General features: G+C 44.2%; 55 protein-coding genes and 1 pseudogene (1 of these 56 running past the window's edge). 19 read left to right on the forward strand and 37 right to left on the reverse strand.

Annotated features, from left to right (window positions below; translation table 11 throughout):
• Positions 1 to 385: 385 nt before the first annotated feature.
• Together K2Q13_RS05735 and K2Q13_RS05740 are read right to left on the reverse strand one after the other, a co-directional pair.
• The gene (locus tag K2Q13_RS05735; RefSeq protein ID WP_292919865.1) at positions 386 to 1,060 is read right to left on the reverse strand and encodes a response regulator; all 675 of its coding nucleotides are present in this window, start codon (positions 1,058 to 1,060) and stop codon (positions 386 to 388) included.
• Between the two features lie 9 nt (positions 1,061 to 1,069).
• Positions 1,070 to 2,587 (reverse strand): ATP-binding protein, encoded by a 1,518-nt coding sequence (locus K2Q13_RS05740; protein WP_292919867.1) that lies wholly within the window; start codon positions 2,585 to 2,587, stop codon positions 1,070 to 1,072.
• Positions 2,588 to 2,861: 274 nt separating this feature from the next.
• Between K2Q13_RS05740 and K2Q13_RS05745 the strand changes: the two genes are divergently transcribed.
• Positions 2,862 to 3,548, forward strand: coding sequence for a hypothetical protein (locus K2Q13_RS05745; RefSeq protein ID WP_292919869.1), 687 nt, complete (start codon positions 2,862 to 2,864; stop codon positions 3,546 to 3,548).
• A gap of 213 nt (positions 3,549 to 3,761) precedes the next feature.
• On the opposite strand, the gene K2Q13_RS05750 is transcribed toward K2Q13_RS05745, so the two are convergent.
• Together K2Q13_RS05750 and tyrS are read right to left on the reverse strand one after the other, a co-directional pair.
• The gene (locus tag K2Q13_RS05750; protein WP_292919871.1) at positions 3,762 to 5,138 is read right to left on the reverse strand and encodes a DEAD/DEAH box helicase; all 1,377 of its coding nucleotides are present in this window, start codon (positions 5,136 to 5,138) and stop codon (positions 3,762 to 3,764) included.
• 272 nt (positions 5,139 to 5,410) lie between these two features.
• Positions 5,411 to 6,613, reverse strand: coding sequence for a tyrosine--tRNA ligase (gene tyrS, locus K2Q13_RS05755; RefSeq protein WP_292919873.1), 1,203 nt, complete (start codon positions 6,611 to 6,613; stop codon positions 5,411 to 5,413).
• A 146-nt stretch (positions 6,614 to 6,759) separates the two neighbouring features.
• Between tyrS and K2Q13_RS05760 the strand changes: the two genes are divergently transcribed.
• Both K2Q13_RS05760 and K2Q13_RS05765 read left to right on the forward strand, forming a co-directional pair.
• On the forward strand, positions 6,760 to 8,097 hold the full coding sequence (locus tag K2Q13_RS05760) for a peptidoglycan DD-metalloendopeptidase family protein (protein ID WP_292919875.1): 1,338 nt from the start codon (positions 6,760 to 6,762) through the stop codon (positions 8,095 to 8,097).
• A 97-nt stretch (positions 8,098 to 8,194) separates the two neighbouring features.
• Complete coding sequence (locus tag K2Q13_RS05765; RefSeq protein WP_292919877.1) at positions 8,195 to 9,292, forward strand: anhydro-N-acetylmuramic acid kinase; 1,098 nt, start codon at positions 8,195 to 8,197, stop codon at positions 9,290 to 9,292.
• Between the two features lie 21 nt (positions 9,293 to 9,313).
• Here K2Q13_RS05765 and erpA read toward each other — a convergent pair whose 3' ends face one another.
• The 6 genes from erpA to rplM all read right to left on the reverse strand — a co-directional run bounded on the left by erpA (position 9,314) and on the right by rplM (position 12,947).
• Positions 9,314 to 9,664: an iron-sulfur cluster insertion protein ErpA gene (gene erpA, locus K2Q13_RS05770; RefSeq protein WP_292920050.1), complete on the reverse strand. Its 351-nt coding sequence runs from the start codon at positions 9,662 to 9,664 to the stop codon at positions 9,314 to 9,316.
• A gap of 51 nt (positions 9,665 to 9,715) precedes the next feature.
• A complete protein-coding gene (locus K2Q13_RS05775) occupies positions 9,716 to 10,174 on the reverse strand; it encodes a polymer-forming cytoskeletal protein (RefSeq protein ID WP_292919879.1) in 459 nt (152 codons plus the stop codon).
• 12 nt (positions 10,175 to 10,186) lie between these two features.
• The gene (locus K2Q13_RS05780; RefSeq protein WP_292919881.1) at positions 10,187 to 10,828 is read right to left on the reverse strand and encodes a DUF6776 family protein; all 642 of its coding nucleotides are present in this window, start codon (positions 10,826 to 10,828) and stop codon (positions 10,187 to 10,189) included.
• Between the two features lie 153 nt (positions 10,829 to 10,981).
• The gene (gene argC / locus K2Q13_RS05785; RefSeq protein ID WP_292919883.1) at positions 10,982 to 12,010 is read right to left on the reverse strand and encodes an N-acetyl-gamma-glutamyl-phosphate reductase; all 1,029 of its coding nucleotides are present in this window, start codon (positions 12,008 to 12,010) and stop codon (positions 10,982 to 10,984) included.
• A gap of 106 nt (positions 12,011 to 12,116) precedes the next feature.
• The gene (gene rpsI / locus K2Q13_RS05790) at positions 12,117 to 12,509 is read right to left on the reverse strand and encodes a 30S ribosomal protein S9 (protein ID WP_292919885.1); all 393 of its coding nucleotides are present in this window, start codon (positions 12,507 to 12,509) and stop codon (positions 12,117 to 12,119) included.
• Positions 12,510 to 12,512: 3 nt separating this feature from the next.
• A complete protein-coding gene (gene rplM / locus K2Q13_RS05795) occupies positions 12,513 to 12,947 on the reverse strand; it encodes a 50S ribosomal protein L13 (protein ID WP_292919887.1) in 435 nt (144 codons plus the stop codon).
• Between the two features lie 286 nt (positions 12,948 to 13,233).
• Here rplM and K2Q13_RS05800 point away from each other — a divergent pair, with 286 nt between their 5' ends.
• The gene (locus K2Q13_RS05800; RefSeq protein ID WP_292919889.1) at positions 13,234 to 14,940 is read left to right on the forward strand and encodes a glutamine--tRNA ligase/YqeY domain fusion protein; all 1,707 of its coding nucleotides are present in this window, start codon (positions 13,234 to 13,236) and stop codon (positions 14,938 to 14,940) included.
• Between the two features lie 90 nt (positions 14,941 to 15,030).
• Here K2Q13_RS05800 and gloB read toward each other — a convergent pair whose 3' ends face one another.
• Entirely contained in the window at positions 15,031 to 15,804 is a 774-nt protein-coding gene (gloB, locus tag K2Q13_RS05805; protein WP_292919891.1) for a hydroxyacylglutathione hydrolase, read from the reverse strand.
• A gap of 92 nt (positions 15,805 to 15,896) precedes the next feature.
• Here gloB and K2Q13_RS05810 point away from each other — a divergent pair, with 92 nt between their 5' ends.
• The 5 genes from K2Q13_RS05810 (at position 15,897) to K2Q13_RS05830 (ending at position 19,839) form a co-directional block, all read left to right on the forward strand.
• Complete coding sequence (locus K2Q13_RS05810) at positions 15,897 to 16,673, forward strand: methyltransferase domain-containing protein (RefSeq protein ID WP_292919892.1); 777 nt, start codon at positions 15,897 to 15,899, stop codon at positions 16,671 to 16,673.
• Positions 16,670 to 17,140 carry a ribonuclease HI gene (rnhA, locus tag K2Q13_RS05815; RefSeq protein ID WP_292919894.1) on the forward strand — a complete coding sequence of 157 codons (471 nt, stop codon included), beginning with the start codon at positions 16,670 to 16,672 and terminating at the stop codon, positions 17,138 to 17,140. The genes K2Q13_RS05810 and rnhA overlap by 4 nt, the downstream gene beginning before the upstream one ends.
• A 15-nt stretch (positions 17,141 to 17,155) precedes the next feature.
• A complete protein-coding gene (gene dnaQ, locus K2Q13_RS05820) occupies positions 17,156 to 17,893 on the forward strand; it encodes a DNA polymerase III subunit epsilon (protein ID WP_292919896.1) in 738 nt (245 codons plus the stop codon).
• Positions 17,894 to 18,171: 278 nt separating this feature from the next.
• The gene (locus tag K2Q13_RS05825; RefSeq protein ID WP_292919898.1) at positions 18,172 to 18,393 is read left to right on the forward strand and encodes a DUF2798 domain-containing protein; all 222 of its coding nucleotides are present in this window, start codon (positions 18,172 to 18,174) and stop codon (positions 18,391 to 18,393) included.
• An 81-nt stretch (positions 18,394 to 18,474) separates the two neighbouring features.
• On the forward strand, positions 18,475 to 19,839 hold the full coding sequence (locus tag K2Q13_RS05830; RefSeq protein ID WP_292919900.1) for an NAD-dependent succinate-semialdehyde dehydrogenase: 1,365 nt from the start codon (positions 18,475 to 18,477) through the stop codon (positions 19,837 to 19,839).
• 18 nt (positions 19,840 to 19,857) lie between these two features.
• On the opposite strand, the gene K2Q13_RS05835 is transcribed toward K2Q13_RS05830, so the two are convergent.
• A complete protein-coding gene (locus K2Q13_RS05835) occupies positions 19,858 to 20,970 on the reverse strand; it encodes a lytic transglycosylase domain-containing protein (protein ID WP_292919902.1) in 1,113 nt (370 codons plus the stop codon).
• 180 nt (positions 20,971 to 21,150) lie between these two features.
• On the opposite strand from K2Q13_RS05835, the gene K2Q13_RS05840 reads away from it, so the two are divergent.
• Positions 21,151 to 22,488, forward strand: coding sequence for a porin (locus K2Q13_RS05840; RefSeq protein WP_292919904.1), 1,338 nt, complete (start codon positions 21,151 to 21,153; stop codon positions 22,486 to 22,488).
• Between the two features lie 171 nt (positions 22,489 to 22,659).
• Here K2Q13_RS05840 and K2Q13_RS05845 read toward each other — a convergent pair whose 3' ends face one another.
• Complete coding sequence (locus tag K2Q13_RS05845) at positions 22,660 to 24,150, reverse strand: alginate export family protein (protein ID WP_292919906.1); 1,491 nt, start codon at positions 24,148 to 24,150, stop codon at positions 22,660 to 22,662.
• Positions 24,151 to 24,625: 475 nt separating this feature from the next.
• Between K2Q13_RS05845 and K2Q13_RS05850 the strand changes: the two genes are divergently transcribed.
• Positions 24,626 to 25,780, forward strand: a complete 1,155-nt coding sequence (locus tag K2Q13_RS05850) for an ATP-binding protein (protein ID WP_292919908.1) — start codon at positions 24,626 to 24,628, stop codon at positions 25,778 to 25,780.
• Entirely contained in the window at positions 25,777 to 26,394 is a 618-nt protein-coding gene (locus K2Q13_RS05855; protein ID WP_292919909.1) for a response regulator, read from the forward strand. The genes K2Q13_RS05850 and K2Q13_RS05855 overlap by 4 nt, the downstream gene beginning before the upstream one ends.
• Positions 26,395 to 26,734: 340 nt before the next feature.
• On the opposite strand, the gene K2Q13_RS05860 is transcribed toward K2Q13_RS05855, so the two are convergent.
• The 14 genes from K2Q13_RS05860 to fliF form a co-directional block, all read right to left on the reverse strand.
• Positions 26,735 to 28,648: a hypothetical protein gene (locus K2Q13_RS05860; protein WP_292919911.1), complete on the reverse strand. Its 1,914-nt coding sequence runs from the start codon at positions 28,646 to 28,648 to the stop codon at positions 26,735 to 26,737.
• Between the two features lie 165 nt (positions 28,649 to 28,813).
• Positions 28,814 to 29,611 (reverse strand): flagellar biosynthetic protein FliR, encoded by a 798-nt coding sequence (gene fliR / locus K2Q13_RS05865; RefSeq protein WP_292919913.1) that lies wholly within the window; start codon positions 29,609 to 29,611, stop codon positions 28,814 to 28,816.
• A gap of 52 nt (positions 29,612 to 29,663) precedes the next feature.
• On the reverse strand, positions 29,664 to 29,936 hold the full coding sequence (gene fliQ / locus K2Q13_RS05870; RefSeq protein ID WP_292919915.1) for a flagellar biosynthesis protein FliQ: 273 nt from the start codon (positions 29,934 to 29,936) through the stop codon (positions 29,664 to 29,666).
• A 13-nt stretch (positions 29,937 to 29,949) separates the two neighbouring features.
• Positions 29,950 to 30,696, reverse strand: a complete 747-nt coding sequence (fliP, locus tag K2Q13_RS05875; protein WP_292919917.1) for a flagellar type III secretion system pore protein FliP — start codon at positions 30,694 to 30,696, stop codon at positions 29,950 to 29,952.
• 97 nt (positions 30,697 to 30,793) lie between these two features.
• Positions 30,794 to 31,234: a flagellar biosynthetic protein FliO gene (gene fliO / locus K2Q13_RS05880; protein ID WP_292919919.1), complete on the reverse strand. Its 441-nt coding sequence runs from the start codon at positions 31,232 to 31,234 to the stop codon at positions 30,794 to 30,796.
• Positions 31,235 to 31,244: 10 nt separating this feature from the next.
• A complete protein-coding gene (fliN, locus tag K2Q13_RS05885; RefSeq protein WP_292919921.1) occupies positions 31,245 to 31,787 on the reverse strand; it encodes a flagellar motor switch protein FliN in 543 nt (180 codons plus the stop codon).
• A gap of 16 nt (positions 31,788 to 31,803) precedes the next feature.
• Positions 31,804 to 32,781, reverse strand: a complete 978-nt coding sequence (gene fliM, locus K2Q13_RS05890; protein ID WP_292919923.1) for a flagellar motor switch protein FliM — start codon at positions 32,779 to 32,781, stop codon at positions 31,804 to 31,806.
• Positions 32,782 to 32,789: 8 nt separating this feature from the next.
• A complete protein-coding gene (gene fliL / locus K2Q13_RS05895) occupies positions 32,790 to 33,284 on the reverse strand; it encodes a flagellar basal body-associated protein FliL (RefSeq protein ID WP_292919925.1) in 495 nt (164 codons plus the stop codon).
• A gap of 325 nt (positions 33,285 to 33,609) precedes the next feature.
• Entirely contained in the window at positions 33,610 to 34,779 is a 1,170-nt protein-coding gene (locus tag K2Q13_RS05900; RefSeq protein ID WP_292919927.1) for a flagellar hook-length control protein FliK, read from the reverse strand.
• 81 nt (positions 34,780 to 34,860) lie between these two features.
• On the reverse strand, positions 34,861 to 35,319 hold the full coding sequence (gene fliJ / locus K2Q13_RS05905) for a flagellar export protein FliJ (protein ID WP_292919929.1): 459 nt from the start codon (positions 35,317 to 35,319) through the stop codon (positions 34,861 to 34,863).
• A 14-nt stretch (positions 35,320 to 35,333) separates the two neighbouring features.
• Entirely contained in the window at positions 35,334 to 36,749 is a 1,416-nt protein-coding gene (gene fliI / locus K2Q13_RS05910) for a flagellar protein export ATPase FliI (RefSeq protein ID WP_292919931.1), read from the reverse strand.
• Position 36,750: 1 nt separating this feature from the next.
• Positions 36,751 to 37,452 (reverse strand): flagellar assembly protein FliH, encoded by a 702-nt coding sequence (locus K2Q13_RS05915; RefSeq protein WP_292919933.1) that lies wholly within the window; start codon positions 37,450 to 37,452, stop codon positions 36,751 to 36,753.
• 78 nt (positions 37,453 to 37,530) lie between these two features.
• Positions 37,531 to 38,526, reverse strand: coding sequence for a flagellar motor switch protein FliG (fliG, locus tag K2Q13_RS05920; protein ID WP_292919935.1), 996 nt, complete (start codon positions 38,524 to 38,526; stop codon positions 37,531 to 37,533).
• Positions 38,519 to 40,234, reverse strand: coding sequence for a flagellar basal-body MS-ring/collar protein FliF (gene fliF / locus K2Q13_RS05925; RefSeq protein ID WP_292919937.1), 1,716 nt, complete (start codon positions 40,232 to 40,234; stop codon positions 38,519 to 38,521). The genes fliG and fliF overlap by 8 nt, the downstream gene beginning before the upstream one ends.
• A 339-nt stretch (positions 40,235 to 40,573) precedes the next feature.
• On the opposite strand from fliF, the gene K2Q13_RS05930 reads away from it, so the two are divergent.
• The 3 genes from K2Q13_RS05930 (at position 40,574) to fliE (ending at position 43,506) form a co-directional block, all read left to right on the forward strand.
• Positions 40,574 to 41,764, forward strand: a complete 1,191-nt coding sequence (locus K2Q13_RS05930) for an ATP-binding protein (RefSeq protein ID WP_292919939.1) — start codon at positions 40,574 to 40,576, stop codon at positions 41,762 to 41,764.
• Between the two features lie 4 nt (positions 41,765 to 41,768).
• A complete protein-coding gene (locus K2Q13_RS05935) occupies positions 41,769 to 43,082 on the forward strand; it encodes a sigma-54 dependent transcriptional regulator (RefSeq protein WP_292919941.1) in 1,314 nt (437 codons plus the stop codon).
• A 97-nt stretch (positions 43,083 to 43,179) separates the two neighbouring features.
• Entirely contained in the window at positions 43,180 to 43,506 is a 327-nt protein-coding gene (gene fliE, locus K2Q13_RS05940; protein ID WP_292919943.1) for a flagellar hook-basal body complex protein FliE, read from the forward strand.
• A 38-nt stretch (positions 43,507 to 43,544) separates the two neighbouring features.
• Here the strand turns inward: fliE and K2Q13_RS05945 are convergent, their stop codons facing one another.
• Positions 43,545 to 45,398 carry an ABC-F family ATP-binding cassette domain-containing protein gene (locus K2Q13_RS05945; protein WP_292919945.1) on the reverse strand — a complete coding sequence of 618 codons (1,854 nt, stop codon included), beginning with the start codon at positions 45,396 to 45,398 and terminating at the stop codon, positions 43,545 to 43,547.
• Between the two features lie 193 nt (positions 45,399 to 45,591).
• Positions 45,592 to 46,419 carry an abortive infection system antitoxin AbiGi family protein gene (locus tag K2Q13_RS05950; RefSeq protein WP_292919946.1) on the reverse strand — a complete coding sequence of 276 codons (828 nt, stop codon included), beginning with the start codon at positions 46,417 to 46,419 and terminating at the stop codon, positions 45,592 to 45,594.
• Between the two features lie 253 nt (positions 46,420 to 46,672).
• Here K2Q13_RS05950 and K2Q13_RS05955 point away from each other — a divergent pair.
• A pseudogene (locus tag K2Q13_RS05955) lies at positions 46,673 to 46,810 on the forward strand (IS5/IS1182 family transposase); the annotation flags it as partial.
• A gap of 140 nt (positions 46,811 to 46,950) precedes the next feature.
• On the opposite strand, the gene K2Q13_RS05960 reads toward K2Q13_RS05955, so the two are convergent.
• The 8 genes from K2Q13_RS05960 to K2Q13_RS05995 all read right to left on the reverse strand — a co-directional run bounded on the left by K2Q13_RS05960 (position 46,951) and on the right by K2Q13_RS05995 (position 55,046).
• Positions 46,951 to 47,706 (reverse strand): fused MFS/spermidine synthase, encoded by a 756-nt coding sequence (locus tag K2Q13_RS05960; RefSeq protein WP_292919948.1) that lies wholly within the window; start codon positions 47,704 to 47,706, stop codon positions 46,951 to 46,953.
• Positions 47,707 to 47,772: 66 nt separating this feature from the next.
• Complete coding sequence (locus tag K2Q13_RS05965; RefSeq protein ID WP_292919950.1) at positions 47,773 to 49,032, reverse strand: MgtC/SapB family protein; 1,260 nt, start codon at positions 49,030 to 49,032, stop codon at positions 47,773 to 47,775.
• Positions 49,022 to 50,806: a single-stranded-DNA-specific exonuclease RecJ gene (gene recJ, locus K2Q13_RS05970; RefSeq protein ID WP_292919952.1), complete on the reverse strand. Its 1,785-nt coding sequence runs from the start codon at positions 50,804 to 50,806 to the stop codon at positions 49,022 to 49,024. Before recJ ends, K2Q13_RS05965 begins: the two co-directional genes overlap by 11 nt.
• Positions 50,807 to 50,847: 41 nt before the next feature.
• Positions 50,848 to 51,696, reverse strand: a complete 849-nt coding sequence (locus tag K2Q13_RS05975; RefSeq protein WP_292919954.1) for a transporter associated domain-containing protein — start codon at positions 51,694 to 51,696, stop codon at positions 50,848 to 50,850.
• Positions 51,697 to 51,782: 86 nt separating this feature from the next.
• Complete coding sequence (ybeY, locus tag K2Q13_RS05980; RefSeq protein WP_292919956.1) at positions 51,783 to 52,292, reverse strand: rRNA maturation RNase YbeY; 510 nt, start codon at positions 52,290 to 52,292, stop codon at positions 51,783 to 51,785.
• The gene (locus K2Q13_RS05985; RefSeq protein ID WP_292919958.1) at positions 52,258 to 53,256 is read right to left on the reverse strand and encodes a PhoH family protein; all 999 of its coding nucleotides are present in this window, start codon (positions 53,254 to 53,256) and stop codon (positions 52,258 to 52,260) included. The genes ybeY and K2Q13_RS05985 overlap by 35 nt, the downstream gene beginning before the upstream one ends.
• A gap of 82 nt (positions 53,257 to 53,338) precedes the next feature.
• Entirely contained in the window at positions 53,339 to 54,667 is a 1,329-nt protein-coding gene (gene miaB / locus K2Q13_RS05990) for a tRNA (N6-isopentenyl adenosine(37)-C2)-methylthiotransferase MiaB (protein WP_292919960.1), read from the reverse strand.
• A gap of 34 nt (positions 54,668 to 54,701) precedes the next feature.
• Positions 54,702 to 55,046 carry a hypothetical protein gene (locus K2Q13_RS05995; protein ID WP_292919962.1) on the reverse strand — a complete coding sequence of 115 codons (345 nt, stop codon included), beginning with the start codon at positions 55,044 to 55,046 and terminating at the stop codon, positions 54,702 to 54,704.
• Between the two features lie 334 nt (positions 55,047 to 55,380).
• On the opposite strand from K2Q13_RS05995, the gene K2Q13_RS06000 reads away from it, so the two are divergent.
• The 3 genes from K2Q13_RS06000 to atpB form a co-directional block, all read left to right on the forward strand.
• Entirely contained in the window at positions 55,381 to 56,562 is a 1,182-nt protein-coding gene (locus tag K2Q13_RS06000; RefSeq protein WP_292919963.1) for an acetyl-CoA C-acyltransferase family protein, read from the forward strand.
• A 143-nt stretch (positions 56,563 to 56,705) separates the two neighbouring features.
• Positions 56,706 to 57,089 (forward strand): ATP synthase subunit I, encoded by a 384-nt coding sequence (locus tag K2Q13_RS06005; protein ID WP_292919965.1) that lies wholly within the window; start codon positions 56,706 to 56,708, stop codon positions 57,087 to 57,089.
• A 24-nt stretch (positions 57,090 to 57,113) separates the two neighbouring features.
• Positions 57,114 to 57,671, forward strand: partial view of a F0F1 ATP synthase subunit A gene (atpB, locus tag K2Q13_RS06010; RefSeq protein WP_292919967.1) — the 5' portion only. 255 nt of this gene lie beyond the right edge of the window; only the first 558 of its 813 coding nucleotides appear in the window; the start codon lies at positions 57,114 to 57,116; its stop codon lies off the right edge, out of view.

Raw genomic sequence — 57,671 nt, forward strand, 5'->3', positions numbered from 1 at the left:
CAAAATATCGCTACCAAAAGCATCGTTAACATGCCTATCTTGTAATATTTTGAGTCATACCACAGCGACATGTCATAGTTGGCGCTCGCAGCGCCGCTAGTTGTGTCATAGGTTGTTGCCATCATATCCTCCATTTGTTTGATCAATAAATATACGCAAGTAATTATTTATAATTAATCACCCACTTATTGTGGGTAAATAAATAATCACTTTTTTACGCAATTAAGCATAGCGCATTGCTATTCATTTGAAATGAGTGGATCCACTCATTTTGTGTGGATAGAGTGCTTATCAGTTAATTTAATGCTTGCTTTAAGCAACTATATATAAATAAAAGGACTTAGGATCGAATTAAATGATGGGGAAGTCGTGATTCGAGAAGGTGTCAACGTGATGAAGCGGAGGGAGAATTAACGGGAGCAGGGTTTTCTAAATATTGGCCCTGTAATCGCAGTGCAAAGTTAATCAGACTATTAGGTCCGCTAAGATTGAGTTTTCGTGAAATATTGACACGGTGATTCTCAATGGTTTTTTGACTTACAAACAACTTTTGGGCAATTTGTGGCGTGGTGAAACCTGCAGAAATTTTTGCGAGTACTTTGCGCTCTGATTTTGTGAGGCTTGTTATTTTATCCAGTGCGGTTTCGATTAATTTGTCGTGCTTCCCCTGAGTATTCAGTGTTTTTGCTAATTTCTCAATTCTTGCATGGATGCTGTTAATTAATTCTTCTTTGGTGAATGGCTTGGTAAGATAATCATCCGCGCCCATGTTCATGCCCATGCGAGTATCGGAGCGGGTCGATTTTGCGGTCAAGAAAATAAAAGCAGTGGATGATAGCTGAGGTGCTTGTTTTAATCGGGCAAGCACGTCGAAGCCATCAATTCCAGGCAGCATAATGTCACAAATGATGATATCTGGAATAAATTCCAGCGCGGTTTTTATTCCATCTTCACCTGAAGGCGCGCTGATTACACGAAAGCCATAATGCCGGATGATTTCGGAAATATTATCACGTAGCGATTTTTCGTCTTCGACGATAAGGATTAATGTGTTGTTCATCGTCGCGGCCTATACTGGTAGTCGAATCGTTACCGTGCAACCGTTGCCGGCTTTACTTTCTATGCTGATGCTTCCACCATGAAGTGCGATGAGTTTTTTTGCGATCATAAGTCCCAGCCCGCTTCCTGGAAAAATCTTGGCATTGGACGCCCGGAAAAATGATTGACATAGAAAGGGCTGGTCTTTTTCCGGAATACCCACGCCATGATCCATGATGGTGATGAGGAACGTATCATTTTGAAAGTGCACACCGAGGCTAGGCGGCGGTTTTCCTTCTGAATATTTAAACGCATTCGACACAATGTTGCGTAAAATATTTCGCAGCAGAATTTCATCCATGCTGATGATTCGATCGGATGCATCAAATTGGTAATTGAGTCTTCTCTGCTGTCCACCGGGTTCTACATTGTTAGCAACAAAGCTATCCATGAATTGTTTGAATGAAAGATCCTTTTTCGACAATTCGATTTTGCCTTCTTCAATTCGCCCGATATCTAAAATATTTTCCATGAGCTCGGTCATGCGCATGGTTTCCTCGGCCATGATAGCTTTATGTTTCTGGAATAGCGCAACAAAGTCGGCGCTAAGATGGGTGGATTCCATTTTCAGATCCAGCAAATCAATACTGGAACGAATCGTGGCAAGCGGCGTGCGGAATTGGTGCGAGGCAAGGTTAACGAATTGCGTCTTGAAACGGTTCAATTCGCGCTCTTTTTCCATCGCTTTTTGCAACCGTTGCTCGGCCATTTTTATCAGTGTGATGTCGTTCTCTACCGCTACATAATTGATCAACTTTCCTGTGTCATCGTATACTGCGGCGATATTCAGATACAGCCAGATTTTCTCTCCTGCTTTGGTGTAATTGAGAATTTCACCGGAGAACGTGCCGGTATTTCTCAACGACCGGGCAATTTCCTGGATGGTTGCGCTGGAAGTTTCAGACCCCTGGAGAAAAGCTGCCGGATCAATCCCAATCACTTCCTCGGTGCTATAACCTAGAATTTTTTCAAAGCTATGATTGATCCAAATAATTTTTCTCTCAGGATCGGTAATCATCACAATGCCGTTGGTTTTCTCAGCGACATAGGCCATGCGCTGTAACTCCAATTCATTTTTCTTCCGCGCAGTGACATTTTGTAACACGCCATATAAACCGATAATATCTCCACTCGGATCGAGCATAGGATAGAGGGTCGTGGTGTGCCATTTAACTCTGCCATCCGGCATTTTTACCAGGAATTCTTCACTGTACTCTTTTTTATGCGTTGTAACTTGCGCCATCAAAGCACGCATTTTTTCTGTCTCGGATTCGGCGTAGTAATGCGTGTTTTCAAGTAAATGGAAACACTCAAAATCTTTTCCGACTTCATAAAATTGATAAAGATACTCCGACCAGATCGTGAAATGGGTGGGGAACGTATGGCACCAATCCCCAATTTCCGCAGCTTTACTGAGTAGGTGTAATCTTTTTTGCTGGGACTCAAACGAATCGAATGATTGCAGGTTAAAGTCGGATCTGGAATTCATGGCATAGCAAATAACTTAAGTGAGTTAATCTTGATTGTAATGCAGATAGTTTCTCAATGGCCTGTTAAACTATAATGCTTGAAACGAATCCTTTCCCGCGCTTGATCCAGCAATTCTTTAGCGGGTGGCGATGATTTTCCTGAGACCATTGATTTTTCAATAAAATACAAAGCAATATTATCATTATGATAATCATCAGTTCACAAGATTATGCGACATTGTCTGATAGATTGTTGGACAAAATGTTCTATATATTACGTTAGCTGTGAGAACGATGAAGCAGATATTCATTGAATCGAGCTTTTCAAGCTTTGCCGATTTCCACGATGACAAGTGGTACGAAAAGCTTTTTAGTTTATCTGAAGGATTGGCTATTGAATCCGCTGTGGAAGATTTCTCATCTCATTGGTGGGGAGCCTCAAGAGCATTTGTATTACCCTGGTTCCTTGTCAGCGGTGTGTTTGAGGCATCGAACGGTGGAGGAGGAGAGGTAACAAACAAACAAGAGTTATGGGATAAGTATCTTCATATCAACTCATTCAAAGGGGCGCTCTGGAAAGCAGCAGAAGGAGCTTATGGTGCTGTTTACTACGCTTACGAAAACCTAGTGGTCAATATTTTAAACGCAGATCGTAAGTCGCCTTGTCGGGTAACGCAGAGAGATTTCAACTCCATCGTCTCCGAAAGCTTTGGTAATTCAGTTGCCAGTAAGGTTTGGAGTAATGGTTTTGTAGCCGTGTCCAAAGAAGTGCGGAACTGTCTTGTTCATCGTGGTGGGAAAGCAAGTCCAGCGCTGTTGAAGATGAAACCTTTGCCTATGATTGAAGGTGCAGATATTTTGATTTCTGCAAGTGATGCAAGGATGTTACATGAGCAACTTAAGCCGAAAGTTGTGTTGCTTATCGAACACTATGCAAAAAATGGGGGCAGGTCGCGAATCGAGCAAGAATATAATCGATGAACTAGGTATATATTTTATTTTGTGAATGTATGGTGTGCGCACAGATAGTATGCGCTCCTATAGCCGGAATTATTCAAGCCGATGTCGCTTTGCGGCGTAGCACCCTAATTCTATTCAGGTGGTATATATTTCCTGGCAACTTGAGATTTGATATCGACCAACCGCATTGCTCTGGTTTGTTCAGTGTTCAGAACAATGCGGCTTTACAAGCAATTACTTAGAACGTGCAGCTTGGTAGCCGGCTCTGTTACCGTTGCTATTAGTATTCCGGAAAGAATTTCCGCGATTGTCGGCGTCGATGGCGCGGCCGCGTTGCCCGTTACGGTTTCTGCCGGATTCACCCGTTGCGCCGAAGCCAGGGCGGCTGTCATGACCGGCGAAAGGTGAGCGTTTGCGTCTTTGCGTAACGTTAGGCGTGCCTCTGGGTCCGTTACCTGGGGAGCGTGGCTTGATACGCGGTTCAAGACCGGGGATGGTATGCGATGCAATGCGTTGCCCGGTGTAGCGTTCAATTTTTGTTAGGTTCATGCCGTCTTTCACCGAAGCGAATGAAACTGCTATACCTGCTGCGCCTGCACGTCCTGTACGGCCAATGCGATGGACATAATCTTCGGCGAATTTGGGTAAGTCAAAATTGATGACATGTGTGATATCGGCAACGTCGATACCGCGGGCAGCGACATCGGTTGCGACCAGTACGCGCAGGCCGCCGTTGCGCAGCCGGGTCAATGTGCGGGTACGCTCACGCTGATTCATATCGCCATGCAGTGCGGCTGCAGCATAGCCCTGTGCATACAAGTTGTCCGCCAAGGAATCGGCATCGCGCTTGGTAGCGGTGAAAACAATGGCTTGTTTCAATGTCTCGTCGCGCAATACATGATTGAGCAGACGGTTTTTGTGTGACATGTCGTCAGCGTAATGTAACCGTTGTTCAATATTGTCGAGCTTGGATTTAGGCGATGATACTTGAATGCGCTTCGGTGTTTTTAATAATTTTGCGGCAACTCTGTCAATCGCGTTGTCCAGTGTGGCAGAGAACAGCAACGTTTGCCGGGTGGCCGGTGTGGCGGCCGCGATGGTTTCGACATCATCAATGAAGCCCATATCCAGCATGCGGTCGGCTTCGTCCAATACGAGCATTTGCAGGCGTTTGAAATCAATGCGTCCGCGTTGAATATGATCAATCAATCGCCCGGGCGTGGCTACCAGAATATCAACCGGCTGTAACAACAATTTGTTCTGCAATGGATAGGGCATGCCGCCCAGGATGCTCACCACGTTGATGCGCGGTAAATACTTGCCGTATTTTTTTGCGGCTTCTGATACTTGCAGTGCCAGTTCACGGGTCGGTGTCAGCACCAGAACGCGCGGTCCGCGGCTGCGGATTTGCGCCGGTGTTGCCAGCGCATGTAATGCCGGTAGCATGAATGCTGCGGTTTTTCCGGTACCTGTTTGTGCAGAGGCCATTATATCGTGGCCGGCAATTAATTCAGGTACGGCTTGTTGCTGAATCGGTGTTGGGGTGGTATACCCCGCTTCTTGAATTGCTTTAAGTATTGAGGGGTTTAAATTTAATTCTTCAAAAGACACGTTATTTTCCTAAAAAATACAGACAATGAAACACACAGGCATCATATAATTTGCATGCCGCGAATGTGAATTGTGCGAAACCTTGTCAGCGCGTTAAAAAGCATCGCCGCTAACCAAAGTTGTTGCACTTTTTCGGAAAAAACTTGAAAAGTTGGGGAGGTCAGGAACGATGAAGCCATGCAAAGTTGATCAAAAAAATACTCTGCTCAACTTTGAGCCGCGAAGTATACTGGATTCTTCCAGGCCTTGCAATTGTTTGCGATGATGTTTTTTTATTGAATAATGGCTTTGGCAAATTTTCGTTTTCCCACTTGTATCACAACAGATGTGCCTCGTGTTATTTGGGTCGATTTGTCGGTCACTTTTTCGTTGTTCAATTTGACAGCACCTTGTTCGATCATGCGCAGCGCCTCGCTGGTGCTGGCGGTTAACCCCGTCTGTTTTAATAATTGCACCAGAGGTATTTCGTTGTCTGGGGTCTGGATTATTTTTTCCGGGATATCATCGGGCAATGCGCCGTGTTTGAACCGTGCTTCAAAGTCGATCAGCGCATTCTCGGCACTGCCCCGGTCGTGAAAGCGGGTAACGATTTCCTGTGCTAGCATCACTTTGATATCGCGCGGATTTCTGCCTGCTTCAACTTCTTCACGCCATTTTTGAATGGTTTGTAGCGATTCAAAAGACAGCAATTCGAGATAACGCCACATCAGTTGATCCGAGACCGACATTAACTTGCCGAAAATTTCGGTTGGGCTTTCGGTGATGCCGATGTAATTATTCAAGGATTTGGACATTTTGTTAACGCCGTCTAATCCTTCAAGTAACGGCATGGTGAGAATACATTGTTGCGGTTGTCCAAAATGCTTTTGTAGTTCTCGCCCCATCAATAAATTAAATTTTTGATCGGTTCCGCCCAATTCTAGATCTGCTTTGAGTGCAACAGAATCGAAACCCTGAATCAAAGGATACAAAAATTCATGAATGGCAATCGCTTGATTGTTGCGGTGGCGTTTGTCGAAATCATCTCGTTCCAGCATTCGTGCAACGGTATGGGTTGCAGCTAGTTTGATCAGATCCGCAGCATCCATTTTACCCATCCAAATGGAATTAAACGCTACTTCAGTGTGATCCGGATTTAGAATTTTAAAGACTTGCGTGGTATAGGATTGCGCATTTTCTGCAACTTGTTCCCGGGTGAGCGGTGGGCGGGTGCTGTTTTTTCCGCTGGGATCTCCGATCATGCCGGTGAAATCGCCAATTAGAAACAGAATATGGTGTCCCATATCTTGTAGCTGGCGCAATTTGTTCAGTAATACCGTATGGCCCAGATGTAGATCCGGTGCTGTTGGGTCGAACCCGGCTTTCACGCGCAAAGGCTGCTCGGATTTAAGCTTGGTTTCCATTTCGGCTTCGACCAATAGCTCTTGGCTGCCGCGTTTAATGATTTCAAGTTGAGATTTTATTGAATTGTTCACGTTGGGGATGAATTTGTAATTTTTATGGGTAAAATAATACTCTGAGATGCTTATTTAGGTCATTCTTAGTCGTTTCTTAGTACACATTGACTATTTTCATGTTAGACTCGCGCCTGTCTTAGTTACATGACTGGAGGTACTTCATAGTGCTATATACACCTATTAGCAGTAAACAAAGGATTCTAGCTCAAAAATCATCTAAACTAACAAAAAAATCAATTCGCTGGTTAGTGGCTTTATCCAGCATTCCACTATTTGGTATTGTCACTGCATTTGGTATCGCACCTAATTCTCCGTCATTTGGAGAAGTCCCCGTAGAAGAAATTGTTCTTGATCTTGATTTATCCATTCCAGATGCGCTTGTCGAGGCGCAATCCAATCAGTCCTTCTGGCGTCAAGAAAGCATTCGGCGCGGTGATACGATGGCCGCGATCTTGAACCGATTGGATGTCAGCAGCCAAGACTCTACCTATTTTCTTCAAGCGGCACGCGATAGCCGTGCGATGCGGCAGCTTAGACCCGGTAAAACCGTTTATGCGCAAACGACTGCTGAAGGTGAATTGTTGTCGTTACGTTATTTCTTCGGGAATGAAGAGCTGTTTTTGATGGAAAAAACAGACGATGCATTCAAGATGACGGAGCAGTCGATTGAATTGGATGCGCAGATTCACATGAAATCCGGCGTGATTAACAGTTCTTTGTTTGGCGCGACGGATAATGCTGGCATACCTAACAATATTGCCATGCAGCTGACTGAAATATTTGCATCAGAAATTGATTTTTATCGGGATTTACGTCAAGGAGACCGTTTTACCGTAGTTTATGAAACTTTTTCAAACAATGGTAGACGTACTAGATCTGGACGAGTGCTGGCGGTTGAATTTGTCAACAAAGGAAAATCTCATCAGGCGGTTTATTTCAAATCATACAATGGTTCAGATGGGTATTACACTCCCGAAGGAGAAAGTTTACGCAAAGCCTTCTTGCTTTCTCCCCTCGCTTTTACACGTGTCAGTTCCGGTTTTACGAACAGGCGCTTTCATCCCGTACTTAAACAGTGGCGTGCCCATCGTGGTATTGATTATGCTGCTCCTACCGGCACTCCTGTAAAAGCCACGGCAAGTGGAATTGTTGCTTTTTCCGGTTCGCAACGTGGTTATGGCAATTTAATTGTGCTAAAACATAACGGTAAATATGAAACAGCCTATGGTCACTTGTCTCGGTTTGCTTCCGGATTAAGTAAAGGTAAGCGGGTAAACCAGGGAGATGTGATTGGTTATGTGGGCTCGACGGGCATGGCGACAGGGCCGCATTTACATTATGAATTACGTGTTGATGGCGTGCAGCGTGATCCAACTAAAGTCGTGTTGCCAACTGCAATACCGATAGCAAAGCGCGATTTAAATACATTTAAGAATGAGGCACAAGCTTTGCTGGCTCGTTTAAGTATCATGCGCGACATTCATCTTGCTGCGATAGAGTAATCTGCTGAGTCTTGTCGATTGACGGTTTGTTTTTGCGAACAAATCGTCAATTTATCAATTAAAATTGTCTCCCACTGCCCTCAATATACTCGAATAGTTGAAGTCCAATTATTACATAGGGATGATGTCGGGCACCAGTCTGGATGGTGTGGACGTCGTGTTGGTGGATCTGCGGGAAACAACTCCGTTATTATTGGGAACTTTCTATAGTCCATACAGCAATGATTTGCGTGAAGCGCTGCTGTCGTTGCACCAATCGGGTTATGATGAACTCCATCGCGCGGCAATGCTCAGCAACCAGTTGTCATATCTATATGCGGAAGCAATTACAGGTTTACTAAAAAGTGCTGGCGTTTTACCACAGCAGATCGTTGCCATTGGATGTCATGGGCAAACGGTTAGGCATTGCCCTGAGACGGAGAAAAGCTATACGATTCAGCTTGTCAATGCGGCTTTGTTAGCTGAATTAACAGGAATCGCAGTAGTCGCTGATTTTAGAAGTCGTGATATTGCCGCAGGCGGACAAGGTGCGCCGCTGGTACCTGCGTTTCACGAAGCTGTCTTTAAGAGTCCAAACTGCCATCGCGTAATCGTTAATATTGGTGGTATTGCTAATCTCACGAATCTTGATCCTCATCATGCGGTCACGGGATTTGATTGTGGACCGGGTAATGTATTAATGGATGCATGGTGTTTGCAGCATACCGGAAGAACTTATGATCAGAACGGGCAGTGGGCAGCAACCGGTCAGGTCGTTTCTGCTTTACTGGAAGCCTTGTTGTTAGATCCCTTTTTTGCTCATAAGCCCCCTAAAAGTACAGGCAGGGATTTGTTTAATCTCCATTGGCTGGGAAAGAAGTTGCAGGATGGAGAACCGCCAGAAGATGTTCAGGCAACGTTGTTGCAACTAACTGCTGTGTCAATTGCCGAGTCTATCCATACTCATTGTTTGGGCGCGGAAGAAGTTTATGTTTGTGGAGGAGGAGGACATAATTCTTTACTGATGAGTCGGCTTGCTGAGGTAATACGCGGGAGGGTTGTGTTGACTGATCGATTAGGTATTGCGATCGACTGGGTAGAAGCTTTCGCATTTGCTTGGCTGGCATATCAGGCGATTTTACGTAAAACGGGCAACCTGACAGCAGTGACTGGTGCGAAAGGAAGCAGAATTCTGGGGGCGGTTTACCCTGCGTGAAATTTCTAATGTAGATGCGAGCTATACTGAAAATGATGACCCACAACCGCAAGTGCTGGTGGCGCCAGGATTTTTGATGATGAACTGAGCGCCTTGTATATTTTCTTGATAATCTATTTCGGCACCGATTAGATACTGGAAACTCATAGGATCAACCAGCAGTTTGACACCATTTCTTTCCATTACCGTATCATCTTCATTGATCAATTCGTCAAAAGTGAAGCCGTACTGAAAGCCTGAGCAGCCTCCGCCACTAATAAAAACTCTAAGATTAAGATGGTTGTTGCCTTCTTCCTCAATGAGTTGCTTAACTTTCGAGGCTGCGTTCTCAGTAAAAGTGAGGGGGGTATTCAGTTCAGTGTTCATATTAATTTCTTTAAACTGTCAAATTATGGATTGATGGTAAATACTATACAGTATAAATCAGGGCGCATCATTTTTAGTAGTAGTGGTTTGCTGATCGGTTGCTGGAGTTAATGTTATCATTTTCTCTGATTGCTGCGCACCCTCTAAATCCCGCTTGTGCTTATGAATCATTTTTCCAGCAACGGAAGCGCCGAGCCGGATTTCTAAAGAACCATAATGAACATCGCCGAAAACTTCGGCTTTTTCTTGTAATTCCAGATATCCTTGTGCGTCAATGGGGCCGGTTACAGTGCCGTTAATGACAACATTAGTGGCTTTTATATTACCTCTGATACTGCCTTCATTGCTGAGTACGAGTGTGCTGTTCTCGTCATCGGTTGCAAAGATGTTTCCAGTAATATGTCCATCGATTCGAAGGCCGCCGGTAAAATGAATATCGCCCGAAATTTTCGTGTTTGCACCAATTAAAGTATCAATGTGATGATGCAGTTGGTTTTTCTTTTTTCTACCGAACATTTCCTCTCTCCTTCACAATGCCGGTTGTATAGTTTCAGATAGTATGGCTTTGTTGTTACCATTTCTAAAAATTTCTACCTGAATATTTTCTACGATGGAATTCGGTGGTACTTTAAAAAGTTCTTCCATCCTATGGAAAAACTTAAAGATAACAGGAAAATCTAGTTGCTGATTTTTTTTTGTGAGTGGTATTACTTTGCTCTGTTCATTTTGCGTCAGCTTAACTGTGAATCTTAAGTTTCCCTTAAAATCATTCGGCCTTTCTCCGCCTTGAATTAATGTCAGTGCATAGCGATACTCGCCAGGCGTTTGTGTTTCTTTCAGGCTAAATTGATAAATTGAGATACCACTTTTTGTGTTGCTGGCGATCAGATGCTGGAAAAATTCCAGTTGTTCTTTTAATTGATCGTTTTCGCTAGCAAGGGACTTCATTTCTTCAGTAAGATTCTGATTGGCTGTGCCGCTGATTTGTAATTGCTGAGCTAAATCACCAATCTGGGCGCATAATTTTTGTTTTTTGGTTTGCCTGCATGTTCCAGGATCAAATAAGTAGGCTAGCTTTTCTTCAATAGTATCTTCTTGCGTGTTGATCGATTGTCTGCCCATTTCGTACATAAACCAAGAAAGCAAGAGCAGTAATGAGCAGGCGATCATAATGCTTATCAAACGTGATTGCCAAGACGAGCGTGGGCGAACTACGACACGCGGGGATAGAATTTTGGGTTTTCTCTGGAAAAACTTATACACCGGGTGCTCTACAGAATTCGGCTCAATTTATCTGGATGTGATACGGGAGAACTGTTGTTCTCAAGGTAATAGTGGCACCTGATTAATTCCCAGTGTTTCAGACAGGCCAAACATGATATTCATGTTTTGTATGGCTTGACCTGCCGCGCCTTTAACCAAGTTATCGGTTACCGATAGTACCACAACTGTATCACTATTTTGCGGTTGATGTACGGCGATGCGGCAAATATTCGAACCACGTACAGAACGAGTTTCAGGGTGTTTTCCGGCAGGTAGTACATCAACAAAAGCCTCGTGCTGGTAACGTTTTTCGTACAAGGTTTGCAAGTCGGTTCGCTGGGTTAATTTGGCATAGAGCGTAGCATGGATACCGCGGATCATCGGTATCAAATGTGGAACAAACGTTAGGTTAACAGGTTTTTGGGCGACATTGGAAAGACCTTGTTTTATCTCGGGCAAATGTCGATGTCCCGGCACGCCATACGCTTTGAAATTATCAGATGCCTCGGCGTGCAAGATATGTACTTCGGCTTTGCGTCCCGCGCCGGAAACGCCTGATTTGACATCGGCGATGAGGTAATTGATATCTATGACACCGGCTTCTATCAGCGGCAAGAAACCAAGTTGCACAGCAGTCGGGTAACAGCCTGGATTGGCGATAAGGCGCGCATTTTTTACCAACTCACGGTTAATTTCTGGTAGGCCATATACCGCTTCAGCAACCAAAGCAGGGCAGGCATGTTGCATGCCGTACCATTTTTCCCATTCAGTAACATTCTTGATACGGAAGTCTGCCGCTAAGTCGATTACTCTAACGCCTGCCTTCAATAAGGATTCTGCTTGTTGCATGGCAATTCCATTAGGTGTGGCAAAAAATACTACATCGCATTTATTGAGTTTTGCATCCGCCGGATCACTGAATTTAAGATCGATATGTCCTCGCAGGTTGGTAAATAAATCGGCGACATTTACGCCTGTTTCATTCCGAGAGGTAATCGCTTTGATTTTCACTTTGGGGTGTAGTGCCAGTAACCGCAGTAATTCCACGCCGGTGTACCCTGTCCCACCAACTATGCCGACATTAATCATTGTGACTCCTGTTATGTTCTGAATAGATAGTTTTGCCTTTTAACAAAAGATAAACAAAAAAGCCGCTCAATTGAGGCGGCTTTTTTAAAATCCTAATACGAAAAAACTAACGTTTAGAGAATTGCTTTCGCCGCCGTGCCTTACGAAAACCAACTTTCTTCCTCTCGACTTCACGCGCGTCACGGGTTACCAAGCCTGCCTTGCTTAAAGTGGGTTTAAGCGTTGCATCGTAATCGATCAATGCGCGGGTAATACCATGACGCACTGCGCCAGCTTGACCTGATTCCCCTCCGCCATGAATATTGACCATAATATCAAATGAATTGGCATTATCAGTTACTTCCAGAGGTTGTCTTGCAATCATGCGACCTGTTTTGCGGGAGAAATAATCATCAATCGGTTTATTATTAATTACAATTGCGCCTTTTCCCGGTTTGATAAAAACGCGTGCTACAGCACTTTTGCGTCGTCCGGTACCGTAATTATATTGAGTGGCCATAGATTAAGCTCTAACTTCAAGTGGTTTGGGTTGTTGAGCAGCATGCGGGTGAGTTTCTCCAGCATAAACTTTAAGTTTCTTTATCATTGCATATCCCAAGGGGCCTTTCGGTAGCATTCCTTTGACCGCTTTTTCAAGTGGACGCGCTGGAAAACGCGCGTGCATTTTGTTCAGAGGAGTTGCATAAATACCACCTGGGTAACCGGTGTGGCGATAGTAGATTTTATCTTCTAGCTTGTTGCCGGTAACTCGCATTTTGTCAATATTAACAACGATAATGTAATCGCCGGTGTCAACATGCGGTGTATAGATCGGTTTATGTTTGCCACGTAGCCGATGTGCAATCTGTGAAGCAAGACGCCCCAATACCTTATTGGTCGCGTCTATGACGAACCAGTCATGATTTACTTCGTGTGGTTTGGCCGAAAATGTTTTCACGAAAAACTTGTCCTGCGTATTCGAAAAGAGCCGGGAATTCTAAGTCAGACATCGACAAAAGTCAAATTTGGAAAGCTTTATTTTTACTTTCTTGCCATATTCGCGCTGCAACTGGAAGTGGTAGGGCGTGTTTGTTCAGGAATAGTGGATTTTGCGCTAATCGCCGCTATAATCATACTGAGAAGAGAGATGACATGTGAATGAACAATTCTGAGTGAATTACTGATCACTCCAAATAGAGTAAGCAGCATTTTCTTACGATTAAAAATATGCCGAGGGATACGCTTTGAGAAAGAAATCTGAAACCAGTTTGCACGTTGAATCAGCGCCTTCCAATTTTATTCGTACTATCATAGAAGAAGATAACCGCACCGGCAAATGGGATGGACGCGTAGAAACGCGCTTCCCGCCCGAGCCCAATGGCTACTTGCACATTGGACATGCCAAGAGTATTTGCTTGAATTTTGGTATTGCGCGCGATTATGGCGGCGTGTGTCACTTGCGTTTTGACGACACAAATCCGGAAAAAGAAGCTCAGGAGTATGTTGACTCAATTTGTGACAGTGTTTCCTGGTTGGGTTTTGATTGGGGACAACATCTCTATTATTCTTCGGATTATTTCAATCAGTTATATGAATTTGCCGAGTATTTGATCAATTGTGGAAAAGCTTATGTAGAAGGTCTTTCCGCTGATGAGATTCGCGATCTGCGCGGCACATTGACTAATCCTGGTCAAAACAGCCCTTTCCGTGATCGTCCGGTTGCGGAAAGCTTGGACTTGTTTCGGCGTATGAAAGCCGGAGAATTTCCGGATGGTCAGTATGTGCTGAGAGCGAAAATCGACATGGCATCACCCAACATCAATATGCGCGATCCGGTGATTTATCGTATTCGCCACGTACATCATCAACGCACTGGCAATCAATGGTGTATTTATCCGATGTATGACTATACACACTGCATTTCTGATGCACTTGAAAGAATTACCCACTCATTGTGTACACTCGAATTTGAAGACCACCGACCGCTCTATGACTGGGTGTTGGATCAGCTAGCTGATAAAGTGCCGTGTCATCCTCAGCAGATCGAATTTGCTCGCCTCAATTTGACGTACACGGTGATGAGCAAGCGCAAATTGATCGAACTGGTGGAAAGTAAGTTGGTTGACGGTTGGGATGATCCTCGGTTAAGCACATTGGCCGGAGTACGTCGTCGCGGATTTACGCCACGCGCTATTCGCTTGTTTACTGAGCGTATTGGTATCAGCAAGGCTGATTCCTGGATTGACATGGGCGTGCTGGAGGACTGTTTGCGTGAAGATCTGAATGAAAATGCGCCGCGTCGTATTGCTATTCTTAAGCCAGTCAAGATGATTATTGATAATTACCCGGAGGATCAGCAAGAAGATTGCTTCGCGCCGAATCATCCGCAGAAACCGGAATGGGGGAAACGTACAATCCCTTTTTCTAAGATTTTGTATATTGAGCGTGATGATTTCATGGAAGTGCCGACCAAGGGCTATTTCCGCCTTGCGCCTGGTGCTGAAGTACGATTACGCTATGCTTTTATCGTCAAGTGTGTGCGAGTGGATAAAAATGCACAGGGTGATATCGAAGCCATTCATTGCACCTACGATCCTGACACCAAAAGTGGAACTCCTGGCGCAGAAAGCCGCAAAGTTAAAGGCAACATCCACTGGTTATCAATAGAACACGCACAGGTGGCAGAAATACGGCTTTATGATCGTTTGTTTGCAGATCCATACCCAGATAGTGGCGACAAGGATTATAAAGCTTCATTGAATTCAAACTCGAAGCAAATCATTGCAGCGTATGTAGAGCCTTTGTTGTGTGAAGTGAAACCTGAACAAAACTTTCAGTTCGAGCGCAATGGCTATTTCATTGCTGATCGAATCGATATGAAACCCAATAAACCGGTGTTTAACCGTGCTGTGACTTTGCGTGATTCGTGGGGGAAGTTGGCGGGTGCGTAACCGTTTTGCTGCATGATTGTTGCAAGTCAATAAATCAATCTGGGCATATTGGTATTCGCTCTTTTTAGTATCGATATTAACCGCATCTGATTAGAATTTATTTTTCCATTCGCGTAATACCGCGAAAACATCTACAGGGTTTTGCAGTTGTTGCTTAGAATAATTTTGCGCACTGTTAATAATTGATTGATGTTCGCAGCGCAGGAACGGATTAATTGCTTTTTCGAGTGCGAGCGTTGTCGGAATTGTTGGCATGTTTTTGTGATGTGATTCTTGTGCAGTAATCGCAAACTCGTTCAGTTTTTTATTTTCCGGATCAACAGCTTTGGCAAATGCTATGTTTCCCAACGTGTATTCATGCGCACAGTAAATTAAGGTGGCATCAGGTAACTGAGAGATTTTTTGGAGTGATTGGTAGAGTTGTGCTGCAGATCCTTCGAATATCCTTCCGCAGCCGCAAGAAAAAAGTGTATCACCACAAAATAGCATATCCCATGGATCTGGCCCATAATAGGCAATATGCCCTCGAGTGTGTCCAGGTGTATCTAACACCGTGAGATTAAGTGATATGTCCGGTAGGTTTACGATATCATTTTGTTGCACAGGGTTTGTTATAGCGGTGATCAATTCATTGTTTGGTCCGTATACGGGAATATCAAACCGCTGAATTAATCCCGCGATGCCTCCGGTATGGTCGTTATGGTGATGAGTAATAAGAATCGCACAGAGTTGCAGTTTATTTAATTGCAGATATTCAATCACTGGGGCCGTGATACCCGGATCAATAGCAACTGCGTAATTTTGATTATGGACTACCCATATATAATTATCTTTAAACGCATGTACCGGATGTATATTAAGCATGAAAGCTCCATTTAGAGACGTTGGCGCGATGAGAAGTGTTAATGATTTCAGTAAATAGTGTAAATTTTGATATCGAGTAAGCGATACGGTTCATGATGATTGCGCAAAATATCCAGCAATGGTTTGAGTCCTCTCTTGGTCAATATTTGATTGAACATGAGCACCGCTATTTTGATCAGGTTGTGGCGAATATCTTTGGTTACAATGCGATGCAGATAGGTTGGCCGCAATTTGATTTTTTACGCCTGAATCGAATGCCTTTACGTTTCTCTATAGGGCTTGAACGTGAAACTTCGTTACGAGCTCAGCCGGGTTTTCTTCCAATCCAGACAAACAGCATGGATCTTGTTATTCTGCCACACACACTTGAGTTTAATGCAAATCCCCATCAAATTTTAAGAGAAGTTCATCGAATCCTAATACCCGAAGGTCATCTTGTTATTTCAGGTTTTAATCCCTTCAGTCTATGGGGAAGCTGTCAGCATTTAAAATCAATGCGAGGAGAATTTCCGTGGAATGGAGATTTTATTGCATTATCACGGCTTAAAGATTGGTTGAAATTGTTGGATTTTGAAATGGCTGGTGGTCGGCTTTGTTGCTATGTGCCACCATTTAAGCAAGAAAAATGGCGTCGACGGTTTGGTTTTATGGAGGCCGCAGGGGATCGCTGGTGGCCAATTTCGGGGGGAGTATATTTCTTGCATGCTATTAAACACATGCACGGGATGCGAATTATCAAACCTAACTGGAAAAATAGTTTGGAAGCTAAGAAAAAAATGGTACCGATTGCTCGGGAAATCATCAAAGCCTCCAAGGAAGAGCGGTCATCAAGCAATCCAAAACAGATTGACGATTTAAATAAATCATGATCGAAAATGATAATAAAGTTGTTGAAATATATACGGATGGTGCGTGCAAAGGAAACCCAGGTATTGGAGGGTGGGGAGCTTTGCTGCGATACGGCGACCATGAACGGGAAATTTTTGGCGGAGAGAAATTTACCACCAATAATCGTATGGAGTTACTTGCTGCGATCCGTGCTTTAGAATCTTTAAAGCGTTCTTGTAAAATACATTTACATACCGATTCACAATACTTGCAAAAAGGTATTAGCGAATGGCTTGATTCATGGAAGGCACGCAATTGGCGTACCGCAAGTAAAAAGCCGGTAAAAAACGAAGATCTTTGGAAACTGCTTGATCAATTAACCCAACAACATGAAATCGAATGGTGCTGGGTGCGAGGACATTCCGGGCATACCGACAATGAGCGTGCTGATCAATTAGCTAATCGAGGCGTTGAAGTGATAGTTACTGGGGAGCTGCAAAAATGCTAGAGATAGGAATATGATATGCGTCAAATTGTGCTAGATACTGAAACGACGGGCCTAGAATACAAGTTGGGGCATCGCATTGTTGAGATTGCAGCCGTTGAGTTATGTAATAGGCAATTTACTGGTAGTCATTTCCATTACTATCTTAATCCAGGACGAGAAAGTGATGAGGGTGCTTTGCAAGTTCATGGTTTAACGATGGGGTTTCTTCAAGATAAACCAAAATTTCATGAGGTTTCCAAGGAATTCTTGAGTTTTATTAGTGAAGCTGAGCTAATTATCCATAATGCTCCTTTTGATGTTGGATTTATCAATCATGAGTTAGGTTTAAGCAATTTAAAAACACTCGATAGCTATTGCCCGTTAATAACGGATACGCTAAGACTAGCAAAGGAGCTTCATCCTGGTAAGCGCAATAACCTTGACGCTTTATGTGAACGATACAATGTTGACAACTCAAAGCGTAAGCTGCATGGCGCATTACTAGATGCTGAGTTATTGGCTGAGGTTTATCTTGCGATGACGCGTGGGCAAGAAAGCTTGTTGATTGAATTGGAATATGTTGAAGCTGTGCAGCATTCTCTGACAGATCTGGACAGTACTAATTTAAGAATTATTGCAGCGACCGCTGAAGAAAATCTGCAACATCGCGAGATACTAGAAGAAATTGCACGAGCAAGTAACAATAAGTGCCTGTGGAATAATCTTGAAACGACAGATACGCTTGATGAGAAATCAAGTAGGGTGAACAATTAATGAGTCATCGTGATTATCTTCCTGATTGAATTCTATAGATTTGGAAATGATCGTGTTTAGATGTCTGATGAAGCGATATTTCCTGGTGAGCGATTACATGTCAAGAGGTACAAAACCATTTCAGCAATACTGAAAATTTGACTCTGGGCAATTGTGTATAAGGGTTTAGAACTATCACTTAAAATGCACAAATAATCTCAGAAGATTTGAGAATTTCTTCACATAAGCTTGTTTACAATGTTGAGAGATTAGCTTCAGGTTAAGAAAGCAAAGTTAGTATGAAACAGAAACTATTAGCGCATTGCATTTATTCTTTGATGATGTCTGCAACCATGACTGGGTGTGTATCTGCAATTGTTACGGTCGTTAATCTTGGTTTTTCCGGTGCCTTTATCGAACCCTGGCTTTATTCATGGAGTATTGCATTTCCAGTGGGTTTTGTTTTGTTGCTATTCGTGTCGCCGTACTTTAAACGCATTGTGGAAGCATTCGTACATTAAAGAATAACGCAGAGCAAATAATAGAAAAAGCATGTTTGCCACAGCATTATTATTTTAAGTTACTCGATAAGGTTCTTGCTCATGTCAATGCAATCCATCAATCCGGCCACAGGCCAAATCATACAATCGTTCCCAATATGGCAAGCAGTAGAAATCAATGCGGTGCTGAAACAAGTGGAGTCGGCGCAGACTGAGTGGGCGTCGCTTGGTTTCGCGCAACGATCGGGTTTGATGCGCAATCTTGCGCAGCTCTTCCGGCAGCGTAGCGAGGAATATGCCAATCTGATTACTGAAGAAATGGGGAAATTGCTCAAGGAAGCTAGGGCGGAGATAGAAAAATGCGCGCTAGGTTGTGAGCATTACGCTAATCAAGCTGAATCCTATCTGCGCGACGAGATCATTGCCTCCGATGCCAGCCGCAGTCTGGTGGTTTACCAGCCTTTAGGTATTGTGCTTTGCATCATGCCGTGGAATTTTCCTTTTTGGCAATTAATCCGCGCTGCTGCACCGGCGATGATGGCGGGTAACGCGGTGGTGCTTAAGCATGCGTCAAATGTACCGCGTTGTGCACTGGCATTGGAAGATGCATTTCATCAAGCCGGTTTTCCGGAGCATGTCTTCCGCACGCTGATGATTGGTGCCGAACAAGCGCAAGCAGTCATTGCCGACCGACGCATTGCTGCCGTTACCTTGACGGGCAGTAGCGCTGCAGGACGCAAAGTCGCAGCAATTGCTGGGCAGCACTTGAAAAAATGCGTACTCGAATTAGGCGGTTCAGATCCCTTTATTGTGCTGGATGATGCTGATATCGAATCAACTGCCAAGCAGGCCCTTGTGGCACGTTTGCAAAATATGGGGCAGAGTTGCATTGCCGCCAAGCGTTTTATTCTCATCGATACGATTGCCGATGCTTTTGTCGCGCAATTGAAAATGCTCTTCAGCCAGCTACAAATCGGCGATCCGAAACACATGGACACCGGGATTGCGCCGATGGCGCGTGAAGACTTGCGCACCGAGCTGCATGCACAAGTTGAACGAAGTCTAGCATCAGGTGCTAAGCTTGTATTTGGCGGTAATGTTATCGGTGCGCAAGGCGCGTACTACGCGCCGACAATACTGGATCAGGTGCAGCCGGGTATGGCAGCATTTGATGAAGAATTATTTGGTCCGGTCGTGGCAATCGTGCGTGTGAAAAATGCAGAGGAAGCGATTCAATTAGCCAACCGGACGCAATTCGGTCTTGGTGGCAGCGTATGGACACGCGATACGATGCTCGGAGAAGCGCTGGCGCGGCAGATTCATGCCGGCTCCACTTTTGTCAACGGTATTGTCAAAAGCGATCCGCGCCTACCATTTGGAGGTATTAAGGAATCCGGTTACGGGCGAGAATTGTCGTATCACGGCATTCGCGAATTTGTGAATATTAAAACGGTGTGGATCAAGTGATAGTTAATTGTTGAGCAATTACAAACCAGTATGTAATCCAGGTATGCCGATGCGTTGGATATAAATAGCATTATTGCCTTCTTCGTAAGCGAGTAATTTACCCTCTTTATGCCAGAGGCGAAATGCCAGTGAATAAGATAGTACTCGGATCGGATAATCACGTGGCAAGGTTTGCAGATAGGGTTGTATCGTAGTGAAATTGGCAGCGCCATATTGTTGCATGATAAAACGCAAACCTCCGTTAGCGGGGCCGATGTTGTAGGCTAACAATCCCAAAAAGAGATCGCCTTTCATTTCAGCCAAATAATGTTTAAATGTGGCTGCGGCGACAAAAGCGTTATGACGAGAGTTCTCCAAAGCGATTTTTTCTGAACCAAGCCGTTTGCGTGCCTGCGCCATGACTGCTTCCGGGACGCGGGTGATTTGGAACAATCCTTTGCCACCGTCGCTGCTGTCTCGCGGGATGAAAGATGATTCTGTTGCTGCAATGCCGTGTAGCAGATTGACATCCATATTAAAAGAACGGGCGGCATCTTCGATCGCCTGACGATATTCCTGTGAGCGATTAACCATTTTTTGCAGCTGCGTAACATCATGCCGCCGGTAAGCTGCATAGACCTGATGCGAGATCGTCACGCGTCCAGCTTCTTCCTTGCCACCTACCAAAGTGCGGAAATTGCCATAAGCCAGTGTGAATTGATCGTGTGTGACAAGCCAGGAAATCAGCAACGCCAATGTCAAGGATAAAGCCGGAGCCAGAAATTCCGAATGCAATCGCAGCCATTTTCTCAGTTTCCACCAGCCAACCAGAAATAGGCTTACGGCTAATATCAAACCCAGTACGCCGGTAGCAAACGGTAGCAAGTTGACAAAAAAACTGGTGCCTGAAAATCGACTGGCGGAATAACCGAGGAGCATGATAATGGCGCAAAATGCCGCAATGCCCAAACCAAAAGTTTCGATGCTAGTCAGCAATATTTTCCGCCGGAGCCCACTGGGTTGAATTCTTCTGGTTCGCTTTCTCGGCTTGTTGGTAGCGCTGGCATTACGCACAACTTTAGTGCGTTTGCGTCTCTGCTTCGGCTTGATGTCATCGGCTTCGGGATTGTTAGGCAGATTTGTTTTATCCATTGAAATAATATCTAAGCAATTGGATCAATGGTGATTAACCGATAATATATTTTATGCATATTTAATTTTGCTAATGGTTTTACTGAGCGAAGAATAAGGGTTTCCCCGGTATCCGGTATTGTCTTGGTTACGTTAAGGTGCGTTCCTGTCATTTTACTTTGAGTTATTACGATCAGGAACATGAGCGAGGAAAAAATGCATACTGCAGGAGAAAATAGAAACACAAGAGTATATGCAGCAATTGGAGTTCTGTTGCTTGTTTTGCTGAGCATCAGCAATGTGCATGCCACCAGCCTGCCAAATTTGCTTAAACAAAACGGTCTGGAATTGGGCGGTTGGATTAACGGTGGTGCGACTTATAATGCTAACCATCCTTCCGATGGTTTCAATGGGGCGGTTACTTTTGCTGATCGTGCTAATCAGTTTCAGTTGAATCAGCTCAATATATTTTTACAACGTAATGTCGAATCGGAAGGCCCAAAGTGGGATCTCGGCGGTCGTTTCGATTTCCTGTTTGGTACTGACGCTATTTATACGCAGGCTTTTGGCATCTCCGCATTCGATGAGAACACCGGCGAACCTTCAAATCGGGGAAACTGGGATCTTAATTTGTGCTGCAATTCGACGCGCACTTACGGAATCGCTTTGCCGCAAGCCTATTTGGAAGCTTATGTGCCAATGGGCCGTGGTCTCAACATCAAAGTTGGACATTTTTATACACCGTTGGGCTATGAAACGGTTCCTGCACCAGATAACTTTTTTTATACCCGTGGGTATATTCTGAATAGTGGTGAACCATTCACACACACCGGATTGCTAGGTACTCACACCATCAATCAGAATTGGCAGATTCAAGGCGGTGCAACTACGGGCAGCGCAACTGGTGGCTGGGATGGGGGTTTTGATAAACAACTCAATAACTGGGGCGGGATAGCCAATATCATGTGGAGCAGTGACGACAGAAGAACTGCGGGACAACTTGGCGGCACCTATGGGCAAACAGCGGTCAATGAGCCTTGGATGATGTATAGCGTCGTCCTGCAACATCGCCTAACGCCGAAAGCCCATATGGTATTGCATCATACCCATGGTTGGGCCAGCAATATCAATCTGCCCGGAGGAATTCAGAATGCTGCATGGTATAGCATCAATACGCATATGACTTACGATCTTCTACGTGACTTGTCGGTCGGCATTCGCGTGGAACGCTTTCACGACCGCAACGGTTGGCGGGTTTTTTCGCCTTACCGTATATTGTCCGCGTTAAATAACAAAGGCGTCAGTTATGCAGGTAACATTCCTTTCGTCAGCGCGCCTGCGGACTATTATGCAATTACATTGGGCATGAACTGGAAGCCGGCAAAACGGTGGAGTAGAGGTTGGACGCCTATCCGCAATATCAATATTCGGAAAAACATCCGCTATGATCGTGCAGATGGTATCGACATGGCATTCCGTCCATTTGACGGCAGGAAAGATCAGTTTCTGTTCTCGTTGGATGCGACGATTCCTTTTTAAAAGCGATTAAAACTTTAGTCGTGCAGCAATAAAACAAGAAGGAGCTACGCCATTGAGAAAATGGATACATTTCTTGTTACAAAATGAATCATATGCAGAGTGCTTGAAAAAGAAGAAAAGTTTAATTAATAAGTTATGGTTCTTAATAAGAATATTTCTGATGCCAAAGCATTAAAATTTAAAGGTGACCATGGTATATCCATAGTTAGTATCTGCCATGCCAGGGCTTTGTGGGACTTTGGCGAAATAGTCGCCTTTGAATATATGGCTATACCCTATATCAAAGCTCATGCGTTTCATATAACTCCATTGAGGAGCCCAGCCCACACTGATATCAAGCATATTGCCCAGGAAAGTGCCAGCCTGGCCAGTTGGATCTTGCAGGCCGCTACCTACATACGCGCCATGCTTATTGGCTAACCAATATGCGCGATGAGACATCATAAGCCTGACGTCAGGGCGCGGTATGAATGTTGCACGAAAACCGACTGGTGAAAATAGGTTGGAAGGAAAGAATGGTCCAAACATACCGGTGGGGCCATATTCCACACGACGTTTAGCATACAAAATATCAAAATTTTTGTTGGGGTCTTGACTTCCTGATGAAAAATCAAATAGATAAACTAATCTTAAAGGCATTGAAGTATCAAAGCTATAGCCTACCTCACCATGATGGCGATGCGCAAAAACCTTGGTATCTTGAGTATCTCCAAACTGATACATGGATTCAATTTCATAATCCATTTGGCCTTTTGTCGGCTTAGCAAAGAGTCTAAAGCCGGTGGTCGATAGATTGCGTTTCCTGAGCTTATTCCCTTCATTTAATTGCAAGAAATAATAATCAACGTTAGCCCATGGCAGATCACGGTTGGTAATCTGCAAACCTGAAAAATAAGTCTCAGGTGTATTCCAATCCAATTGCGTTGGTTCCCTATTGACTGGACGGGTCCCAAATACTTGCAGACCCCATTTCTCTTGATCATTTCCTACTACAAGTCGTATTCCATCAAAAGTGGGCGTTAAGGTTCCCCACCGATGACCGCCTAACAGGCGTGCTTCTCCTGTTTCCAATAGAAACCGGCCGACTTCAAATGTTGCGTTATAGCTTGTTCCTAAGAAATTCTTGAATAAATAATCCAGATGAAGTTGAGTAAAGTCAAAATGATTAGCAAAGACGTTTGATTGGCCTTGTCCAAAATTTGCTAAGGGAGCACGTATATCTGTCAGTTCGAGTGTAAACTTAAGGGGATCTATAATGTTTTTTATCTCCATTAAGAATCTTGTCCGCTGATGAATCATGTCATTAAAGCCCGGAATATTTCTCGTGAAGCCATTGTCGAAGGCGGCATAGCGCGTTCGATGCTCAACCGCTAAATCGAGCCAATCTGGCGTCATCGCAGAAAGCGGAGTTTTATGATTTTCCATAAGCCTAGTCAGATTATCATAGTCAAACCGAGTTTCGCCCACGGTTTCCTGCGCACTGAATGGCGGTCTATCAGTCCCTTTGGGTGGTTTGTGGCTTCTTGCGATAACCGAAGAGTTTTTTGCTTTTTCTGTTTCCAGATTTCTTGTTTCAGCGGCAAAAGTGCTGCTATTACAAAAGAAACATATAAATATTAAAAATTTAATCAAATAGATCAATAATCTATTCTTCCTGATCATCTGCTTACCTCCCTTGTAATTGCTATCGGAAAAACCTGACTGCAAATATTACTAGAGAAGTGCGGGAGGCAATATTCGTGCTGACGCGTAAGGGTAAACCCTTATATGCGTAAATTTATATAGTAGAATCAGTATCTATCTTAGGCTCTTGAGTAAGTGTAAGTGAAGTTTATAAGAGATAGGATTGATTTTATTGGTGCGCTAAAGGGCTGAAGTATTGAAGATTTATTTGGTGTGGTAGCGGATGTGCTGCTGTTTGGTTGTTCTGTAAAAGAGTTAAACGGTTTAGAGATTGAATTGTTGCAAGTGGCTCAATACCGGAAGCAGTATCGGTATTATTAAGCACTTTATTCTAGTGCACTTGTGAGTCGATTCGAGAGCGATGGCAGCTTACTAGTTGGACTCGGTAGCAGGGGAAGGAAATAATGTTGAGTATTCAATTCAATCCGATAAAAATTCAGCGACGGATTTATTAATGGTTGCATTTAATGTTGCAAACTGGAATCTTGATGTCGAGGAGGCGCTTCGGGTTAGTGAAGAGCGCTTGCGTTTAGCCAAACAGGCTGCGGGCTTGGGTATATTTGACTACGATATTAAACGCAATATCGTTTACTGGGATCAGCAAATGCGTAAATTCTGGGGCGAGCCTTCTGAAAGAACCGTAAGTTATGAGGAATTTGTCGCGAGGATACATCCAGAAGATCGTGCGGCGAGACAAGAGGCTATAGATTGTGCAATGAATCCTGCTGGTAACGGCGAATACAGAGCAGAATATCGCGTTGTAAATACCGCCAATGGTGCTGAGCGCTGGATAACTGCGATGGGACGAGTTTATTTTGAAGCCGGTCAGGCAAATCGACTTGTAGGCGTCACCCGCGATGTCACAGAGCAAAAAAATATCCAGAAAAAGCTTCAGACACAGCGCGATGAAGCTGAGAGTATTCTTAAACAACAAGTGGCAGCACGCACGGCCTCAGCGATTGCTCATGAGCTTAATCAACCGCTGACGGCAATTTCTGCTTATAGCGAGGTGGCCCTTCACGCGATACATAATGACGATCTTGATTCTGATCATTTAATAAGAGCGCTTGAAGGTTGCGTGGAGCAAGCGCAACGCGCTGGCCGCAGCTTGCATGAACTGCTAGATTTTCTCCAGAAGGGTGAGGTGGTAACTGAACGGTTAAATCTAAACGAGGTAGTACATGACGCGCTAAATATTGTACGCAATGACGGTCACGGTGGGTTTCATGTCACGTTGCATTTGCAGCAAAACCTTCCGGCTATTCAGTGTAATCGTACACAAGTACAAAAAGTTCTGGTGAATCTGTTCAGGAATGCTGACGAAGCTATGCGTGCCGTAGATTTACCTGCCTTAACGGTTTCTACTAAGGTGCAAACTATGAATGAAATCAATGTGGCTTTAGTGATTGTCCAGGATAACGGTCCGGGTCTTGACCCCGTGATGGCAAAACGCATATTTGAGCCTTTCTTTACGACCAAGCCAACAGGTATCGGCATGGGACTGGCCATTAGTCGCACATTGATTGAAACCAATGGCGGCTATCTCTGGCTAGATCCGGATTCAAGGCCAGGCGCTAAATTCCAGTTTACTTTGCGTTTTGCATCATGATCACGCATGAACCCACTGTTTTTATTGTGGATGATGATGCAGCCGTGCGAAATTCCCTTATGCTGATGCTTGAACAGGTAGGCATGCGCGTACGATCTTTCGAGCACGCAAATGCTTTTCTGAGTGCTTATCACCCCGATTTCTTTGGCTGCATCATCATTGACGTGAAAATGCCGGGAATGAATGGTCTGCGGCTGCAGGAGGAACTTACTTGGCGCAAGATTGAGTTGCCCGTGATTTTTCTTACCGGACATGGCGATATTCCGATGAGTGTAAGGGCAATCAGAGGGGGGGCAGTGGATTTTCTGACGAAACCAGTGATACGGGAGAAACTGCTGGTCTGTGTGCACGCAGCTTTTGCGGAAGCCAAGAAAAATATTAGTGACTTTGCACGTAATAAAGAAATGGTATCGTGCCTAATGAAGCTTACTGACCGTGAACGCGAGGTGATGACCTTGGCGGTCCAAGGGCATAGTAACAAACAGATTGCTTGTTGTCTGGGCATCAGTCATCGCACGGTTGAAATCCATAAATCCAAGATTATGCAAAAAACAGGTGCAAGTAATTTGCTGGATCTTGCACGCATTGCTCGAGAATGTGATTTGAACGAATGATTCTGCGGTGAGTGTGCAGAATATCTGGAAAAATGGAGCAGCTCACACTTAATCTGATAGTCGTTGCGTCATATTGAGTAATCGTTAGATCAAGTAACAGCAAGTACACCTAAGTTTATCCGTGAGATGGCATATTTCTCACAGACCCTCTTCGGCTTGTTGTTAAGTGGACAAGTTTTTTCTTTTATCTCGGATTTCTCTTAACGGGGAAATCCGAGATAAGCTAAACTTAGATGCAGATTTGGTGAACAATCGAGGCTTATTCACCAAATCTGATATTGCTGATTGAGCAGCGAAGGTGGGTTCCTGTCCTCACAATAAAGCTATAGGAAATTGCAAGCTAGCCTTTAGATCTACCTGAAGGTGGACCTACGATTGCATTGGTTGATTTTGAACTGCTCGGTAGTTGATTTTTTGTCTCCGAGGTCATTTTGTTGCGCGAATGTTCTGCGGCGGCGATCTCTGCTCGTATTCTTATAGTAGCTGCAGCAGTCGCTTCTTTGTCTGCTTGAGAGCGGGCAAACAGCGCTTCTTTAGCCATAGTCTCAACCACTTCTCTGGCAGCAGCAGCTTCTAATGCAGTTGATTCCAAAGCTATACGTTCTTGTATGGCAAGCAGAGCCGCTGATTCTTTTCTGGCTTTCTCCAATGCAATTCTAGTGGCATGCTTTTCAGCTTCAAGTTGCGCTCTGGCTTTATTGGCGGCCATAATTTTGGCTTGTGCCCTAGTGATTGCCAACCCTGTAATTTTCTGCTCAATTTCAAGACGCTCAGCCACTGCTTGCTTTGCATCCACTATCGCTTTGGCACGGATTTCTGCATCATCTTGCAGGCGCTGCTCCAAATCAGCTTTGCTATTAATTTCTTGAGCTGCAAGGATATCCATTTGTGTCTTTGCTTCTGTGGCTGTTGTTAATCGCACTTCAGCTTCTGCCTTGCTTTTTGCAGCATCCCATGCGGATTTCTCAGCTTCAGCGCGCGCTTTAGCCGCTTTGATCGCTTCCTCATCTGCTTTGGCACGTTTCTGATATTCTTTGGTTGCGGCAGTTTCGATTTTTTGCTTTTCTTTTGCAATGGCTGTGGCTTCTTTTTCTGTTCGTAAAGCCATTTCCGCAGCAACTAGTGTCTCAGATTCAATCCACATCCGCTGATTTGCTTCCTCTAGCAACTCGGATTCTAGAGCTAGCCGTGCCTTGATAGCTTCGGTCGCTGCTTTTTCTTTGGCAATAATGGATTCGGCTATTTCTGTCGCAGCTTCTTCTGCATCGAATTTTTTGCGTGCAGCAATTGTTGCATGAATATCTAACTCGGCTCTTTTCTTAGCTTGCTTAGCTGCGATGGCTTCAGTTTCTACTTTTTCCACTGCCGCATTGGTAGCAGTCGTTTCAGATTTTAGCCGTTCTTCCTCATTTTCTTTTGCCCGCTTTTCTTCTTCCAAGCGCCGAGAAACTTGTGCCAAGGTTTGTGACTCAATTCGTGAGCGCGTCTGCAATTCTTCGAGAGCTTGTTTCTCAGCTGCTTCATGTGCTTTAGACAATGCCATGATTTTTTGCGCTTCCTGAATTTTGGCTTGTGCCAGGATCGCTGCGCTGGTTTCTGCTTCGATCGCAGCTAGTGCGGCAGAATGCGCGTCGTTTGCTAGTTGAGCCCGATATTTCGCTGCTTCTGTAGCTTCTTTTTCTTTTTGTGCAGCTGCGTGTGCCTTATCCAGCATCGTCGCTTCTTGTTCAACACGTTTCTGCATTTTCTCAACAATCGAAGCTTCGGCTTTGATTTTAGCTTCCAATAACGCATTCAAAGCCTTTTCAGCCTTTATTTTTTCATCCGCAAGCAGTTTGGCTCTTATTTCAAGTTCGCGGCGAGTATTGGCTTCTCGAAATGCTAATGCTTCAGCTTTTGCTCTGGCTCGAGCTTGGTCAGTTGCCATTGCTTCGGCTTGGATTCGGGTTTCAGCTGCAATTCTGGCGTTGGCCTCTGCTCGGGCTCTCGCTTCAGCAGTCACTTTAGCAATATTTTCTGCTTCAATTCGCTTATGCGCTTCTTTGATCGCTTGATCTTCAACACTAAGTCGATTGCGGAATGCAGTATCTAGCAATTGTTTGATTTCATCTGCTGAAGCAAACTTCTGATCATCATTCGACATATCGCAATACTCTGAATCATCAGTAGACAAGACAACCGCATCGTCTGGATGTGATTCCGACGATGAAGAAAGTTTGCGCAGTGAATTGAATAAGCGTGACTTGAATGTCATAAATTTTAACCAAACCAGCAGTTATATGAATATACAATTTCCAGAAAATAGATAACTACTTTAGCAGCTTTTGGACGATAGATTTGTCTTGAAAAAGAAGGGAAATATTGCCTGTTTATCAAAAGAATTAAATCAATTTATAGCAAAACTTACCTCTTATTACTTTTATGGCATATTGATTTCATCAATGTTAAGAATACCCATCATTAGATTCATACCATCGTGTACTAAATACTCCAGAATGGGGGTATAGAAAGGCATGCTGAGCCCTAAAACAAAGACACCAATAGCTAGAGTTAGCGGAAAACCAACTGCGAAGATATTTAATTGTGGTGCGACCCGGGTTAGGATGCCTAGAGCAAGGTTGGTAATCAGTAATGCTGTCAGAACAGGCAGTGATAATTGCAGTCCGGATTTAAAAATTTCTCCTCCCCAGTTTGCAAGCGTGGTGAATGTGGCATCTGTTATCGCTGTTGGGCCTATGGGTAAGGTGTTGAAGCTCTGTGAGATTAAGGCAATCATCATTAAATGGCCATCCATGGCAAGAAATGCCAGGCTGGCGATCACTCCCAAAAAGCGTCCGATAATGTCTATCTGACCGGAATTTTGGGGATCAAAAAATATTGCGAAGCCCAGTCCCATTTGCAAGCCAATTAATTCGCCCGCCATTTCAATAGCAGCGAAAACAACGCGCATGACAAACCCAATGGCCACGCCAATCAATACTTGTTGTAGCAGGATTACTAAGCCAATTCCAGAAGTTGGATCAATTTGCGGCAATGATTTCTCGACTAATGGCATGACTAAAATTGTAATCACAATCGCCAAGCCCAGCTTTACCTTGACCGGGACACTGGGGTTTCCTAATATAGGGGCGCTTGCGATCAGTGCCAGAATTCTGCTCAGTGGCCAAATAAATGCTGCTAGTAATGTATTTAATTCTGCGGTGGTTATGTTGATCATGCTATTAGCCCATTGCTTGCTTGGCTAAAGAAAGTTAAATTGACTATAAACCTTAACCGACTGCCAACCACGGAATGCTTGTGAACAGTCGTTGCATATAATCTGTCATAACAGCAATCATCCACGGTCCAGCCAGTACCATAACCAAGAACATGACTAATAATTTGGGTATGAATGACAGAGTCATCTCGTTAATCTGAGTTGCCGCTTGAAAAATGCTGACTAGCAAACCCGTTACTAAAGCCGCGAGCAGTAACGGGGCAGAAATCATGAATGTGATTTCAAGCGCCTGCCGGCCGATGGTCATCGCACCTTCTGGGGTCATAGTAGGTTTCCTTTTAGGTATAAAAGCTTTGAGTCAATGAGCCAATAATTAAATGCCAGCCATCGACCAAAACAAAAAGCATTAATTTAAAGGGTAGTGAAATAATCATTGGAGACAGCATCATCATACCCATGGCCATCAATACACTGGAAACAACTAGGTCAATAATCAAAAATGGGATGAAAATAACAAAACCAATCTGGAATGCCGTTTTCAGTTCGCTGGTAATATATGCTGGAACAAGTATTTTCAGTGGTACTTCATCGCGACTTTCAAGCTCTTCACTTTCGGAAATTTGAATAAAAAGTGCTAAATCCGTTTCCCGAGTCTGATGCAGCATAAACGATTTCAGCGGCACGCTCGCTTTTTCAGCCGCTTCCACAATGCTTATCTTATCTTCAGAAAAAGGTAGATAAGCTTCGGAATAAACACGATCAATAACTGGTGACATAATGAAGAAAGTTAAAAACAAAGCTAATCCAAGCAACACTTGGTTAGGTGGGGAAGATTGCGTGCCCAGCGCCATTCTAAGAAACGACAACACAATGATGATACGGGTAAAACTTGACATCATTAGTACCAAGGCAGGTAAAAATGTCAGTGACGTTAACAACAATAACGTTTGTAAGCTCAACGTATAGGTGGCACTTCCATCTGCGTTAGATGTGCTAGTAAATGCTGGAAAACCGGATTGTTGTGCAAATGCTGGTAAAGCAATGAAACCGGAAAAGAAAAGTGCTATCCGGAATAACCCAGACATTCTTATTCTGCTCAGATCTTGCGAGAGATATGATGACAATTCATGGATAATCTTGGTGAAGTGTGAAGATAAATGAATAATCGGTGTAGGGAGCTTGTTATGCATTTTCTTTTTTTATACTCTGGTTAAGTTGCTCGGCAAAGACCGGGGAGGGAGGTGACCCATTCGATATCGTATCGGACGCTTCATTTGTAGGCTTAGTCATTGTGTGTAATTTGTTCACGCGGCCGGTGGCCACGCCAAGAACCAGCCAAGTGTTATCAATTTCGACTATTACCACTCGCTCTCTTTGACCCACTCCGGTAGTTGCGACAACTTTGACAATGCCTGCGGTGGTAGTCGGTATCAATGAATATCGTTTAAGCAGCCAAGTAATACCACCTATGAGCGCCAGTACCAGCAGTAGTCCGCCCATCATTTGTAGCGTACTCTCGGTTGAGATCACGGCGGGAGGGGAAATGTAACTTGGCTTTCCAGTTTCGGCCATGGCCGGGAACGGAGCGATTACAATGAGAAACAGCAAATAACGACTTAGCATTTTATGAGCTCTAGCGATTAAGTTTGCGAATCCGTTCACTAGGCGTAATGATATCGGTCAAGCGGATGCCGAACTTATCATTCACGACCACAACTTCACCTTGTGCAATCAGGCAACCATTAACCAGTACATCCATAGGCTCACCGGCCATACCGTCAAGCTCTACTACAGAACCTTGTGCAAGTTGCAAAAGATTTTTGATAGCAATCTTAGTTCGACCGAGTTCCACCGTCATTTGCACTGGAATATCCAGAATCAAATCTATGTCATGTCGGGCTCCATGCGATTCTCCATCTTTAGAGAATTCCTGAAATACTGATGCGCTAGTATTCTGTGAACCAAATACAGATCTTTTCTGCCCTTTGTCAGTCTCTGCGAGAGAATTTGTGCCACTTTGCTCTGCAGTTGTCTGGTCAGCCATGGCCGCTGCCCAATCATCGGTAGCATCTTCATTGTCATTACGTGCATCAGTTTGTGAAGCTGTCGCTTGTTCAGCCATGGCTGCTGCCCAGTCATTGGGTTCTGCTTGTGTGCTTTCTGTTGATTCTGACATTTTGCTCTCCAATAAATTATTCGAATTCTGATCTAGAAATCATTGAATTAACTCTCAGTGCATAATGCCCGTTCATAGTGCCGTAGCGGCAGTCCATTACAGGAACACCATCAACACATACTGAAATAGATTTTGGGATTTCCAGTGGAATAATGTCCCCAGCTTGCATGCTCAGAATCTGTTCAAATGTAACTTTTGTACACCCAATGTTTGCAACCAATTCCACTTCAGCACCTTGAACTTGCTGCGACATTAATTTGAGCCAGCGTTTATCGATCTCTAAGTGATCCCCTTGCAATGCGCTGTATAAGGTATCTCGAATGGGTTCAACCATTGAGTATGGAATGCAAACATGCAATCCACCTCCTTTATTTCCCAAATCAATATCAAAAGTCACGCAAACTACCACTTCGTTCGGTGTGGCGATCGTAGCAAACTGAGGGTTCATTTCAGATCTAACATATTCAAATTGAATAGGATAAACAGATTTCCACGATTTCTCGTACTCTTCAAAAACCACACCTAATAAACGCTGAATAATGCGTTGTTCTGTCTGAGTAAAATCTCTTCCTTCAATGCGCGTGTGATGTCTGCCATCACCGCCAAACAAGTTATCCACAATCAGGAAAATCAAATCGGGATCAAAAACAAGCAATGCTGTACCTCGCAATGGTTTCATTTGAACCATATTGAGGTTAGTTGGTACGACCAGGTTGCGCACGAACTCACTAAACTTGATTACTTTAACCGGACCAACCGCTATATCCACTGTACGGCGCATAAAATTGAATAAGCCGATACGTAAAAATCTTGCAAACCGTTCATTGATAATCTCATAGGTGGGCATTCGTCCTCGAACAATGCGCTCTTGTGTCGCAAGATTGTAATTACGGACACCACCTGTTTCTACCTCGTCTACTGCCTCCTCGGTTTCACCCGTGGTACTTCTTAGAAGTGCGTCAACTTCGTCTTGTGAGAGAAAATCTTCAGCCATGTTCGAACTTACTGAATTACAAACGATGTGAATAATACTTCTCGTACGTCTTCTTGCAGAGCTTCGGAATCAAGTGAATGCCTGATTTCATCAGAAATCTGCTGGCTTAGTTGTTGCTTGCCGGCAATACTCGAAATATCAGCCGCCTTCTTGCTGGAAAGCAACATGAGAATACGATTGCGAATCAACGGCATTTGTTTGGCTATTTCTTGCACAGCTTCGGTTTCCCTGACTTTGACGGTTAATCCCACCTGCAAATATTGATTGTTTTCTTCTGGTTGAAGATTGACAGTAAAAATCTCAAGATCTATAAAGGTGGTTGGTTTTGCTTTTGGCTTGGGCTTTTCAGTTTCGCCTTCCTCGTCGACTGACATTTGCATGAAGTACCATGTGCCACCCACACCAGTACCGAGCGCGACGATTGCAATCAAAATTATAATTATCAAACCCTTCTTGCTCTTTTTGCCTTCTGCAGCAGGTGGTGTTTCATTAGATTTTGACATTTAGTTCAGCTCCGCTATTTGACGAAATTTATTATCTTCGACGGAGCAACAAATTGATATGTCAAATAACAATGAAATAGTGTCGCTATTTTCAGATACTGAAACTCATCAGCGACCAAACAGGTATTTAAAGATTTCGGTTTCTAGAAAGAGACGGCAGTTGCATGAATATGAGAACAGATTTTATTTGTTGCACAATCCATTTTTGTTTGCGTGATTGATGAAAGGATTGTCGGATAATTGTTGTTTTGACTATTTTCCGACAATCCGATAACTCAACATGAGGGATAAATACCTAGAAATCAAACGGAGCATTATTAAAATATTACGCGTAAGTGTTGACCATACCAAGATGTCTACTAGGCGTAGTAATGGCTTCAATTTGATTGTCGGCCTTTGCTTCAGCGCCAAGTATGTTGGTTGCATTTCTTGCTGATTGATAACTCTGCTGTTGTTTGTTTTCTTGCTGGAAGGAATCGGCACCGACCATTACATTACCTAATTGGATACCGTTTTCAGCCATCATCTCTTTTAACCTTGGCAAAGCTTCCTGAATAGCTTCGCGTACCGCTAAATGTGGAGACACAAATTGTGCAGTGGCCTGATCCTGCGTGATCGTTAACATCACTTCGACAGGACCCAAATGTGCTGGATTCAGGTGGATCTCAGCCACTTGATTTTGCTGAGAAGTCAACCAAACTACTTTTTGTGCAAATTCACTTCCCCATTTTGGCTGAATTATTGGAAGGTCGACATGAATATCCTGCGGTACAGTATTTACTGTACTAGTGCCAGTTAAACTAAATGATTGTGATGTAAATGGTTCGTTACGCGCCGAAAATATCGATTCCACTAGGGGGTTTTGGGTGATTGCGCTCATTTCTGAAGAAAATGACAATAAATTGCCGTCAACGGCAGAATCTGCCTCATTCAATGATTGCCAGATATTATTGGGTAGCGAAAAATAATCATTCGTGATTAAGTTCGGCTGTGTCAGTTTTTGCTGAAGCATGGGATTCAACATTGGAGCCATTGAACCCGGAGTCAGATCACCATCTTGTGGAATTAATGAATTCGTAAATATCGTGGTTGATATTTGTGGCATATTCGATAGCCCAGTCTTTGCATTGGGATCGAGTATTGACTCCACTGGAGCTTGTGAGAGATTAACGGTGATTTGATGGGTCGAATTATTTAGCAGAGTTTGAATAAAGTTGGCTGTTCCATCCGTAATTACTGCTTCAGGCACGGTTGAGATTGTATTTGCATCATCATCGCTATCTTCTGGAGATACTGCGCTGTCAGAGTGCTCTTTCGTAGCGGATGTGCTATTTTTCTCATGCTTGTTTGCTGCTTCAGATACTTCACGCTGCAAAACTGTTCCAAACTCTTCACTGTCAGATTCATTTGCTTCTGATGAACTTGAATTGATCGGTACTGCAATATTATTCTCGGCTGAAGAATTAATTTGAGGTGCAACTGATATGTTTAACATAAATTATGGGTCTCATACGATTAATAATGCTACCAAGCAAATAGCAATATTCATACCAGTGTGACATGTGCAGATATGCGGCTAGCTGTCTTTTGGGACATGCGAATTGCGATAAAAGGAATTTGATGCAAATTCATCTTGTATTTTCTGTTCATTTTTTACTTGCATTAAATCTTCTGCATTTTTTTTACGTTGCGATAACGTATCGTAGGATTTTAATTTTTGTTGACTGGATAGAAATTCATCACCCCCAGCAATTTTTATTTTTTGGGCAAATATTACTGCCTGGCGCTGCTCTGTTATAGCGGCATCAAGTTTGTTCATGAAAGCAATAAAATTAAGCCACTCAATATGGTCGATTCCGGTTCCTGTTGAATCCTGCATGTGCGATTGATAGCTATGACGATATTGCAGCAGCAAATTTAATTTTTTTTCTGCTTCTTGCTGTTGGATATTCAGCTTACCGAGTTTTCTTGCTAAAGCATCTGTTTGTTGTTGCGCTAAATCCAGAATAATTTTCAGCGATGAATTTGTCGACATAATAATGTTTTTCCCTAGGCGCTGTATTTACTGTTTTCATTCTCAAATAAATTTGTTAGTTTCATAAGGCTATCGGCAGAATTCTCATATTGCGACATGGTTTGTATTAAAAACTTTTCGAATGCAGGGTAAAGTCTAATGGCTCGATCAAGTTCTGAGTCCGTACCAGCGACATAGGCGCCAACACTGATTAAATCGTGACTACGTTGATAGCGTGCATACAGGCTTTTAAATTGCCGAGCCATTTCAATTTGTTTCTGTGGCACCACGCTGGTCATCACGCGACTGATCGAAGCCTCAATATCGATTGCTGGATAATGTCCTGCTTCCGCTAATCTTCGTGATAAAACAATATGACCGTCAAGAATAGCGCGGGCGCTATCCACGATTGGATCGTTCTGATCGTCTCCCTCTGCTAACACAGTATAAAAGGCTGTAATTGAACCGCTATTCTGATTGCCGTTACCAGCGCGTTCGACTAATTGGGGTAATTTGGCAAATACCGATGGCGGATAGCCTTTAGTGGCTGGGGGCTCACCGATAGCCAAAGCTATTTCTCTCTGCGCCATGGCATAGCGAGTCAATGAATCCATGATGAGTAATACATGTTTGCCGCTATCTCGAAAATATTCGGCAATAGCTGTTGCATAGGCAGCACCTTGTAGACGTAACAATGGTGATGTATCCGCAGGTGCGGCAACAACTACGGAGCGTGCGAGTCCTTCTTCCCCTAGAATATTTTCAATAAATTCCTTAACCTCGCGCCCCCGCTCCCCGATTAAGCCGACGACAATCACATCGGCAGTGGTATAGCGCGCCATCATTCCAAGTAATACGCTTTTCCCCACCCCACTTCCTGCGAACAACCCCATGCGCTGTCCTCTTCCAACTGTAAGCAGTGTGTTAATGGCACGTACCCCAACATCAAGCGGCTCACTGACAGGAGTGCGCTCTAATGGGTTAAAAGGACGACTATAGAGTGGTACGCTATGTTCTGCGTGGGTTGGTCCGAGTCGGTCAAGCGGCTCACCCATACCATTTAGTACACGGCCCAGCAACTCAGGCCCAACAACTATATGCTTCGCACGATCCGCTGCGCGTCTTCGTGGATGTTGAAGGTTGCCGATACGAGGGGACTCGCTGGCAACTTCCGAAGGAAAAACTTTTGCGCCAGGTGATAGTCCATAGACATCACTCGATGGCATTAAGAATAAACGCTCTCCTGAGAAGCCCACAACCTCAGCCGAAACGTTTTGCCCGTTTGATAAGAAAACCGTACAACTACTCCCAACCGGTAATCTGAGTCCTACTGCTTCCATGACCAATCCCGTAACCTTGGTTACTGTCCCACTTAATAAGAAGGAATTAGTCGGATTAATGATTTGAGTGCAATTCTTTAAGAAATCGCCCCATTGTTCATGACGTGACATCCTAGTCTTTTATCTCAAGCCATTTGTCATCGTGACCAATGGCCGATAGAGCTTTGTGCCAGCGAATTTCCATACTCCCGTTGATTTCGCTGCCATCTGCTTCAATACGGCAACCACCTCGGGATAATTGCTCATCTTCGCGGATGCACCAGTTATCTTGTTCTGCTTGCTCGTTAAGATGTGTTGCCACCAGTTTTGCATCTTCTGGGTTTAAATAGAGGCGCGGATGTTGCATTGATTGCGGTAAATTGCGAAGAGCCTCTTGTACAATGGGTATGATCAGATCAGGTTTTAGCTTTAATGCTTCTGTAACTAACTTTCTCGCGAGTGCAATCGACAAATCCAGTAAACTGTCTGCAACCTGTTGATCCATGTTCTGAAGATCCTGGGACAGTTTTGTGAGTAGTGATTGAATGCGAGCTATTTCCACCTTCACTTCTATTTCTGCTACTTCCCTACCTTCAGCATATCCGGCCGCCTGGCCTTGCTGTAATCCCACTGCATAGCCGGTTTCTTTAGCGCGCTGATAAACTGCCGCAATTTCTTCCTCGTTTGGCAGTGGCACCTTTTCCTGTTCATTTTCTGGGCAATGATTCTCTGCTTCTTGTGTTTTTACCAATAAATCAGAATCTTCTAAAGAATCCATTTCCCAGGGTTGATAAGCGTTGAGCTCCTCTTTTGGAATAAAATTATTTGTTATCATCGGCAAGCCTTGAGTGTCGAACTAAATAGCCAGAAGTTAATGTTTTTGATTTAAATAATTTAACGGAAAAACTGGCGGCTAGATAAAACCATCATCACCCTTTCCGCCCAGAACAATTTGTCCATCATCCGCCAATTGACGCACAATCTTAAGAATTTCTTTTTGTTCGGCTTCAACTTCAGAGATACGCACGGGACCTTTACTTTCAAGGTCTTCACGAAGAGCTTCAGCGGCACGTTGCGACATATTCTTGAAAATCTTCTTGCGTAACTCTTCTTGTGCGCCTTTAAGAGCGATTATTAAAGATTCTGATTGCACTTCCCGGAGTAGTAATTGAATACCATGATCATCTATGTCAATCAGGTTATCAAATACAAACATTTCATCCATGATTCTTTGCGCCAATTCTTCATCGTACTGCTTAATGTTTTCAATAACGCTGGCTTCGTGAGCCGATGGGGCAAAATTGAGAATTTCGGCAGCCGTTCGAACTCCACCCATAGCTGCTTTACGGATATTGGCATTGCCCGATAGCAATTTTGTTAGTACATCATTGAGCTCACGCAACGCATCCGGTTGAATACTGTCAAGTGTAGCAATGCGTAGTAATGTATCGTTACGTAAGCGCTCAGTAAATAGACCTAGAATTTCACAGGCTTGATCGCGCTCCAGATGAACGAGGATAGTTGCGATAATTTGTGGATGCTCATTTTTAATTAATTCAGCTGCTGAGACTGCATCCATCCATTTCAGTCCTTCGATACCACTGGTATCGCCACCTTGTAAAATTCGATCTATAAGATTGGCAGCTTTTTCGTCACCCAATGCGCTGGTTAAGACTTTGCGGATGTAATCTGACGAATTCTGTCCTAAGGTAGTTTTTCCCTCAGCTTCATCACAGAATTCAGATACTATGTTTTCAATTTCTGACCGAGTAATATTCTGCAGTGTGGACATGGTCTCGCCCAGTTTTTGGACTTCTTTCGGTCCTAATAATTTAATCACTGACGCGGCTTCTTGTTCGCCCAAGGTCATCAGCAAAATGGCACTCTTCTTGAGTCCTTCATCATCCATTTTTAACCATCCAATCCTTAACAACATTAGCGACGATGGACGGCTCGTCTAAGGCCAATTGTTTAGCGCGTTTGAGATTTGCATCGTACATCGATTTCTGAATAGCCTGCATCGCCGTTCCATCCATTTGTCCCGGCAATTGCTCCAATACAGTTCCATCAACGTCGACCTGAGTTGTCTTATCGGTCAAAGCCGGGACTGGTGGCGGTGGCGCCAGACTCTTGAGAAACGGTCGAAGAATTTTTAACAAGAAAAATAGAACGACACTTATGATTAATAATTGTTTCGCAAAATCTTTTGCCAGCATGATGACGTCTGGATCTTTCCAGAACGGAATTTCCAAAACTGTTTCAGTTTCTCCTGTGAATAAGCCATTAGTAACAGTTAGCGAGTCTCCTCGTTTCTCGTTATAGCCCATAGCCTCTCTGACGAGATTATTGATTTCTTTGATTTCTTCGGCACTTAACGGTTCATAAGTGATTTCTCCGTTTTCATCCACCTTCTTGCGATAATTAACAACAACCGCAGCGGATAATCGTTTGATATTTCCGGTGGATTGTTGCGTATGCTGAATAGTTTTATCAACCTCGTAATTAATTGTCGATTCCTTTTTGGTATCAGTAGGTAGCGGCGGAGTGTTATCACCTTCCTCTTCATCATCCCTAGCATTATTTCCAGCGGGTTTTTTACCTCCCACTTCGATCGGTGCAATTGCTGGTTCTGGTGGTCTGTTTGTCAGTGCTCCGGGGATCCCTCCATCGAGTTTTGAGCCTATAGACATAGATTCATGTGTTTGTTGACTCCGAATCGAGGCGCGATCCGTTTCCGTATTATTAGGTCGATATGTTTCTTCTGCACGCTTGATGCGAGAAAAATCGACGTCAGCCGTTACTTGTGCGCGCACATTTGCGGCTCCGGTAATAGGCGTTAATATGGTTTCAATACGACGGATATAGTTTTCTTCAAGTTCCTGTAGATACGCCAATTGTTTTGCATCAAATCTGGAATCTTCTTTTTTATCATTTTGAGTGCTGAGCAAGTTTCCATTTTGATCTATAACAGTCACATTCTTTACTGGCAAACTCGGTACACTGCTGGCCATCAAATGTACGATTGCGCTGACCTGTTCAACACTCAGAACACGACCAGGATATAAATTGAGTAAGACAGAAACGCTGGGCTGTTGTTTTTCTCTCGAAAAGACAGATGGTTTGGCTATCGCTAGATGCACGCGTGCACTTTGTACTGCTGATAACGATTGAACCGAGCGTGCCAATTCGCCTTCTAATGCACGCTGATAATTAACTTGCTCAAGAAATTGACTAGAGCCAAATTTCTGGTTCTCCATTAATTCAAATCCAACCAACCCTCCTTTTGGTAGCCCTTGGCCTGCCAGTCTCAAGCGGATTTCATGAACTTGATTCTCAGGAATCAGAATGGTGCCCCCGCCTTCTGAAAACTTGTAAGGTACATTCATTTGTTGCAATACGCTGATAATGGACGCGCCATCATGATCCGACAGATTATTATAAAGGGCACGGTATTCCGGTGTCTGGCTCCACATCAAAGCACCCGCAAATAAGGCAATAACTGCAGCCACAGAAATAATTAATCCAAGTTTCTTTTGATTAGACAGCGAACTAAGGTGTTCTAGTCTGCTTGTTGTAGCGGGGTTAGTTGCATTGGATTCACTAGGTACTGTCGCCACTTACTATTCTCCTACTTATTCCCAAATCACTTCTCAATTGGAGTGATGTTTTTTACCAGAAAATTACGTAACTTATGCTTGCAAAAATCGGTGTTAATTGGCAAACAATACGTTTCAGCATTTCGATTCAATCCCTATAAAGTAATACCGCAAGAATAGCTGTTTATCACTGGATTACTTAAGTTCTGAATAGATTTTTATTAATGTGATGATTATCGATAAATTCGCAAAATCTGATTGCTTAAAAAGAATAGCTTTGCCTGCCTTATTCGCGTCATTATCAGCACTGATAACAATGTTAAGCTATCGGCAACTTCTACCAATGGCTAATCTACGCTAGTGCAAACAATAAAATCTATTGACATCCAATCGATACCATTAGATCCAGAGCAACTACAGCTTGCATTTGCTGCATTTAATGAGGCATCAGAGCAGTTGTCCAGTGCCTATCAGGAATTGCAGAAACAAGTCGCGGAATTGACTCAGGAATTGGCGCTTGCAAATGGCGAATTGCACAAGCAACTAAATGCGAAAGAAAATTTATCTCAGCAGTTAAGCCTTTTGTTGAACGCCTTGCCGGGTGGAGTGATTTCACTTGATGCAAAAGAATGCATTGAGCAAGTTAATCCTGCGGCAATCAATATACTCGGTGATCCCTTGCTGGGTATGATGTGGCAACATGTGTCTCAGAGACGGTTATCATCTACAGGACTGGTTAATGAATGGCACGTTACATTGCAAACAACATCCGAACAACGGCGTATCCGGATTGAAAGCAGCGCGACCGATTCAGCCGGAAGAAGAATCCTGTTAATCAACGATATTACTGAAGCTTATGCGGTACAGGAGCAAATCAGACGTAATCAACGGCTAACCGCTATGGGAGAAATGGCAGCGAATCTTGCACATCAATTGCGCACCCCGCTTTCAACCGCATTAATCTACGCTAATCACCTGGGAAGTGATGCTTTGGCTTCGAGTGAACGACAAAAACTTGCTGCAAAAACGGTTGAACGCTTACATCATCTGGAGCACTTAACGAAAGATATGCTGCGTTTTGTAAAAGGTGAAACAAATTCACTTGAAACATTTGTCATTAGTGACTTGGTGGCAGAATTACAACAGGTTATCGAGCCGCAAATGAAACAGCTTGGTTTGCAATTTACAGTGAATGATAATAGCGCAGGCGAATTTTTGGTAACTGATCGCCAAGCCTTGTGCGGCGCACTAATTAATCTTCTGGAAAATGCAATTCAAGCATCGCCTGCAGGCAGTCAAATTTCTCTCACAACTCGTTTAGAAAAATCAACTATCGTTTTTAGTGTACTCGATAATGGGCTAGGTATTGATTCGATACTACAAGAAAAATTGTTTGAGCCTTTCTTTACCACGCGTTCCGAAGGCACTGGCTTAGGTTTGGCCATTGTTAGAAGCGTCATACAGTCTATGAGCGGCAGTATACAAATCAACTCTTCGGTCGATACCGGTACTGAGTTTGTAATACATCTGCCAAGATGCAATGGAGATTGAAGCAATGAAAACATTACCTATCCTAGTAGTAGAAGACGATCAAGACTTATTGGAAGCAATTTGCACTTCCCTGAAATTAAGTGGCTATGAGACTGCTGCTGCGTCCAATGGAGATGATGCCATGCAAGTGCTGCAAGAGCGTCAGATAGGAATGGTTGTTAGCGATGTTCAAATGAAACCTGTTGATGGATTTACATTGTTAACAAAAATCAAAGCATTCGATCCGGAATTACCCGTATTGTTAATGACTGCTTATGCGGATATCGAAAAAGCAGTTGCCGCAATGCGTATCGGTGCCTGTGATTATTTACTGAAACCTTTTGATCCGGATAGCCTGTTGGCTCAAATTAAACGCTATGCATTATCTGAATCCGAACAGGACGATAAAGTGGTGGCTAAAGATCCATGCACACGATCATTATTGTCATTGGCCAAGCGAGTTGCGCAATCACCTGCGACCGTTATGTTGACGGGTGAGAGTGGCTGCGGAAAGGAAGTGATTGCACGTTTTATTCATCAACATTCATTACGCTCTGCTAAACCATTTGTAGCGATCAATTGTGCGGCTATTCCAGAGAATCTTCTGGAGGCTACGCTATTTGGATATGAAAAAGGTTCGTTTACAGGTGCGGCACAGGCTCAACCCGGAAAATTTGAGCAAGCACAAGGCGGTACCTTGTTGCTGGATGAGATTTCTGAAATGCCCTTGGAGTTACAAGCAAAACTATTACGTGTATTGCAGGAAAGGGAAGTGGAGAGAGTAGGCGGACATAAAACCATCAAATTGGATATCCGTGTTTTGGCAACCTCGAACCGTGACATGATGGCAATGGTAAAAAATGGCCGATTCCGTGAAGATCTGTATTACCGGCTCAATGTTTTTCCTATTGAAATTCCATCATTACGAGAGCGACCATTAGATATTGAACCTCTAGTGCAACGTATACTAGCTGCAGCGGCAATCGACTCAGAAAAACCACCTTGCAGAATAGCGCACGGCGCAATGAAGAAATTGACGCAATATTCCTGGCCGGGCAATGTTCGAGAACTGGAAAATGTAATACAGCGTGCGGTCATTCTGGCAATGGATAATATGATTGATATTGAACATATTCATTTGCCGGAGACCGTTTCAGTGCAAGAAACAAATGCAAATACTGCAGAATCGCCGGTTCAGGATATCAAGGCACTCGAACGAAAGCATATTTTAGAAACACTCAAGGCAGTTAATGGTTCCCGAAAACTAGCCGTTAAAAAGTTAGGCATTTCAGAGCGAACCTTGCGTTATAAGTTGCAGCAATATCGTATGACAACGTAGTACATATTGCCTATAGATAGTTACAGGTTGTTTGATATAATCGTTTGAATGTTTTGTAATCTTTGTGCGATACTTTAGAAGGTTAATGGTGAGGTGAATGATGGACAATACCGGAATTGATAACATATTGCAGCAATTACAGGCAGCTTCAGCGCTTGCTTCCGGCGCAAAAAAACAATCCAACCTTGATGAGGTTACAAGCGTCAATTTTAGCGAAAAACTGCAAGTGGCTGTTGATCAAGTCAATAATGCCCAGTTGAATGCTGGCAAGATGAGTGAGCAGTTTGTCAGTGATCAATCTAATGTCGATTTGCATGAAGTGATGATCTCATTGCAAAAGGCCAATGTTTCCTTTCAATCGATGGTTCAAGTCAGAAATAAACTGGTGACTGCTTACCAGGAAATTATGAATATGCAAGTTTAACAAAACTTGGTTTGCAGGCTGTCCAGATATCGTCTGCGCTACTCTTCTAACGCCATTTCCAGTTCCAGCCAACTTTCCTCCAATTCCATTACTTTCTTCTCGAGTTTGACGAGAGTTTCACTCAGTTGATCAATTTCATTCCGGGAACAGTTCACATACGTAGCCGGATCTGCGAGCTGGCGATTGGCTTCAGCCAATTCTTTTTGTGCAATCGTCAATGCAATTTCAAGCTTCGATTGCTTAGACAGCAGGTTCTTTTTGTTTGGCTTGGTTGATACCTTAGTTTGATTTTTAGGCGTGGATGACCGTAATTCTTCAGCATCTCTGGCGCGACGAGCTTCTATCCAGCGCTTATAATCTTCCAAATCACCATCCAGCAATTGCGCTTGGCCATCTGCCACCAGCCATAATTCATCCGCTACCGCGCGCACCAGGCTACGATCATGCGAGACCAGCACCACAGCCCCGGTATAAGCTTCCAATGCCAGCGTTAGCGCGTCGCGCATATCCAAATCCAAATGATTGGTGGGCTCATCGAGCAGCAGAAAATGGGGTTTTTGCCATGCCAGCATTGCCAGCGCCAAACGGCTCTTTTCCCCACCGGAGAAAGTTGCCACCGGACGATCCTCGTGATCCCCACCCAAGCCAAATCTGCCGAGAAAATTTCTCAAGCTCAGTTCGGTTTGTGCTGGATCAAGTTGTTTCATGTGTTGCAAAGGTGTTGATTCACCGTCCAGATTTTCCAGCTGATGCTGAGCGAAGTAACCAATGCCAATATTGGGTGCTCGTTCAATTACACCCGACACGGGTTTGATTTCCCCGGTCATTAACTTTATCAGGGTGGATTTTCCAGCTCCATTCGGTCCCAGCAATGCAATGCGCGCACCTGCCTGCAAAACAATATTCACATGTCGGAAAAGTTGATGGTCGTCGTAACCAAAGCTCATGTCTTTGATACGTAGCAAAACATCAGGGTTGCGTTCGGGCGCTTCAATCTGTAGCCCGAAATGGCCATCTTCAATATGGAGTGGCGCCAGACGTGCCAGGCGATCCAAGGCTTTGATTCGGCTTTGCGCCTGTTTGGCTTTGGTCGCCTTGGCGCGAAAGCGCCGCACAAAATCCTCCATATGCGCAATCTGTTTTTGCTGCTGCTGGAAGGCCTGCGCATGCTGCGCAAGATGTTCAGCGCGCGCGCGTTCAAAATCATCATAATTGCCGCTATAGCAGTCAATTTGCCGATTGTTGATATGCGCAATGCGATGCACGCAAGCATTAAGAAATTCGCGGTCGTGAGAAACAACGATCACGCTTCCCGGATATCGCGTCAAATACTGCTCCAGCCAAAGAATAGCTTCTAGATCCAAATGATTGGTAGGCTCATCCAGCAATAACAAGTCAGCGCGATGCATTAAGGCCCGGGCCAGATTCAAGCGCATGCGCCAGCCGCCAGAAAAATGACTGACCGGTTTCTCCAGGATAGAATTAGCGAATCCCAGTCCATTCAATAACTGCGCCGCCCGTGACCGTGCGCTATAACCACCGATCGTTTCATAACGCTGTTGCGCATCAAACCAGGCTGCATTATGTTCGACCTGCGCCAGAATTTTCTCCAGCTGACACAGCTCGACATCGCCATCCAGCACAAAAGCAATCGCAGATTGATCAGAATCAATAATCTCCTGTTCGACAAAAGCGACCGTTTTTCCGGATTGGAAGCTCACTTCTCCATTATCCGGTTTGAGCACGCCGCGAATCAATCGGAACAAAGTTGATTTGCCGCTGCCATTCTTCCCCACCAGACCAACACGCTGATTAGAAAAGATTTGTAAATTGCAATTCTCCAGCAACGGAATTCCGCCCTGTAGATACGTCAAAGATTGAATGTCTAACACGATGCCTTAATGATAAATTGATTGACTGTATGATATTGATTTGACCTAGATCTGATGTCGACAAAACCAAATACAGGTAAGTGTCTTGTAGTTTAGGATCCAATATTATTTATTTTATATTCTCGATTCTGTACCTGGCCCTTTGTTTGCTTTGTTTGTATACGTGCTCTGTCTCCATGCAGAGCACTGGCAGTTACCAATTTTGTAAATCTTCATAGTGAATAATAGGTAATAAATTCTCTTTGAACTTATAGAGCCGATCATTTTGCACATTGGGAATGCTGAGAAAATAATCTAGCATTTTCTTTCGTATATCTTCATTAGGTACAACAACCATATTTACATCTTCTCGATAAAATTTGTAATAGTGAGAATTATCATTCTGAATTTGTATTACAATACCAGCTAGCTGATCTAATGAAGAAGGTACAAGACGCCATTCGCGTTCCTTGTAATAAAGATCGATTTCTTTGGTTTCATCTCTAGCTGGTCCAAGATCGCCCATTTCTTTATCAAAAGAATAGGTATAGAGCATCGAAGCAACTAGTTCTGATATTTCTTGCGTAGTTAAAATTTTGTTACTTTTTTGATCGAATAATTCAAGAGTTGAATCTGCAAGAAGTGCATCATTTAATTTTTTCATAAACCTGAATTGAGCCCAAAGGTTAGTGTAAAACACCCCACGGCTTTCATTAACATCACTTAATGTGCTTATTTCTCCTGGCATATAGTCAACAAAGTATCTCGCAGGATTTCCCCCCGCATTTTTCACGAAAGATTTTTTAAATCCAATACCAAATTTTCCATAAATGGATGTATGTTCAGTGCACTCCTTGAGTGGAATATCAGTAAAACAAACGGCATGATTTAATACACAGGAACCATCAGGAAATTTATTTGCAACCTTAGAAGCGCGCAATCCATTTTCGAAAATTTGTTTGAAAATTTCAAATTGCTTATTAGGATTATCTTTATTAGAGCGGGCAAGAAAATGAATTAAATTGTCTGAGATTATCGGCATAATTTTGTTTTGCTAGGGTCAGTTGATGCTTTGAGATAAGTGTATGATAGATGACTAATGTCTCGTTAACTTATGTTGATTGCATGTTAATATATTGATTTAAAATGAAAAATAAATCAAGAAATTTACTTGAGACATGGAGGTTGTTTCTTTGGTATTTTTAATGATTTAATCGCTTTAACGGGATAGCAGTGATGATAGATACAAACTCGTAATATCGAGGTTCCCGCATTACCAATAAAACGAGTTTTCTTTGTCCCGATTTATGCTAAGTGATAAGTTTTGGCCGAGACTAACGAAGATTCTGCTACAAGAAGCTATTTATAACAAGTGCAATCTACGCATGACGGTAGAAAGCATGTTATATCGGGTGCGAGTTGGCTGCCCGTGGTGAGACTTACTCAAGGCATTTGGAAAACGAGATCAGGTTCAGAATCACGAATATAGATTAAAAAATAAAACATATCCGATTCATCAATAAATATGCTCAATTCGCGACCTATCCCCAGGCAGAGTTCTTTTTACCATTTGTTAAATCGTAAGGATTCCGCCCGGGCAAGATTTTTCCTGCTCCAGACGCACCAGCGTCGGTAGCAGATTGAGTCCGGTTTTGTGTTTCAATTCGAGTGCCTGTTTCTTCAGTTCATTCAGCGCGATCTCGATTTTCTCTCCGGTCGCGGCGACTGCAATGACGTTGCCGCTGTCGCAGGAAGGGAAAGCCAGTGCGCGTTCGTCGAACGAGGTTTTAATGCGCTCCAGACTGGCCTGATAGCCGCGGTTTCGCCCCAGTAAATTCACTACAAGAATGCCATTATCGTTCAATCGTGTGCGGCACATCTGGTAAAACGGCAACGTATCCAGTTCGCCGGGGCGCGCATCGGCACCGAAGCCATCCACCAGAATCAGGTCGTAAGTCTTGTCGTGTCCGGCGATATACTGCGAACCGTCGGCAATCACGATATTAAGGCGCAGCGGATCTAGCGGCAGTTTGAAAAATTGCCTCGCCGCTGCTACCACGCGCGGTTCGATTTCAACTACGGTCAGTTTCGCAAGGGGACAGTAGCGATAAATAAATTTGGTCAGCGATGCTGCGCCAAGACCGATCAGCAGCACTTTAAGCGGAAAGTGCGCATCACCTCTCAGTAACAGGCTCGTCATCATTTCCCGAGTATAGTCGAGTTCCAAACGCCAAGGACGCGCGATGCGCATTGCGCCCTGTATCCAGTCGGAGCCGAAATGCAATGTGCGCACTCCGGCTTCTTCACGGATATCGATGGAAAAACTCATTGCCTTCCTTTGTCAAGAATAGTTGTCTCCAGGCTGGGCGCTTTATCATATTTTCCTTTCAGTCGGTTAGATCAGAAACAGCAACGCCAATCCAATTCCGCCAGCCGTTGCCAGCATGCCCGAAATGCACTGTCGCGCTAATAATGCGTGACCAAAGAAAAAAGTCAATCCAAGTTTGAAGCCGATGTTGGAGATTAATCCCAGTGAAATGGCCATCACGGTTTGCGTGATTTCCAGTTTGCCCAGTTCGTATAAGCGCAAGCTTGATAGGGTGATGGCATCGACATCAGTTAAGCCCGAGATCAGTGCGACGGCGTATAATCCACTACTGCCTGCGATGTCGGAAAGCCATGCGGAGCAGAACAGGACAACACCATAAATCAGTCCAAAGGTTGCTGCTATGCGGATTTCAGTGGGATTCTTGATTTCCGGTATGGGTGCTTCTTGCTGCCGATTTAGCTTGTGCCACCAGTAAGCCGTGATGCCTGCTCCCAATAGAAAGCCGCTGCCAAGAACAGGTAACAACTGCGGCAATATGGCGGGAGAAACGATTGCACTGATAATGGCTAAACGGATCAACACGGTCAGGTTGGCGATCAGGATAACAACAACAGCCAGTTGGGTGAAACTTTGATTTTCAACGCTGCGGCGTGCATATACTAACGTTGTGGCGGTACTGGAAACTAAGCCGCCGAATAAGCCCAGGATAGCGCCATGACGTTGACCGATCAGTTGCAGGGCGATATAACCAGCCAGACTGACGCCCGATATCAATACTACCATGAGCCAGATCTGATAAGGATTGGTTGCTTCATAAGGTCCGTAATTTTTATCCGGCAGGATTGGCAGGATGATAAACGTCAGTACGGCAAACTGTAGCACCGAGATTAAATCGCGTCGATTCAGCTTCTGGGTTATGCCGTGTAGCTCTGTTTTGAAATACAGTAATATTGTGGTGATAATGGCCAGCATGACGGCTAAGTTATTGTAACCGTACCAAACCGTGGCACCCAAACCATAGCAGACTAGAATCGCGGCTACTGTGGTAGTGCCTGGATCTGCGTTTTCGTCTTTAGTGCGAAAATAGGCTGCGATGGTCATCAGGCCGACAATCAGTAAACCACCCAGCAGAAGCCAGGGCGTGGCTTTTTCCGATAGCATTGCAGCCAGTGTGCCGAATAATGCGACTAACGCGAAAGTTCTTAGTCCTGCTCGCGATCCCGGACTACGCTCACGTTCTAACCCAATCAGTAAGCCAATCGCTAAACTGGTCAGAAAATGCGGCAACGCGGCTAATTCGCCATTGAGTGTGAATTCAATGCTCATTGTCGATTGCCGGTGAGTCTGCATTAAACCAGTGTTCGAGCAGAAATTGCAAAGAAGTTTTGCCATTGTATTCATTGATCTGCAGTCGATAAACGGCATCAATGATATCGGGTAGCGGGTCGCTCTGGAAAAACAGAATGCCATCGTAAGTATCATTCGATTTTCGTGGCAGTTGCGTTGATTGATCACCGTTTGCAGCATCCAGTTTTCTTAGTTTCAGCTTCAGGTGTTTTTCACCGACAATGCGTTGGCTTTCAACATAAAACCGCGCGTTGAATGAGGGTTGCGGGAAACCTTGTCCCCACACCTGACGATCGAGATATTGTGCCAATTCCAGGTTGATTTCAGTAAGCTCCAGATCGCCATCCGTTTCGATTACTTGTGTCAAATCGGCAGGCGTCAGCAAGATTTGCGCTACTTGTTCGAAGGCGTCACGGAATTTCTCGAAATCTCCGGCATTGATAGTCAATCCGGCTGCAGCGGCGTGACCGCCGAATTTTCGAATCAACCCGGGGGATTGTTTGGCGACCAAATCCAGTGCGTCGCGCAAATGAAGGCCATTGATTGATCGCCCGGAGCCTTTGATTTCACCATGATTGCCCGGTGCGAAAGTGATTACCGGACGGTGGTGTTTGTCCTTGATGCGTGATGCGAGTATGCCGATGACGCCTTGGTGCCAACCCTGATCGAACAGGCAGATGCTATAAGCGGTCTGGATTTCTTCGCACTGGGTTGTCAGGATGTCTTCTAGCTTGGTTAGTGCGCTTTCTTGCATGGTGGATTCAATTTCTCGACGCTGCTGATTCAGTTCGTCCAGTTGTTTGGCAATTTCCAGTGCATAGGTTTCGTCATCGGTAATCAAACATTCAATGCCCAGTGACATATCGTCCAGTCGCCCGGCTGCATTGAGTCGCGGTCCTAGCATAAAGCCCAGTTCATAGGTGGAGATTTGCGAATAATCACGCCGCGATACTTGCAATAGTGCGTTTATGCCTGCACAGGCGCGTCCTTTCCGAATCCGCTGCAAGCCTTGTTGCACTAGGATACGGTTATTACTATCCAGCTTGACAACATCGGCGACGGTACCCAGCGCTACCAGATCCAGGAAGCTGGCAAGATTCGGCTCTTGGTTTGTTGCGAAAGCGCCGCGTTGACGTAATTCTGCGCGCAGTGCCAGCATTAAATAGAAAATGACGCCCACACCGGCAATACTTTTGCTTGGAAAAGGACAGTCTGGTTGATTGGGATTGATAATGGCCATGGCCGCAGGCAACTCATCGCCGGGCAGGTGATGATCGGTGATTATCACTTGCATGCCCAAGCGATTGGCTTCTGCTACACCTTCAACGCTGGCGATACCGTTATCGACGGTGATCAGTAGATCAGGTTGCTTGGTTTCGTGTGCCAGATATACGATTTCCGGAGTCAGGCCATATCCGAATTCAAACCGATTGGGTACCAGATAGTCAATCGTGGCACCAAGCTTGCGTAAAATACGGATGCCTACTGCGCATGCCGTAGCGCCGTCGGAGTCATAATCGGCCACAATCAACAGCCGCTTCTTCGTGGCAATGGCGTCGGCAAGCAAGGTTGCGGTTAGCGTGATATTTTTGAGTTGCTCGAATGGAATAAGGCGTGTGAGTTCGGTTTCAAGTTGGCTTGAGTTTTCAATACCACGTGCTGCAAAAATGCGTGCGAGTACCGGATGCAATCCGCAGCTATTAAGTATCTGGAAAGATTGTAAATCATACGAACGGGTGGTGATTCTAGTCATGTATCGGGGAAATATAAACGCGCCAGGTTGTATGAACGAACTTATTCAGCGGGTGTTTCTGCTTCTGCTACAAGTTTTTCCACTTTAAGTACATGCAGGCGACGGCTATCAACCCGCTGCACGGTGAATTTAAAGTGACCGATCTCGACTGATTCGCTACGGTCAGGCAAGCGGCCAAATTTGTTGAGTACCAACCCGCCTATGGTGTCGCAATCTTCGTTGCTGAAGTTTGTGCTGAGCACTTCATTGAAGTTGTCAATCTCAGTGGTTGCCTTGACACGGTATAGTCCATCCGATTCCATGACGATGTTATCTTCTTCATCATCAAAGTCATATTCGTCTTCAATTTCCCCTACAATCTGTTCGAGTACATCTTCAATCGTCACTAAGCCAGCCATTCCTCCATATTCATTCACTACGATAGCCATATGGTTGCGATTGCTGCGAAACTCCTTGAGCAGTATATTGAGCCGCTTGGATTCGGGAATGAATACAGCCGGGCGCAACATGTCGCGGATATTGAATTCTTCCGGATCGGCGTAATAGCGCAGTAAATCTTTGGCCAGTAGTATGCCAATAATTTCATCTTCGCTGCCTTCTGTGACCGGAAAACGGGAATGTGCAGCTTCGATGACAAATGGAATGAATTGTTCCGGCTTCTTGCTGATGTCGACAACGTCCATTTGCGAGCGCGGAACCATGATATCGCGTGCCTGCATTTCGGAAACTTGCATGACGCCTTCAATCATGCTGAGCGCATCGGAATCGAGTAAATTGCGTTCAAAGGCAGAGTGCAACAGGGTGATTAGTTGTTCGCGATCTTCCGGTTTGCGGATGAGCATTGCGCCTAACCGCTCTAACCAGCCGCTTTTAGGTGGAGGTTCGTCCATGATGTATTTGAAATCCAGTGGATGTGAGAAAAAAATAGAGTAGAAATTTTCTTTGCCAGTTTCCTAGGGGTAGGAGCATTACATGACTATTGCGCGAAATTTGCATTGTCATAATCTAGATAAGGGTTTGCAAAGCCGAGCTTGGCTAGTAATTGTATTTCCAATTGCTCCATCGTTGCTGCATCAGTGTCTTCAATATGATCATAGCCTTGTAAATGTAATATGCCATGAATGGTTAGGTGAGCGTAATGCGCCAATAGATTTTTGTGCTGTTGTCGTGCCTCTTCGTCAACCACGGGCGCGCACAGTATGATATCGCCAATCAAAGGCTTTGTGTCGTCATATACAAAGGTTAGCACGTTAGTGGCGTAATTTTTACTACGAAATTGTTGATTAAGTTCTTGTCCTTCCCTTTCATCAACGAGTCGTAAAACGACCTCAGCTTCTTGCATCAGCGCAACTTTGACCCAGCGGCGAAACTGCGATCGGGTGGGTGCTGCTGTGGATTCTGTCGCATATTGCACCATCAACTTGAATGACCTTGTTTTCTCCACAAGATGATCAGGATTGCCGAGTTTGTTTGTCGTGCGCTTCATAGGCGGTGACAATGCGTTGAACTAGCGGGTGTCTTACCACATCTTCAGATAGAAAACGGGTGAAGGCGATGCCGCGTATATTTTGCAGAATTTTCTGAGCTTCTATTAAACCGCTTTTCTGGTGTTTGGGCAGATCAATTTGTGTAATATCGCCGGTAATAACCGCTTTTGAGCCAAATCCCATGCGTGTCAGAAACATTTTCATCTGTTCTGGCGTAGTGTTTTGTGCCTCATCCAGTATAATGAATGACTGATTCAGCGTGCGTCCGCGCATAAAAGCCAGTGGTGCGATTTCTATCGTATTGCGTTCAAATTGCTTGCTTGTCTTATCAAAGCCCATTAGATCATATAGTGCATCATACAATGGACGTAAATAGGGATCGACTTTCTGAGTCATATCACCGGGCAAGAAACCCAAACGCTCGCCAGCCTCAACTGCAGGGCGAACCAGAATCAAGCGGGATACCAAGCCGCGCTCAAGCGCATCGACTGCACTGGCTACCGCCAGATAGGTCTTTCCGGTACCGGCGGGACCGATAGCAAAGGTGATGTCATGCTCCTGAATTTGCTGCAGATACTGAACTTGGCGCGGTGTTCGGCCATATAAGTTGCTGCGGCGTGTCAGTAGTCCGGATGTTGCTGGTTGTTTGATATCAATGCTATTGGTGACAGTGCTATTGTTCTCCGCTTTGTGATGTGGATTTATCGCTTCGATCAAACCAAGCTGAATATGTTCCAGACTTAAATGGTGCTGTGATTGATTATAAAAATCGCGCAATACTTTTGCTGCAAGTTTTGTTTGATCGGATTTTCCCGATAAGCTGAAGTGTTCGCCACGCCGAGAAATGGTCACATCCAGCGCAGTTTCAACTTGTTTTAAATTTTCATCCAGCGCGCCGCACAAATTAGCAAGGCGTTGGTTATCGGTGGGCGTGAAAGAAATTTCTAGGGGAGTTGGTTTCAATGTCAGAAAATGCTATTTCAATAGGATGATTTTCGCAGCGCACGGGATACTTTGCAAGCAAAACTCATGCTATAAGTGCATTTTATTTGTAAACAATGTCTCCGCGCAGCGAATGAGCGCGGGCTTCATTGATCCGTACGTTGACAAACTGACCAATCAACTCAGAGTCGCCGGCTAAATTGACGACACGGTTGTTATCTGTGCGCCCACTCAGTTCATCAAAGTTCTTTTTAGAGGCGCCTTCCAGTAATACCCGCTGAATTGAGCCGACCATTTGCTGACTGATTTTTCGGGATTGTAGACTCAACTGTGATTGTAATCGGTGTAGTCGTTCCAGTTTTTCCTCCTGTGACATGTCATCAGGCAAGTCGGATGCTGGTGTTCCGGGGCGCGGGCTGTATATGAAGCTGTATGATTCGTCAAAATTCATGTCTTCAACCAGCTTCAGAGTGGCCTGGAAATCTGCCTCGGTTTCTCCGGGGAAGCCAACGATGAAATCTGATGATAATGAAATATCCGGGCGTATAGCGCGCAGTTTCCGAATAATGGATTTGTATTCCAATACGCTATATCCTCGCTTCATTGCAGCCAGTACCCGGTCAGATCCCGATTGCACCGGCAGGTGCAAGTGATTGACTAATTTGGGTAACTGATTGTAAGCCTGAATCAGGCGCGCAGTAAATTCTTTAGGATGAGAAGTGATGTAGCGGATGCGCTCAATTCCTGGAATTTCATGAAGATATTCGAGCAGTAAAGCAAAATCAGCAATTTCACCATCACTCATCATGCCCAAGTAAGCATTGACATTCTGTCCCAACAAAGTGATTTCTTTAATGCCCTGATCGGAAAGAATGGCGATTTCTGTCAGTACGTCCTCCAGAGGACGGGAAACTTCTTCGCCACGCGTATAAGGAACCACGCAGAAACTGCAGTATTTGCTGCAACCTTCCATGATTGATACAAATGCTGTAACACCTTCAGTGCGAGCAGGGGGTAGATGATCGAATTTTTCAATCTCAGGAAAAGAAATATCAACTTGCGAGCGCCCGGTTGCTTTGCGTGTTTCTATGAGTTGCGGCAATCGGTGCAAGGTCTGTGGGCCAAATACTACATCAACAAATGGTGCGCGACTGACAATCGCCTTACCTTCCTGACTGGCAACGCAGCCACCCACACCGATCAACAAATTAGGATTGCGTTCTTTCAAGTGTCGAACCCGCCCTAAATCGTGGAATACTTTTTCTTGTGCTTTTTCGCGCACCGAGCAAGTATTGAATAAGATCATATCGGCTTCGGCCGGATCATTGGTGGGTTCCATGCCATAAGCAGCATGCAGCACATCAGCCATTTTTTCCGAGTCATACTCGTTCATTTGGCATCCAAAGGTTTTGATATAAAGTTTGTTACTCACGAGTTAGCTCTTGGAATTTAAGAAGGTTACGGCGTTATCGATGTATTCGCTGTCCTTGACTTTCCGCTTCCTTGACTTCATCCGGGGTCAGAATCCAAACACGATGCAGGTTTCCCATGAAATCCAACTGATAGCGGATAAGGCCAACATAGTTCGCGGCATTGGGTAAAATGATCAAATTATCTATCCCACGAATTTGCCCACCTGAGCCCATTTGCATTTGCTGGTTATTGATGACAAACACTGGAAAAGAAACAGCCGTCAAATTCCCCAGTTGACTCTCAACAGGAAAAGTTCTGGTTTGCTGACCAAATATCGATTGTGCCATTGTCATCAACACAATCAACAGTAACAGGGATAATCCCCAAGTTCTATTCATAAAGAGCTGGACAGGAGCGGATTAATCGTAAGCATCAAGGAAACAGCTGAATTACACCTAAATTATTAGAGGCTCATGATACGCTAATTATTGGCAAAACGACATAATCTATCATTGCGCATTGACAGCTAAGTTGATGATTGAGAATCGAGGCTCTCGATCGAGGATTATATGTGTATTGGATGTGATACTTTAGCAGGAACCAGATCGTCCGGTATTGCAATTTCATTTTAGTTGTTTGGATTTTATTACTGCATTTTTGCTCAAATTATTTGCGGATGATCGGACTGCGGCATAGTATGATTGCTCGATGTGTTTTAACCAAGGAAAATACATGAGAGATGTGGTGGTTTTAAGTGGAGTACGCACAGCCATAGGTGATTATGGTGGGGCATTGCAACAGATTGCCCCAGCTGATTTAGCGGCAAAGGTAGTGCGCGAGGTGGTATCGCGTGCAAAAGTTGATCCTAATGATATTGGGCATCTGGTTTTTGGTAATGTGATTCACGGAGAATCCCGCGATATGTATCTAGCACGTGTTGCCTGTATTAATGGCGGTTTGCCGCAACATACTTCAGCGCTGACAGTTAATCGTTTGTGTGGGAGTGGTTTGCAAGCCATTATTTCGGCCAGTCAGAGTATTATGCTTAATGATACCGACGTGGCAGTCGCGGGTGGTGCAGAATCTATGAGTCGAGGAGGTTATTTATTACCGGCACTGCGTTGGGGGCAGCGTATGAATGATGGCGGTACCGTAGACATGATGGTTGGCGCGCTTACGGATCCATTTGATCAGGTGCATATGGGAGTCACAGCTGAAAATATCGCAGAAAAATGGCGAATTTGTAGAGAAGAGCAGGATACATTGGCAGTGGAAAGTCATCGTCGTGCCTTGCAAGCAATTAATAATGGCTATTTCAAAGAGCAAATATTGCCTGTTGAAATAATTTTTGGTAAAAAAACAATTATTTTTGATACCGATGAGCATCCTCGCGAAGATACGAACTTGGGGGGGCTGGCTAAGCTTCGGCCTATCTTTAGAAAAGAGGGGACAGTAACTGCAGGCAATGCTTCTGGTATAAACGATAGTGCTGCTGCAGTAGTATTGATGGAGAACAGTGCGGCACGGAAAAGGGGCTTGAGGCCGATGGCGCGGCTGGTTGCCTATGGTCATGCCGGTGTTGATCCTAAATTTATGGGCATCGGGCCGGTCCCTGCTGTACAAATGGCTTTGCGGCGTGCAAATATTAAGTTAGCTGAGCTGGATATAATAGAATCCAATGAAGCGTTTGCCGTACAAGCCTGTGCAGTCGCAAAAGAACTGCAGTTTGATCCAGAAAAAACAAATCCGAATGGAGGGGCAGTGGCGTTAGGTCATCCGATAGGCGCGACGGGTTGTATTTTAACTATCAAAGCGCTGTATGAGTTGCGGCGTACAGATGGGCGTTATGCATTGGTGACTATGTGTATTGGTGGTGGGCAAGGAATTGCGGCAATCTTTGAGAAACTTGAATAGGTTAGGGCTTAGTTTGGCAGAAGAAAAGAGGCGCAGTAGGCAAAAGATAAATGCCGGTTTTCGTTGACTGACGGGAGCGATTAAGCTATAGTTGCGCCTTTTTTAAGTGCAGGTATGCTGTCTGTTCCAAGGGCAGGTAGAAAATGTCTTGGATAAAGAATAGACCACTTAAAATTGTTCTGCTTGTGCAATTGTCAGTCACATTTGCGTTGGTAATTGTCTTTTTGCTTATTCTTGGCATGCATGGTGGGATATCGGCAATGCTGGGTGGAGCAGTAAGCGTAATTTCCTCGACAGCATTTGCGATGATGGTATCGCGTCATAAAGGGTATACGGCGGGTGATGCGATTAGAACTGCGCTAAGAGCTGAAGCAGTAAAAATAATGTTAACAATTGGTTTGTTATGGATGGTGTTTAAATTTTATACAAATGTTAATGCATTCGTGTTTATTGGAACGTTTATCCTGATGGTTTTAGTTTATAGTATGGCGTTATTAGTAGCAGACGATACTAAAAAGATAAGATAAATTTATAAGTGAAGCAGGCAGCGCATGGCATCTGATACAGAACTAACACCCACTTCGTACATCGAGCATCATCTTACCTATTTAACAACGCAAGTCCGTGAAGGTTCATCATTTTGGGTTCTTCATGTTGATACCTTGGTAACATCCATTGTTCTGGGTGTTATAAGCTTGGGGTTTATATGGCTGGTGGTTCGTAAGGCAACTTCCGGCGTGCCGTCCAAGACTCAGGCTTTTGTTGAGCTTGCTGTTGAGTTCATTGATAATGAAGTCAAGAACACGTTTCACGGTAACCGCCATGTGTTTGTTGCGCCCGCAGCATTGACAATTTTTGTGTGGGTCTTGATGATGAATGCCATGGATATTTTGCCAATAGATATTATGGCATGGATTATGGAGCATGCATTTGGTTTGCACAATTGGAAGATAGTGCCAACAACAGACATCAATACAACTTTTGCGTTGGCTTTATCAATCTGGTTACTCATGCTTTTCTTTAATGTGAAGGTCAAGGGATTTGGTGGTTGGATGCATGAGCTTTTTTGCACGCCGTTTGGAAAAAATCCATTGTTATGGTTGTTGAAT

It is taken from the genome of Nitrosomonas sp. (genome assembly GCF_019752095.1).
Lineage (GTDB): Bacteria > Pseudomonadota > Gammaproteobacteria > Burkholderiales > Nitrosomonadaceae > Nitrosomonas.

What these genes read in the sequence shown, in the direction of transcription:
- K2Q13_RS05735 (WP_292919865.1), bottom strand. Translation starts at nt 1,060, where the DNA reads ATGAACAACACATTAATCCTTATCGTCGAAGACGAAAAATCGCTACGT.
- K2Q13_RS05740 (WP_292919867.1), bottom strand. Translation starts at nt 2,587, where the DNA reads ATGAATTCCAGATCCGACTTTAACCTGCAATCATTCGATTCGTTTGAG.
- K2Q13_RS05745 (WP_292919869.1), top strand. Translation starts at nt 2,862, where the DNA reads ATGAAGCAGATATTCATTGAATCGAGCTTTTCAAGCTTTGCCGATTTC.
- K2Q13_RS05775 (WP_292919879.1), bottom strand. Translation starts at nt 10,174, where the DNA reads ATGTTCGGTAGAAAAAAGAAAAACCAACTGCATCATCACATTGATACT.
- K2Q13_RS05780 (WP_292919881.1), bottom strand. Translation starts at nt 10,828, where the DNA reads ATGATCGCCTGCTCATTACTGCTCTTGCTTTCTTGGTTTATGTACGAA.
- argC (WP_292919883.1), bottom strand. Translation starts at nt 12,010, where the DNA reads ATGATTAATGTCGGCATAGTTGGTGGGACAGGGTACACCGGCGTGGAA.
- rpsI (WP_292919885.1), bottom strand. Translation starts at nt 12,509, where the DNA reads ATGGCCACTCAATATAATTACGGTACCGGACGACGCAAAAGTGCTGTA.
- gloB (WP_292919891.1), bottom strand. Translation starts at nt 15,804, where the DNA reads ATGCTTAATATACATCCGGTACATGCGTTTAAAGATAATTATATATGG.
- K2Q13_RS05810 (WP_292919892.1), top strand. Translation starts at nt 15,897, where the DNA reads ATGATGATTGCGCAAAATATCCAGCAATGGTTTGAGTCCTCTCTTGGT.
- rnhA (WP_292919894.1), top strand. Translation starts at nt 16,670, where the DNA reads ATGATCGAAAATGATAATAAAGTTGTTGAAATATATACGGATGGTGCG.
- dnaQ (WP_292919896.1), top strand. Translation starts at nt 17,156, where the DNA reads ATGCGTCAAATTGTGCTAGATACTGAAACGACGGGCCTAGAATACAAG.
- K2Q13_RS05825 (WP_292919898.1), top strand. Translation starts at nt 18,172, where the DNA reads ATGAAACAGAAACTATTAGCGCATTGCATTTATTCTTTGATGATGTCT.
- K2Q13_RS05830 (WP_292919900.1), top strand. Translation starts at nt 18,475, where the DNA reads ATGTCAATGCAATCCATCAATCCGGCCACAGGCCAAATCATACAATCG.
- K2Q13_RS05835 (WP_292919902.1), bottom strand. Translation starts at nt 20,970, where the DNA reads ATGGATAAAACAAATCTGCCTAACAATCCCGAAGCCGATGACATCAAG.
- K2Q13_RS05840 (WP_292919904.1), top strand. Translation starts at nt 21,151, where the DNA reads ATGAGCGAGGAAAAAATGCATACTGCAGGAGAAAATAGAAACACAAGA.
- K2Q13_RS05845 (WP_292919906.1), bottom strand. Translation starts at nt 24,150, where the DNA reads ATGATCAGGAAGAATAGATTATTGATCTATTTGATTAAATTTTTAATA.
- K2Q13_RS05850 (WP_292919908.1), top strand. Translation starts at nt 24,626, where the DNA reads ATGGTTGCATTTAATGTTGCAAACTGGAATCTTGATGTCGAGGAGGCG.
- K2Q13_RS05855 (WP_292919909.1), top strand. Translation starts at nt 25,777, where the DNA reads ATGATCACGCATGAACCCACTGTTTTTATTGTGGATGATGATGCAGCC.
- K2Q13_RS05860 (WP_292919911.1), bottom strand. Translation starts at nt 28,648, where the DNA reads ATGACATTCAAGTCACGCTTATTCAATTCACTGCGCAAACTTTCTTCA.
- fliR (WP_292919913.1), bottom strand. Translation starts at nt 29,611, where the DNA reads ATGATCAACATAACCACCGCAGAATTAAATACATTACTAGCAGCATTT.
- fliQ (WP_292919915.1), bottom strand. Translation starts at nt 29,936, where the DNA reads ATGACCCCAGAAGGTGCGATGACCATCGGCCGGCAGGCGCTTGAAATC.
- fliP (WP_292919917.1), bottom strand. Translation starts at nt 30,696, where the DNA reads ATGTCTGGGTTATTCCGGATAGCACTTTTCTTTTCCGGTTTCATTGCT.
- fliO (WP_292919919.1), bottom strand. Translation starts at nt 31,234, where the DNA reads ATGCTAAGTCGTTATTTGCTGTTTCTCATTGTAATCGCTCCGTTCCCG.
- fliN (WP_292919921.1), bottom strand. Translation starts at nt 31,787, where the DNA reads ATGTCAGAATCAACAGAAAGCACACAAGCAGAACCCAATGACTGGGCA.
- fliM (WP_292919923.1), bottom strand. Translation starts at nt 32,781, where the DNA reads ATGGCTGAAGATTTTCTCTCACAAGACGAAGTTGACGCACTTCTAAGA.
- fliL (WP_292919925.1), bottom strand. Translation starts at nt 33,284, where the DNA reads ATGTCAAAATCTAATGAAACACCACCTGCTGCAGAAGGCAAAAAGAGC.
- K2Q13_RS05900 (WP_292919927.1), bottom strand. Translation starts at nt 34,779, where the DNA reads ATGTTAAACATATCAGTTGCACCTCAAATTAATTCTTCAGCCGAGAAT.
- fliJ (WP_292919929.1), bottom strand. Translation starts at nt 35,319, where the DNA reads ATGTCGACAAATTCATCGCTGAAAATTATTCTGGATTTAGCGCAACAA.
- fliI (WP_292919931.1), bottom strand. Translation starts at nt 36,749, where the DNA reads ATGTCACGTCATGAACAATGGGGCGATTTCTTAAAGAATTGCACTCAA.
- K2Q13_RS05915 (WP_292919933.1), bottom strand. Translation starts at nt 37,452, where the DNA reads ATGATAACAAATAATTTTATTCCAAAAGAGGAGCTCAACGCTTATCAA.
- fliG (WP_292919935.1), bottom strand. Translation starts at nt 38,526, where the DNA reads ATGGATGATGAAGGACTCAAGAAGAGTGCCATTTTGCTGATGACCTTG.
- K2Q13_RS05935 (WP_292919941.1), top strand. Translation starts at nt 41,769, where the DNA reads ATGAAAACATTACCTATCCTAGTAGTAGAAGACGATCAAGACTTATTG.
- fliE (WP_292919943.1), top strand. Translation starts at nt 43,180, where the DNA reads ATGATGGACAATACCGGAATTGATAACATATTGCAGCAATTACAGGCA.
- K2Q13_RS05950 (WP_292919946.1), bottom strand. Translation starts at nt 46,419, where the DNA reads ATGCCGATAATCTCAGACAATTTAATTCATTTTCTTGCCCGCTCTAAT.
- K2Q13_RS05960 (WP_292919948.1), bottom strand. Translation starts at nt 47,706, where the DNA reads ATGAGTTTTTCCATCGATATCCGTGAAGAAGCCGGAGTGCGCACATTG.
- K2Q13_RS05965 (WP_292919950.1), bottom strand. Translation starts at nt 49,032, where the DNA reads ATGAGCATTGAATTCACACTCAATGGCGAATTAGCCGCGTTGCCGCAT.
- recJ (WP_292919952.1), bottom strand. Translation starts at nt 50,806, where the DNA reads ATGACTAGAATCACCACCCGTTCGTATGATTTACAATCTTTCCAGATA.
- K2Q13_RS05975 (WP_292919954.1), bottom strand. Translation starts at nt 51,696, where the DNA reads ATGGACGAACCTCCACCTAAAAGCGGCTGGTTAGAGCGGTTAGGCGCA.
- ybeY (WP_292919956.1), bottom strand. Translation starts at nt 52,292, where the DNA reads ATGAAGCGCACGACAAACAAACTCGGCAATCCTGATCATCTTGTGGAG.
- K2Q13_RS05995 (WP_292919962.1), bottom strand. Translation starts at nt 55,046, where the DNA reads ATGAATAGAACTTGGGGATTATCCCTGTTACTGTTGATTGTGTTGATG.
- K2Q13_RS06000 (WP_292919963.1), top strand. Translation starts at nt 55,381, where the DNA reads ATGAGAGATGTGGTGGTTTTAAGTGGAGTACGCACAGCCATAGGTGAT.
- K2Q13_RS06005 (WP_292919965.1), top strand. Translation starts at nt 56,706, where the DNA reads ATGTCTTGGATAAAGAATAGACCACTTAAAATTGTTCTGCTTGTGCAA.